A 57,671-nucleotide genomic window follows, 5' to 3' on the forward strand; every position below is an offset into this window, starting at 1 on the left:
CAATTGCCCGTAGAATAAGTTTTTTTTTTATTAAAATAAAGCTCCTGTTTCATGAAGCAGAGTACTATCGGAACTATAAAAAATTTTTACTAAGAGGTTTTTTTAATCAATATTTTTGTAAACTAGATTTTTCTTTTAAATAGCCTTTGGAAAATGAACACTATTCATTATTACAATAAATACTCTTCTGAGTTTATAGAGTCGACTTTCGACGTGGATATGGAAAGTCTGTATCTTCCTTTTTTAAAAAATATTCCTGAGGGTGGTCTTGTCTTGGATTTAGGGTGTGGGTCAGGTCGAGACACGCTGGCATTTAAAAATAAAGGGTACAAGGTTGAAGCGATGGATTATTCCGAAGCATTGGTCGAGCAAGCCACGACGTTAACAGGAATCCAAATTCGTCATGAAAGTTTTTATGAACTAACAGATTCTAATCAATATGATGGCATTTGGGCATGTGCATCATTACTCCATTGTGATAGAAATCGACTCCCTGATGTTTTGAAGCGAATCTATAATGCTTTACGCCGTGGCGGAATATGCTATATGTCTTTTAAATATGGCAGCACAGATCGTGAAAAAGATGGTAGGGCATTTACAGATTTAGATGAAGTTCAAGCCAAGGAGTTATTAGATCAGTTGCAAGGTGTTGAAGTATTACAGCAATGGATCACAGTGGATAAACGCCCTGATCGCAATGAAGAGTGGCTAAATATACTTTGGAAAAAATAATGATGGATTTAATCCTTTCTCCCACTGTTATTTATTCACGGCGAGAATTAAAGGAAAATCTAAGACTTGTTCCTACTGAAAATGGCATCTATTTTTGGTGGATTAAGAATTTACCTGAAATTGTACCGTTAGAGGATTGCATTAAATTTGGAGAGTACTATCTCGTATATTCAGGTATTTCTCCAGATAAGAAGGGCAAGCCAAATAGTAAATCAACCTTAAAAATTCGGCTCAAAACACATTATTCTGGGAATGCAGAGGGTTCTACATTAAGACGAACTCTAGGTATTTTACTCGCTCAGCAGAGTGGTTTTCCTTTACGTCGTGTTGGTTCAGGTAAACGTATGACATTTACACATTTAGGAGAACAATGGTTGGACCAGTGGATGGATGAAAATACTCGTATTTCATGGGTACTTGATCCTGAACCATGGGTTATTGAGGAAAATACTCTCAAATCAGTTTCATTGCCCCTGAATTTAAAGGGAAATGAGCATGTTTTTAAAAGTAGTTTGTCTACTTTGAGAAAAGAAGCAATTATCCATGCAAGAATATTAGAAATTGCGAATGAACTAGGTATTCAACGAAAACATAGAAGTTCATTATCTGTTGATTAACGGGGAAACATATGTCCGAGTTTTACGAGATTGAGCCCTCTTTAGAAAACTATTGGCGAGCGGTAATTTTATTTGGGCGTAATGTAGCTTCGTATAAGTTTGCATTGGCTAAGTCACTTCATGAGTTAAAATTTTCTCCTAATTCAGTAATAACACTCGATCAACTTGCCGATCCATTTAGTCGCCATATCTGTGAGCATTTAAAATTAGTCGATAAGCAAGCAACTTCAAGCTCCAGTAAATTCTTAGATTTTTGTCGTGCCTTTAATGCAGGTGAAATAGATCAGCAAACTTTGATTGCAAAGACTGTGCAATATGGTTTTGTAAATGTGATTGATGCATTTCACAATGTTCATGGCCACGAACTGCCTAAAAGGTTTTTTATGGATGCCCGTAAAACCCATGGTGGCATCATTCTGACTGATGAGGTATTTCAGTTATTTGAGGCACAGAATGCGAGTGATTTAGTTAATGAAACTGAAGCAAGATGGCGTTTAGTTGAAACCGCTTGGGATATGAATTTACCGAAGCATTTGGTACAGATTGAGCATGATGATCAGGGAATATTGGTTGCTAACAATAAAATCAGACGTGTGAATGTCACTTCAGCAAAGTCAGCTTTAAATGGTTATCAAAAGAGTCGCTGTTTCTATTGTTTTATACCAATCACCATCGAGCAGCTATTCGAGCATTCTGCGGATGTAGATCATTTCTTTCCGCATAAGTTACGTGAATGTGATATTCAAAAACCAATCAACGGCGTAGCGAATTTGGTCTTGACATGTCCTACATGTAATCGTGGACAGCAGGGTAAGTTTGATCGATTACCTTCGTTGAATTTATTAGAGCGATTGCATAAGCGTAATGAGTACTTAATTACGAGCCATCATCCGCTTCGAGAGACTTTAATTGCTCAAACGGGATTCACTGAACCTACACGCCGTGGTTTTTTACAGGAAGCTTATAACTGCGCTACGTTGACGATGGGTGGCGGGAAGAAATGGGAACCAATTAGGGCGGGATCCAGTGTATTTTAAGCTGATAAATTTTTTAAAACTTTTTAATTATCAAATAAATGAAAAATAATCTTTTACTTGTCTTTATTTTGACCTAAATGTGATTAGAGTTTTTTTATATTTTGGTTAATATAACCTTGTATTTTTAATGATCTTATTCAACAGTTATTTGCTATGAGGGTGGTTTTATAACTGTGATTCAATACAAAGTTGAGGGCTTTGTAATTGAGGCATTTATGGTTTGCCATAGGTGGAATAAAGATGGAAACCATAATTTAAAAAATTGAGATAAGTGATTATGACGGGGAAATTTGCGCCTGGAGCTCGTGTAGAGATTCGTGATGAAGAATGGGTAATCCGACGCGTAGACCCAACCATGAATCATGGTGATCAGCTTACTTGTGAGGGAATATCAGAGCTAGTCCGAGGCAAAGAAGCCATTTTCCTGACCAAATTTGAAGATAAAATTCAAATTTTAGATCCTAAATTAACTAAGTTGGTGCCGGATACCAGTGCACAGTTTTCTCAAAGTTTATTATTTATTGAAAGTCAGCTTCGACAATCCACACCAAATGATTTAAAAATCCATATTGCCAAAGAAGCAGCAATGGATGTGGTTGAATACCAATTAGTCCCAACGTATCAGGCACTGAAACAGCCACGTCAGCGTATATTAATTGCAGATGCGGTAGGTCTAGGTAAAACACTTGAAGCAGGTATTCTGGTTACGGAGTTAATTCAGCGAGGTCGTGGCAAACGCATTTTAGTTCTGACATTAAAAAGTATGATGACGCAATTCCAAAAAGAATTCTGGAATCGATTTTCAATTCCGCTTATGCGTTTAGATTCGAATGGTTTACAACGTGTTCGTGGGCGTATCCCAACTAATCATAATCCATTCTATTATTATGATAAGTCGATTATCTCAATTGATACCCTTAAGCAAGACAATGAGTTTAAGTCCTACTTAGACAAAGCCTATTGGGACATCATTGTGATTGACGAAGTGCATAACGTTGCTGATCGAGGAACCAGTTCACAGCGTACTGAATTAGCGCAATTATTAGCACGTAAGTCAGATACTTTAATCATGCTTTCAGCAACACCACATGATGGTAAAGCTAAAAGTTTTGCAAGCTTAATGAATATGCTTGACCCAACGGCTATTTCTGATCCAAATAATTATAAGAAAGCTGATTTTGCGGATAAGGGGCTTGTAGTACGCCGTTTCAAACATGATATCAAAGATCAGGTCAAAGCTGAATTTAAGGACCGTAAGGTCTTTTCTTTGAAGCATCAAGCTTCTGCTCAAGAAGAGTTGGCTTATGAAGCTTTGTTTAAAGTACCGTTTACCATCAAAGGTCAATACAACAGTGATAAGCCTGGACAATTAGTTCGAATCGGCTTGCAGAAAGCACTATTTTCATCACCAGCAGCCTGCTTGAAATCTGTTGATCAACGAATCAAAACACTCAATGCTAAAGATGAGTCACTGACACCTGAGGTAGAACAGGAACTCGATCATCTTCAAGATTTGAAAGCCTGTCTAGATCAAATGAATTCAGCAAGCTTCACTAAATACAATAAGCTCATCGAATTGTTTAAAAGTCCTGAATTCAATTGGGATAAGCGAAATACAGATGATCGTATCGTTATTTTTTCTGAACGTATCGAAACACTGAACTTTTTAGAAAGTGCTTTAAATCGTGACTTGGGGCTTCATAAAGATCAAATTCAGCAATTGCATGGGGGAATGGATGATATTACCCAGCAAGACATTGTTGAAAAATTTAGTAAGCGCGAAGAAAAGGTCCGTGTATTACTGTGCTCTGATGTCGCGAGTGAGGGGATTAACTTACACCACTTATCTCACCGTTTAGTGCATTTCGATTTGCCATGGTCATTGATGGTGTTCCAACAACGTAATGGTCGTGTAGACCGTTATGGCCAAACCCAAGAGCCCGAGATTTATTATCTGATTACTGAAAGTAGTAATGAAACGATTCGTGGCGATGTTCGTATTTTAGAAATCTTGCAAGAAAAGGATGATCAAGCCTATAAAAATATTGGCGATCCAGCCACATTTCTTGGTGTTTATGATGTCGTAAAAGAAGAAGAGCTAGTGACAAATGCCATGCTGACCATGCAGGCAGAAGAATTTGATGCTCAATATACGCCTGAAAACGAACACAATGAAGGCGATGATATTTTAGCGGACTTCTTTAGTTCATTTGATGATGATCCGATTGTGGATATACAGCCACAAGAACAAAAAGACAATTTCAAACTATTTGAATGTGAATATGAATTTGCAAAAAGAGCACTGTCATATCTCAACAAAGACCAAAGACGTATCGCTGTTGAGTTCGAAGATGCGATTAAAAAAATAAAATTAACAGCTCCTGATGACTTAAAACAAAAATTTAAAGCTTACCCACCTGAAATTTATCCAGAGCATGGAGACTTTATTCTCACTGAAGATAAAGAAACCTATATGGATGTCGTTAAGGCTTCACGTAATCAAGAGAACTCTTGGCCAAAAGAACACTATTTATGGAAACGTCATCCTGTCGCTGAATGGTTACAAGAGCGTATGTTGGGCAATACAGGCCGTAATGAAGCTTTAGTGATTGGTCTAAACACCCAGCTTGAGAAAGATGAAGCGATTTTCTTAGTTTCTGCGCTTATTCCTAACCGTAAAGCACATCCTGTGATTTGGGAATGGTATGCCGTACAAACCAAAGAAAATCAAATTTCCAAAATTGAGCCATTAGAAGACATGCTGAATGTATATGGTCCAATCCTTAAAAAAGCCCCGAATACTGGTGCACCAGTCCATTTAGATGCTTTGCATGATTTACGATCCGCCGTAGTGGATGGGGTAATTCAAGAGGTTTTGAAGAGAAAAGTCAGCTTTGATGAAGAAATGCAACCAAAGCTTGCTGAACAGCTTGAAAAGTTAAGTGCTTTAAAAGGGAAGCAAGAACATCAGTTGCAACTTGATTTCAACCAAGGACTCGAGTCTGTTGCTCAAACCAAAAAAGAAGCTAAACAGCGTTATATCGATCAAGTATTTAAGGAATACGAGGTCTGGATAAAAGACACTTGGCAGACAGAAAGTTCACCTTATATTCAATTAATTGCCGTTATTGCAGCAACTCAAAACTAAGGATAGATCATGGCTATTAGTGACAATGCAGCGACTTATTTGGGCATTCAAAACGAAAATGAATTCTATTCAGCACATTATTTATCTGAAGTTTTCGATGGCGATATACGAGATTTAATTCAACAGTGGCAAGCAAAAGAACAACAGGACAGAGAAACCCAGCAAACCACTATCTTTGAACCGCCATATCAACGTTTAAAAAACTTAGCTCGTCCATATTTTAAAACACATGAAAAAATTCAGCGGGAACGTAGTCTCAAGGAATCTTTAGCAGAACGCCGAGAGCTACATCAGCAGTTGTTAGGTGCTTTGGATATTCCTTTTGCTCCATACAACCATGTTTTTTCTATTGGTAATAAGGATGTAGAGCTACCAGTTTTGTCTGCTTATCCAAGTCAGCAACAACCAAAATTAATGGTTGTGGAGGCTATCGATAAAGAACACGATGGTTTTGATCCATTTTCGCTAAGTCTGCTGAAAGAGCAATTTTTTGGACCTGGACCACATGCTGATGGTTTAGTTAAGAAAGCAAATGATGATGAAAATATACATTGGTCAGACATCATTAATGACCATATTTTCAAAATGCAGGAACCACCACGTTGGGTCTTGGTATTAGGCGATCGACAAGCGATATTGGTTGATCGCTTTAAATGGTTACAAAATCGTGTCTTGCGTTTTGATTGGGATGAAATTTTAGGTCGTAAAGATACGAAGACTCTACAAGCCACAGCAGCACTTTTATTTAAAGATAGTCTAGTCCCTGAAGATGGTGACTCGTTACTAGACAGTCTAGATGAAAATGCGCATAAGCATGCTTTTGGGGTATCTGAGGACCTGAAATATGCCTTACGAGAGGCAATTGAACTTTTAGGGAATGAAGCAACGGAACAACTTTTACAACGTAAGGATATTAGTTGGGCTGGTGAGAGGACAGGACTAAACCCAGATCAACTCTCAAGAGAGTGTCTGCGTTATATGTACCGCCTGTTGTTCCTGTTCTATATTGAAGCACGTCCTGAGTTAGGTTATGTGCCGATTAAATCCAGTCAAAGCTACTTAAAGGGATACAGTTTAGAAAGTCTACGTGACTTAGAAATGGTGCAATTACAAAGTGAGCAATCTTTAAAAGGACACTATTTCCATCATTCAATTCAGAAACTTTTTAACTTGATTCATACGGGTAAACCGCATGATCAAGGTGATCTTGCGCTTGAAGGAAGTTATAGTGCATCGAGTACGGGCTTAACGGGTTTTGATATTCATGCTTTAGACAGTCATTTATTTGACCCTAAAAGAACACCGTATTTAGAAAAAGTAAGATTTACCAATCAAACACTACAACGAGTCATCCGCTTGATGTCTTTGACCCGTGAAACCAGTGGTCGTGGTCGTCAACGCCGTGGTCGTGTCAGTTATGCACAGTTAGGCATTAACCAATTGGGTGCAGTTTATGAGGCGCTGTTAAGTTACCGTGGTTTCTTCGCAAAAGAAGACTTGTATGAGGTGAAGCGACCTCAGGACAATTACGATGAGCTTCATGAAGGCTACTTTGTTACTGCAAATGAAATTGACAGTTATGCAGATGACGAAAAAGTCTATGAGCGAAATGATGAAGGGTTAAAAGTCTTAAAAAAACACCCCAAAGGTAAGTTTATTTATCGCCTTGCAGGGCGTGACCGTCAAAAGTCGGCAAGTTATTACACTCCTGAAGTGCTGACCAAGAGTTTGGTGAAATACACCTTACGTGAAAAATTAGGTGCAGAATTAGAAAAAGTCACTGCAGATGACATTTTAAAACTGACGGTATGTGAGCCTGCTATGGGGTCGGCGGCCTTCTTGAATGAAGCCGTCAACCAATTGGCTGAAGCCTATTTAGTGAAAAAGCAATCCGAGCTCAATCAACGTATTGAGATGAAAGATTATCAACATGAATTACAGACGGTCAAAATGCACATTGCAGACCATAATGTATTTGGTGTGGATTTAAACTCGATTGCGGTTGAACTTGCTGAAGTGTCTTTATGGCTGAACTCGATTAATGGTTCTAATCAGGTGCCATGGTTTGGTTATCAGTTATTTAACGGTAACTCGCTGATTGGGGCACGTCGTCAGGTATATGAAGAGAAGCAGATTAAGACTAAATCTAAAACGGATAAGTGGTTTAACTTTGCACCGAAGCGTTTAGCACCTGAAAGTTTGGCACAGAAAAAATCAGATCGCGCCAAAACTGAAGTGTATCATTTCTTGTTGCCTGCCCCAGATATGGCAAACGTGACAGATAAAGATGCCAAAGCATTAAAACCTGAAAAATTTGAAATGATTCAGAATTGGCGTAAAGGCTTTTTATCTAATTTAGAAGCTTGGGAAATTGAGATCTTACAACAGTTTAGTGAAGTGATTGATGGGTTATGGACACAGCATACCCAAAGCTTAAGAGCCGACCGTGCCCGTACAGAAGATCAATTTAAAATTTGGGGGCAGGAATCTAAAGGTCAAACGACCACCACTGCGGTTAAAGATGAAATCCATGCCAACGGTATTTTCAACCACGATGCCCCAATTGCAACGCCGTATCACCGTTTGAAATTGGTGATGGATTATTGGTGTGCGTTGTGGTTTTGGCCAATTGAAAAAGCGGATTTACTGCCTGACCGTGCGACATGGATGATGGAGCTGAAGCTTGTACTGGAAAGTGAGGTATATGACTTCCATCAACCTGAACAGAGCGGTTTTGATTTTGATGCACCAGTAGTAGACACACGGCCTGCATTAACTGGTTTTGAAAAACCTCAGCATGATTTATTTAGTGATGACCAACTAAGCTTAACGGTACAAGAAGAGAAGCTGAGCCAAGTTTTAACGGCGAAAGGTGAATTGCATTTGCCGAGTCTTTATAAGCAACATCCGCGCTTACAACTAGTCAAAGAGCTTGCAGATAAGTTTAAGTTCTTCCACTGGGAACTGACCTTTGCGGATATTTTTGCCGACAGAGGTGGTTTTGATGTGATGTTGGGGAATCCGCCGTGGTCAAAGGTAGAATGGAATGAAAAAGCTGTATTAGGTGAATATGATCCAAGTGTTATCCTAAAGATAGCAGAAGGTAATATCTTAGATATCGATCGTGAAAAAGTATTTTTGAATAATAAAGAATTATCATATACGTGGTTTAGTGAGCTGGAAGAGGCTACTGGTGCACAATGTTTTTTAACGGCTAAGCAAAACTATTTAGTCTTATCTGGACAGAAATCCAATTTGTATAAATGTTTTTTACCTTTAAGTTGGCAACTATTGAATCAAGAAGGAGCTTGTGGCTTTGTCCACCCCGATTCTTTATTCGAAGAGGCTAATGGGGGGGCTTTAAGAAAAGAGGTATATTTACGATTACAAGCCCATTTTTCGTTTCAAAATCAATTAAAACTATTCGCGATTGATAATCAGAATATTTATAGCTTGAATATTTATTGTTCTAAGAAAAAGTTGAAACCTAATTTCTATGCAATTTCTAACTTATTTGCACCTTCAACAATAGACAATTGTTTTCTACATGATGGGAATGGCATAGTTGGGGGTATTAAGGATCAATTTGCTAAATGGAATACTAAAGGACATCAAAGTCGAATTATAAATGTAGATTATGAGCATCTATCTCTTTTTTCTAAATTATATGAAAGTAATATAGAAGATGTCTTGCATGCAAAATTACCAGCAATGCATTCTAAAGAATTATTTTCTGTTTTAAGCAAACTAGAAATATACGCAGTTAAATTATCCAGTTTATCAGGAAAACTATATTCGACTCAGTTTTGGAATGAGAAAAATACGGTAGCTGATAAAACGATTAAAAAAGTAACGAAATTTCCTCTGAATCTAAATGACTGGATTATTTCAGGCCCTCATTTTTTTGTTGGAAATATATTCCATCAATCGCCTAATGAAATTTGTAATACAAATAGAGCTTATACCAAAGTTGATCTATTAACTTTAAATGATGACTATATTCCTCGAACAAATTTCATTCATGGTAATAATTATTTAACAAAGATACCTCGTGTGAATTGGATAGATTTATCTCTAGTTCAAAATCGAAATAAATTATTAAATTTTCAGGAGAAGAATCAAATTATTCAGCCTTTAAAGACGACTAGTTACTTTAGAATGATACATAGAAGAAGGTTAAGTAGTTCTGGAGAAAGAACATTAATTAGTGCAATCATTCCAAAAAATGTTGCTCATGTACATTCGAATATTTCAACAACATTTAAAGAATATACAGCACTTATTGATTTTTATGGTGCAACTTTATCAGTCCCTTTTGATTTTTATGTAAAAGTAACTGGTAAAGATGACTTATATGCAAATGACCTATTAACTATGCCTTTTATAAGGAATAATCAAAGTATTAGGATTAGAGCTATATCTTTATCATGTATAACAAAAGATTTTGATGAATTGTGGGAAGAATGCTGGAGTGTCAATTATAAAAAAGATGAATGGACGGCTTCATATTTACTAAATACAAAATTTTTTAGAAGTTTGGATAAGAAATGGACTCGAAATTGTGTATTACGGACTGATTTCGAACGCCGTCAAGCACTTCTTGAAATTGATGTTCTCGTTGCAATGGAACTCGGTATGACATTGCAAGAATTGCTCACTATTTACCGTGTGCAATTCCCAGTCATGCAACAGTATGAACGTGAAACCTACTATGAGCAAAGTGGACGTATTGTCTTTACACCATCAAAAGGTCTAGTTGGTGTAGGTCTAGCACGTAAAGCAGGACCTCGTGATCCATCAGTCATTATTGAACACCCAGATGGTCGAAAAGAAAGCAAACCACTCGGTTGGACCGAAGCACAAAAACTGCCAGACGGCACAAAAATCCATAGAACTATTTTAGATGACACGCAACCGGGTGGACCTGTTGAACGTGTCATTACTTATACCAGTCCATGGTACTTACCAAATCGAGAAGAAGATTATAAACAAGCGTGGGACGTGTTTACAGCACGATTCAAAGCGCAAGAGGGTGTGTAAAGGATGTTTCCGAGTTTAATTTCAAAAGATATAGAGCAAGCATTAAAAAGTTTTATTACAACAGGGTACGAAACGGAAACACCACACTTTAAAGGTAAGTTTGAAGCATTTGTCGATCAAGATGCCAATGGAGAGGCTTTCTTCAAAGGACCTTATGTCTCTTTAGGGCTTCCTTTTGCCAAAAATCCCAAAGCAACTTGTCATTTTTTCCCAAACTTCAAAACGGAACACTCACCGTTTGCACATCAGGAAAAAGCATGGCAACGCCTTGTTGGGGAAACTGCAAAGCCGACCTTGGTGGCGACGGGTACAGGTTCGGGTAAAACAGAGTGTTTCTTATATCCATTGCTGAATCATTGTGTAGAACACGGTGCTAAAGGCATTAAAGCCATTATTATCTATCCAATGAATGCGTTGGCAACGGACCAAGCTAAACGCTTTGCAGAGGTGATTCATAACACCCCTGAACTGAAAAACCGAGTCAATGTGGGTCTATTTGTCGGTCAAGATGACAATGCCGCCAGTGGCACGAAACAAATGTCAGATACGCAAGTCATTACCGACCATGACACACTACGTAAGACACCACCAGACATTTTGCTGACCAACTATAAAATGTTGGATTACTTGTTGATGCGTCCAAAAGACCAAAGTCTTTGGGCACAAAATGAATCAGACACTTTAAAGTATTTGGTTGTCGATGAATTACATACCTTTGATGGTGCACAAGGTTCTGACTTGGCGATGTTGATTCGTCGTCTGAAAGCACATTTAAAAACACCAAAAAATCATTTGGTCACGGTGGGGACTTCAGCAACCATTGGCTCTGAAGAAAGCAAAGGGGATTTACTCGATTTTGTTTCTAAAATCTTTGATGCTGAGTTTACTGCTGACAGTATTATTGGTGAAACACGGGTCAGCCCAGCCGAATTCCAAGCGCCAATTGAGTATTACAGCATCTCTTATGACTTTGATCCAAAGCTGTTAAACCAACAGCAATTTGAATTGGAAGAAGAGTATCTAAAACATCAGGCATGGTTCTTCTTTGGTAAAGCATCTGATGGTGGTTTCGACCTTGATCCTCGCGATATGCAATCCCGCCAAGAATTAGGCTTAAAGTTAAAAAGCCATGCATTCTTCCTAAAACTGTTGAATGATGCGCAAACGCTGACACCATTTTCAAGTTTAGTCCCTGAAGCAAGAACATTACCACCAAGTCTCAGACCTTATTCTGAGTATATTCTGATGTCATTGTTGGCATTGGTGTCTCATGCACGTGGTAAAGATTACCCAGGACAACCCTTTGTTTCTTTAAGATTCCAAGCATGGATTCGAGAGCTGCGCCGTATTGTCGCCACGGTAAATAAAGACCCTGAGCATGTACATTTACACTTTCATGACGATTTAAAAAAACAAAAAGACCAAGTGGTTTTACCCGTTCTGCAATGTTCAGAATGTCATGCAACATCTTGGCTAGCGGCAGAGAAGATGGGTGATACCCAAATCGAAACGGACCTACGTAAATTGTATAACCGTTTCTTTAAAAACGATGTACAGGCCAAATATTTGATGCCGATTGCTCCTGAACAGTGCCATGATGTTACGGGCGTGGTGAGTTTTTTATGTGGTGAATGTTGTCACCACAGTGCGGTTAAAACAGATCAGTGTAATAAATGTGGCTCTAAAAACGTTGTTTGCGTTGTAGAAAGTGCTGAGATTAAAGAAGTTCAAGAAAAGGGTGTGAATACCAACAAAAAAGAGCGGACATGCCCATCTTGCCAATCACGTAACTCGCTGATCATCTTTGGTTCTCAAGCAGCAAGCCTAACTTCAGTTGCGATTAACCAACTGTTTTCAAATCAACTCAATCAAGATAAAAAAGTCATCGCTTTTTCTGACTCTGTTCAAGATGCTACCCATCGTGCTGGTTTTTATAGTGCACGTACTTGGGAAATGAACCTCAGAACAGGGATGGCACAGTACATTGCTAAACATGGCACTGTGCCTTATTTGGACTTTGTGGATCATTGGTTTGAAGATTATGAACTGAATGAGAAAAACCCAAATGGCTGGACCCATGAAAAGTTCATTACAGAATTTATTGCGCCTAATCTAGAGTCTCGTGAAACCTATATCGACATGAAAGAGGGTAAAAACCCTCAACTTGCACAATTATTGGCAGATATTAAACGTCGTCTTGCATGGGAAGCACTGCACGAGCTAGGTATTAAAAGCCAAACAGGGCGTTCTTTACGTCGTACTGGGGTGGCAACTTTGTATTGGGAAGCAACCTTAGTCCATCAAGCAGCGAATCAATTAAAACACGATGCACTTAATCATTTGGGATATGAGCTTTCCGAAAAACAAGCGCAACAAGTACTGTGGGGCATCTGCCTAAGGTTACGTAACCACGGCGCGATCTATCATCAGCTCTTAGAGGGTTATGTAGAGCGTGGCGGTGATTATTATATTTTAACCAATGACAAGACCTTACCCACCTTTGGTTCACACTCGCAATTACCCGTATTTCCTGCGAATGATAAATGTAAAAATTTTGAAAGTATCACACTTAAAAAAGGTCAAAGCTGGTATGAAAAGTGGCTGACTTTGGTTGTACATACAGAACAATTGGTGGCTAAAGACTTTTATAGCAATTTATTTGAATATTGCTTAAAAGCATTACAAAGCGTGGACTTAGTTGTTGAACGGGTGATTAAAATCAAAGATGCACGAGTTTGGGGCTTAAATCCGCAAAAACTGTTTGTTACTCATCAGCTCAGTACGTTTACCTTACGTGCTTCAGATAGTTTAGATTTATCCCAGGGCCATGGTGAGCTTAATGTTCCACAGCAATGGGATGATGAGATTGAAGATCTTCCGTCTTTACAGTTAAACGTAAAGAACAATACGCGGATGTATGTTTGGAAAAAAGATCGCCGGCCATTGAATAATTTTTATCGACATTTCTACTTGCATGGGCAAATTAACCGTGTAATTGGGCATGAGCATACCGGTTTATTGTCACGTTCATTACGTGAAAAAGTTGAAAATCAGTTTAAAGCCAAAGAAAAATCAGGTGAACGTAAGCCATGGTTTGAAAACCTATTGTCTGCGACACCGACATTGGAAATGGGTATTGATATTGGTGATCTATCATCGGTGATTTTGGCTTCAGTACCACCATCACAGGCAAGCTATTTACAGCGTATTGGTCGAGCTGGACGTTCGACGGGTAACTCTGTGGCGTTGACGGTTGCAAATGGACAGCCCCATGATTTGTATTTTTATGCTAATCCCTTACAAATGATGGCTGGAAATGTGGAGCCACCTGCAATTTTCTTAGAAGCATCCATGGTACTGAAACGACAATTATTTGCGTACTGTTTTGATGACTGGGGACGAGCAGAACAAGGTAAACAAAGTATTCCAGAAACCATGCAATTGGTGATTGGCGCAGTCAAAACCAACAATACAGACCGTTTCCCATATACGCTGATTGAATATATACGAACCAATCGTGATCGTTTATGGGATGAGTTTACTGAATTATTGCCTCATACAATGAATGCAGAGAATCGTGAGCGACTCAAAAAAGTTATTATCAATCACGATGCTGAAGAAGAGCAAATTGAATGGGTATTGATTAATCGAATTAAAGAATTAGCAGAAGAAATCAACCGTTTAAATGAGCAGAAGAGTGCATTAGAAAAAACGTTGAAGAAAACCCAAGCATTACCTGATGATGAAGAAAAGCAAAAGAAATTAGATGAGCTTCATCAAGAAATTACGGGTGTGGCAAGGCTTAAACGTAATATTTATAGCAAAGCAACTTTTAATTTTCTGACAGATGAAGGCTTACTGCCTAATTATGCTTTTCCAGAGGAAGGTACGACATTAAAGTCTGTCATTTTTAGAAAGTCATCAGATCCATCGAGTGCTTCACCGTATCATTCCGAAGAATATGAGTATACGCGTCCAGCACATGCGGCGATTAGTGAATTGGCACCGAATAGTATTTTCTATGCTTCGCGCCACAAGGTTGAGATTACACGGGTTGAAACAGCAAAAGGCAAAGCCATAGAACTGATGCGAATGTGCCCAAGCTGTAGTTATCATGAGACAGTGAGTGCAACGGTCACAACATCGAGTTGTCCGCGATGTGGCAATATTCAATGGGCAGATGTAAGGCAACAGTTCCCTGTATTGAAGCTCGTACAAGTGTATGCCAATACACTGAAATCGAAGGCAATGCTATCTGATGATAGTGAAACAAGAGAGCCATTATTCTTTAACAAACAGATGCTCGTGGATGTTGATCCACAGGATGTAGAACTTGCATATGCTTTTGAAAACGAAGATCGACCTTTTGGTTTTGAATTCGTTAAAAAAGCAAAATTTATTGAAATGAATTTTGGTGAAAGTACGGGCTCTACTGACTTAACCTTTTACATCGCTGGTAAGGAGTTAGAGCGCCCAGGTTTTAGAATCTGCAAGGAATGCGGCACTGTACAAGACAAAAAAGGCCCTGCAAAACATCAGCACTACTGTAGCTTTGCTAAAAATCAAGATGAAAGTGGCATTGAACAATGTCTGTATCTGTACCGCCAATATGTTTCAGAAGCCATCCGTATTCTTATGCCGAGTATGGCTGTAGCAACGCCAGATGAACAGATCAACTCTTTTGTTGCAGCAATGCAACTAGGGCTGAAAAAGAAATTTGGCGGTAAAGTTGATCATTTGCAACTGATGGTTTCTGAGCAACCTGTTGCTGGCAGTGACTTTAGAGAACGCTACTTAGTAATTTATGACAGCGTTCCTGGTGGTACGGGTTATTTACATGAATTGCTCGCGGACCCAAAGCATTTGTTAGATACATTTAAAGCAGCCCAAAAAGTAATGGCTGAATGCTCATGTCAACATGTCGTTCCTGAGGTGGATGGTTGCTATCAATGCTTGTATGCCTATCGTAATTCCTACGGTATGGAAAGCACTTCACGTAAAGTCGCTTTGAATATGTTGCATGAGTTATTACGTGATGATCCGACATTTAAAAAAGTTGAACACTTAGGGAAAGTGAAAAAAGTGGTTTGGGAGGATAGCCAGCTAGAAGTACGCTTCCCAGAAGCACTGAAAACATTTAATGAACCAGAATTACAACCCTTTGTTGGTGGTAAGAAAGTCAGTGTAAAAGTTGATTTGATCAAAGGCCGTAAGGCATATCATTTAAGTATTGATAAAGAACAATACCGTATGGAGATGCATGTCCAATTGGGTTCATCACAGGGCGTTGCTTATGCTTGTGAGCCAGACTTTATTATTTACCCAGAAAATAAAGAAGCAAAGAAAGCAGGCTTTAAACCGATTGCAATTTTCTTGGACGGTTATGAGTATCATGCACAAAGTGTGCATGATGATTTACTTAAACGTCAGGCACTGCTTCGTTCGGGACAGTATTGGGTCTGGTCTCTGACTTGGCATGATGTTGAATCAAGCTTTGCAAAAAATGAAGCTAAAGTTGCGAATGTATTCCCAAGTATTGTTGCAGAAACATCAGCGTATGCGGGACTGAAAAGAGCACATGAACAAAACTTGAAGCCATATACGCTCAATGATTTACAACTCAATAGTTTTAATTTATTGATGAAGTTCTTGAGCCACCCAAATACAGAGGATCTGCAAAAATTAAGTGCTGTACAAGCCTTACGTTTAGTCGATCCTAAACATAAATCAGATCAAAATTTAGCGCAATGGAAAACTTTTACTCAGTATTTTCCTTTGGAGTTTAATGAGCTTTCTCAAGCTAAATCTCTTATTTTAGGTAATATTTTTGAACTTGGTCATAACGAAAATCAGCTTAAATTAGCTTATGCCGCAGGTAATGGCATTATTAAAAGTCTTGATTTAAACGAACTAATGATTGGTATCCAAGTCCAATTGGGTGAAAAAAATCTCGAAGAAACTAAAGTGCTGTGGATGAAATTATGGCAACTCATGAATTGGCTGCAATTCTGTCCAAATCTGTACGCTGGTGAATTTAAACATACCAATGAGGGTGTGCATTCAAAATTGAATTGGGATACACCATCAGTATCGAATCATGATGATTGGTCATTTGTATTCGAAGAAGCGTCAGAAGTCATACATCCACTGTTATATGCATTAAAAGATCAGGGTGTTTCTATGCCTTTAGTTGGCTTTGAATTAGAAGGATCTAAAGGTGAAATTCTGGCAGAAGCAGAATTGTTATGGAATGATCAAAAAATCATTGTACTTTTGCCTTATCAATTAGATGACAAAGAAGTATTCGAACAACATGGGTATCACGTATACCTATTTGAAGATAATTTGGAAATATTAGTAACTGAATTGGGGGATAAGTTATGAAAACAAATTTAAAGCTGGCTTTTTCTGATGGATATTTTGCATCACTGAATAAATTGCCATCAAATATTCAGGCAAAAGTAAACCAACAGATTATGAAGTTTATGGTAAATCCCTCTTTGCCTGGTTTTAATCTAGAAAAATTACAAGTTGTCAAAGATGATAGCTTTAGATCCTTACGAGTAGATCAGACCTATCGCATTATTGTCTCAGAGCAAGGCAATATTCTGTTATTGCTTTGGGTAGATCATCATGATGATGCCTACGCTTGGGCGAAGACGCACAAATGTAATATTAATGCAGAGACAGGGGCTATTCAGCTTTATCAGAGTGAAGTTCAAGCTATGGTCCTTGAACCTCAGGATACAACGGAAAGCTTATTCAACTCTTTACGTGATAAACAATTGATGAAACTAGGGGTACCAAAAGACTTAATCCCTCAAGTTCGATTATTACAAACTGAAGAAGAGCTAGATCAGTTACAAGCTAACTTACCCGAAGATGCCTATGAAGGCTTATTCTTGTATCTAGCTGGTCAAAGCTATGAGTCAATTCTTGCTGAGCGTGAAATTGCTGAAGATAGTCAATTTAGCACGACTGATTTTGAGGCTGCACTTACTAGAGATCAGTCATTAGCTAAATTCTCTGTGGTCTCAGGTGAGACTGAGTTGGAAGAGATGTTGAGTGCATCGCTTGAAAAATGGCGAGTGTTCTTACATTCATCGCAACGTAAACTTGCAACAGGGCATAAAAAAGGAGCTGTTCGTGTTTTAGGTGGCGCTGGTACGGGTAAGACAGTAGTGGCTATGCACCGGGCAAAATGGTTAGCGGAAAATTTAACTAATTCGAATCATAAAATTCTATTTACGACTTTTACGAAGAACTTAGCACAAGATATTGAAGATCAGCTTAGAAGCTTATGTGGAGAGACTTTACTGCAAAAAATTGAAGTCGTGAATTTAGATCGATGGGTTCAGTATTTCTTACGTAAACAAAAATATGATTTTGAGATTGTCTACAGTCGAGAAAAGTTAGACGAGCATTGGAAAACAGCTTATGCAGAAATGTCACCAGATTTGACATTAAGCTTAGAGTTTTTCAAAGAAGAATGGCTGCATGTAATACAGCCACAAGGCATTACCTCACTTGAGGAATATAAGCAGGCACGCCGTGTAGGACGAGGAACGCGTTTAAGTCGAGCAGATAAAATTAAAGTTTGGGATGTTTTATCTGAATATAGACGGTTACTGAATCAACATGGGATTAAGGAAATTTCAGATGCCTATCGCGATGCAGCAGACTATATCAAAGTGAATGATATAGATTTTCCTTATCAAAGTATTGTCGTGGATGAAGCCCAAGATATGGGGCCACAGGCATTCAAGTTATTGAGAGCGATTGTGCCAGAGCAAGAAAATGATCTCTTTATTGTTGGTGATGCGCATCAGCGTATTTATGACCAAAATAAGGTAGTGTTGAGCCAAGTCGGTATCAATGTTCGTGGACGATCAGCTAAACTCAAAATTAATTATCGAACAACAGATGAAATTAGAAAATTTGCAAGTTCAATCTTAAATGCTATGCCAATAGATGACTTAGATGGTGGTGAGGACGACAATACTTTGTATAAGTCTCTGACGCATGGTCCTGCACCATTTATCCTTGATAGTAGTCAAAATTTTGAAGAGCAAATGCAGAAAATATTTGCCTTTATTGATCAAGTCTCTTATCCATTGGATAGTATTTGCATTGTTGCAAGAACGAATGCAGAAGTTGATAAAATCGCTCTACAATTCAATGCTGAGAAGCGGAAATTTCATAGAATTGAAACCTCTGAAACGCATGCTCCAAAAGATGTCGTAAAAATTGCAACGATCCATCGTGTTAAAGGCTTGGAATTTGATTTAATTATTTTAGCATCTTGTAATGAGGGGCTTATACCATTGAAGAACGCCGTGGAGCATAAAGCAGATCAAGTTTCTCAGATAGAAGCAGATGCACATGAGCGTTCACTGGTATTTGTTGCTTTAACGCGTGCTAAGAAAGAAGTAGTTATTTCTTCTTATGGGGGGAAGAGTAAGTATTTAATTTAGTGAAAGCTAATGAGTTAATAGTTTTAATTGGATGATAAATACAAGATTAAAGTCTATAAATAATTTTATGGAAATATTTTCATAAGTAATGGATGATCGCTTAGGCGATCATCCATTACGAGGGTTTTAAAAAAAATATATATTGAAAAATTGGAAGATAAGAAATATGGAACGACATGGTATGACGTTTTCATTCTTTAATTAAATCTCATCATTTGAATTTATGTTTATGTAATAGATATAATCATATAACACAAAATATATAATTGAGGGAAATAAGGTGCCAATGATAATCCAGCATATAGATGCCATTGCTAGAAAAAAAGGAAGAGATGTACTTTTTGTTGGCTTCAGTGAAATGAAAATTGAAAATCACAATTATAAAGAGTTAACTGAGCGAAATGAATTAATAAAATGGCTAAATGATAATAACATCTCATTTGAGTGTTGTTATGGTATGGCTAGTGATAATACTATACAGCAACCATATCTAGGTGATTTATTTTTAGATGTTAGTTTTAATCAAAACGATCCTTTATATATTAAATTAGAACAGCATTTAGAAAATAAAGATGGAAGCCCAAAAATTCCAGGTGTGAAATTTTATTATTGTTCATTAGATTTAGCTATGAAAAATTCGCATCATGATGCCTCAGATTTTTTTGAAGAAGAGGATTTTCAATAGTAGGTTTTTTGGGGACAAAGTGATAGATATAAAAAATAATTTTATTAATCATTGGTTTCTCCAAATAAAGTTGGAAAGTAGACCATTTGGGATGTTTCCTCTCTAAATTCTTTTTCATCAAAAACTACATGTCCAATTTGAGAAAATAGATCAACTGAAGGATCATCCTTTTTTAATAATACGATTTTAGGACAAGTGACCTTTAGTAGATTTGGGTCTATTTTTGAGTATTCAGGATAATACATTCCACAACTTAACCAATATCTAGTTGCCAGTTCCAATACTAAATTATTCTCTGATGTTGATTCGGCAATTAAAACAGTATCATTGCAATCTAATACTGCAATTTGGGCTTCATAATCATCTTTTAGATTGATTTTCATTTCAATAAATTCTGATGGGCCTGATTGATGTTCTTTAAGAGTAAAAAGTATCATTTATCACCTTTTAAATTGTAAACTACTTTCTTGAAGTTATTGTCTAAACTATAGTTTTTATTCTATAACTAATTTTAGTTTATAGTATGCTATAAATTTAGCAAAGAATGAATTCCATATCTTAAACCTCTAAAAAGTAAAAAAGTATGAATATTGATCACACGCTAGAAGTTAAACAAAACTCATTTCTTTTAAACCAAATCCTACCATTAAGTGATGAAGCACAAAGTACTTCACTATATATTATTCCAGCCTTTTCTATACCAGAAGATCTTTCAGAGGATTGTCGGAAAAATATTATTGATATTACTGCAGCTTTGTTCAGTTTAAGATATCCATTTGGGCAGATCACACTAAAGCTTTCGGAAGAGAAAAGCATACAGAATAAATATTTCTTTTGGGTAAAGCAGCCAATTGGTTTATCTGAAGATGATTTTAATTATGCATTAAATAAGATATGTAATTTTTTCAGCCTCAATGTGACATGTCTAATTAAGACAGATAAAGGAATGGCTGATGTGAAAATATATACTACCGATCTAGTAAAAAATATAAATTTAGAAACTAGACAACTCTCAGAAACTTTAGTATCTGATTTCTGGATTCTATTTAAAAATGAACAGCAAGAAATTTTAGAAATTAGATCTTCTGATGAGACTGAAATAGCAAATGAGCCACAAACAATTTTGGGTAAGTTGGCAAGAAAACTTAAAACTGATCAAATTATGGTGGAATTAAATTTATTATCTTCCCGATCGTGAAAAAATATTAGGGGGAGACATTAAATAAAATTGCCATTTCCTGACAGTTTTACTGATATTCAACTCTTATGTAAATATAGTAGTTGTTTTTGCTCAAAATATGCTGCCAATTATCAATCTTATAATATGGATTGGTTCTTATTTCAAGGAATACTGATTTTTATTCAAGGTGTATCAGCAATTTTTTCACCTAATCAATGACCTGGCTCAATTGATATAACACACCTTAATTTAGCTAGAGATTATTAATCATTTTATAAAATTCAAACTATCAAGAGAGGTAGTAAATGTACGAGTATCATGAAAATGAATTAAGAACGAGCTTGGATGAAAATCAAATATTTGTTTTTGGAAGTAATTTAGCAGGAGTACACAAAGCTGGTGCTTCAAAACAAGCAATAGAATTCTTTGGTGCCCAAACAGGTTGTGGGAAGGGTATGTCGGGAAAAAGTTACGCTATACCCACGGCAGATCAAAAATTAAAACCTTTACCACTTGCTGATATTCAACGATATGTAGAAGAATTTAAAAAGTATGTTTTGGATCATCCTAAACTCGTCTTTTATATTTTACCAATAGGCTGTGGGCGTGTTGGGTATCAAGCAGAAGATATAGCTCCTTTATTTATAGGAATCTCCAAAAATGTTGTTTTACCACATCAATTTGTTGAAATTATTGAAGTTATTCAAAATTCTAAAAGTCAACTGAAGTTAAAACTGTTTGAATGGATCTATAAAAGTGGGATTGCTTATCAAGTTGCCGATGAAATAGAAAATACATTTACAACACGGTTATTGGGGTTAACAAAATTTAATGCTTTGGACAGATCACTTTTAAAAATTGCCTGTAAACAACGTTCATACCCGCAACTAAGTGATATTGAATTTGATGAATTAATAGCTGTTTTAAGAGAGCTAGATTCTATTTTCTTTTTTGAAACAAACTCGGAAGGACCTTTATTAAGAGTGAGCAAGCTTTGGAATTTAATAAAATTATACGACATTGAGATAGAAGATTTTAAAACGTTATGGTCATCCAAATACAAACCAGATCCCTATGCCGAAGCTAGAAGAATTATGGGAATGTAATAATTTAATAGCTTGAATCACGCTAATCCTTATCGAAAGCATAGGCTTAAACGTGATTCAGGTTAAGATTGATAAAGTTAGAAATTATTTTCTACATAAACATAAAAATCTTTACCTAAACGATCATATCGGAATGGTGTAGAGGTATGCGTCATCCAGCGTTGTAAAAGCTTTTCATAGACATCTGCTTTTTTCATTGAAGTAGCATTAAAGGTCCAATATTGGATTTTGTATTTATATATGATCTGTTCAATACGCTTACTTACAATATTAAAAATCTTTAAAGCAGGTAGTTTTAAATTTAAATCTTCATAAATCGGATCATCTCGAAATAATGCCATTTCAGGATGCTTCTTAAAGTTAATATTTAATCGGGTACGAGGAGGGCGGTCTAGATAAAAGGAAAAATTATAGTGATTGAATTGAAGAATATAATGTAAGTTATCTATATAAAGATCTTCTTTAATAATCATTTATATCCTTTTCAAAATGGAATTGCATAAAAGTTTCGAACATACTCCGGAATAATGCTTGACTATCGTCATCCTGAAATATTTGACCGAAGTAATCTAGGTCCGTTGTATTGATGAGCTGAAGATAAACTACTTCTAAAGGCACAATACCTTTACGTTTACAGTAAGCAAAATATGCACTGGTATCTTCAAATAAAATCCACCATTCTTGTGGAAGACCAATATTTAAACCGCCAATTTCATGTTGTTCGTCAAACATGGCATTGAGTATATATTGATAATTTTTACGCAAACTTCGATAAGTAAATGCTGGATAATCGATATCAATATTTAACCAAGTGAGATGGTCATATATGTTTTGTGCATTAAGTAAGATATCTCTAATTTTCAAATATTGGTTGAATCTAGCTAGGTCTTTGGCTGAAATAGTCGGTAATCGAGATAAGTTCATATTGTCACTTAAATCAGCTAGTTTTACTTCACAAGCAATTGCATTCTTTACAGTACGCTGTACCGCTTGAAAACGATTTTCACCATCTTTTTTAGTGACGGCCTGTACCGCATCAACAATTTTACTGCTAAAGCCAAGAGCAAGAAGATCGTCGGCAGAAGTTGGTGTATCTTCTAAAATGTCATGTAATACAGCTACTATTTTAGCATCGGGGTGTTGTACTTTTTGCATGATCCGTAACGGATGAAGAATGTAAGCCTGTCCAGCTTTATCCACTTGACAAAGGTGTTGTTTGGTAGCGAAAAAAATCGCTTTTTCTAAAGTAGAAATATGTCAGTCCTCTATTATTCAATTATATTTTATTCTTAGATATTAACAAATTAGTGAATATGGATATATCCATTTTTACTCCTAAACGACATGTAGTGTCGCTTAATTTTCATAACATACCCCCTGGTAGAAGCTGCTCTTCTAGCATTTAATCCTTATAACTCTCGGACAAGCGGTTTGGCACTTTCTTCAATTTTCGATTACTCACATATTTATCTTTATCTTGCCAATGATGTTAATGCCTAAGGTAAGGAGGAATGCTTTGTTGATGACTACTATAAAGAGTAATCCATTTACATGCTCAGGTTGGGAGTATTAAGCGGATGGTTTTAACATTCAACAACTTGTTCCTCTAACAGTTTTTACAGTATACGATTTCCTTTGGATACATCAATATGCGACATGGTGTCGCATATTAATTCTTAATTTAATTGAATTTAAAATAATGTACTAGTGAATAACTATGAATATAAAATTAAATTTCTCTTATCTAAAGTTTAATTTTTAATATTTGATTCGCGGGAATATTTGTGTATTTCTATTGGTTTTTATCTATATATTTTTTAATGGTTGGTGAGGAGGAGGTTTATTATATTTTGTGAGAATATTTATTAATTATAATTAATTTGTTTATTTTTTAATAATTATTAAATTATAAACTTTGATTTGACCTCAATCAATTACTGTTAATTTTTTCTTAAAAATAATTTTAGAGCTAAAAGGAAGACTAGGATTAGACGATCATACCGGTACAAAAATTTGTTTAAAAAAAAGAGGTGATCAAATTTCATCCAAGACTACTGTTACTCACCGTAGATTTATAGCTATAAAATTTTGTTACGTCATGAATAGTATGAAAAATATGCGGTGTTACGTCATAAATAGTGTAAAAAATATGCGGTGTTACGTCATAAAAAGAATTTAATGTATAAAAATTAATCTGTGTTACGTCATAAAATTTTTATTTTTTATATAGAATATTAATTATTTATAAATTAAAGTAATTGTAATTTATGAAATATATAAAATAAATAGATGTGTTTAATCTGTTCTTTAAATTTATTAAAGTGCTTAATCTTATAATGAGAATGGTGGTGAATTTTATAATGTGATACTTTATTTTTATAATGTATATAATTTTTTGATTTAATTGAGTTAATTATTTTTGGTTTGATTTTTTTGTTATTATTTTATTTGCATTTTAGTGTTTGATGAGAAGGCTTCCTTGATGAAAAATGACACAGTTTTGTATCATTAATGACACAGTTTTATGTCACTAATGACACAGTTTTATGCCACTAATGACATAGTTTTATGTCACTAATGACGCAGTTTTATGTCATTAATGACGCAGTTTTATGTCACTAATGACGCAGTTTTATGTCACTAATGACATACCTTTGATACATAAATGCTCCAGATAAATTCAGCCTTTTCACACTAATGCACCACTATGCTTAAAATTAATATCATTTGTGACCAAATATTTTTTTATCTATAGGGATTGCATAGACATGACTGAGATGAAATGGTATGAATCAAGCTTTATTTTATAAGACTAAATAATAGTAATAATTATCAAGTGTTTATAGTAGTATCCATTTTTTAGCACTTTATAAAAATATTTGGGGTAAATATGAAACTACATAACGATAATTTAATCTTTTCTCCTTCAGATTTAATTTTGTTTCTAGAAAGTCCTTTTGCTTCCTGGATGGAACATTTCAGTCTTATTACTCCTGAAACTTTAGATTTAAAAGATCAAGATGATGCAATGATGCTCATGCTTCAGGATAAAGGCGCAGAGCACGAATCATCTGTATTGGAAGAGTTGAAGCGACAAGGCTTAACAATTACAGATATAGGATTAAGTTCAGATAAGAAAGCTGAAACGATACAGGCCATGAAAGAAGGTACAGATGTTATTTTTCAGGCTTGTTTGAGTAAAGGTGCATTTACTGGGTTTGCTGATTTTTTAGTTAAGGTTCCAGGTTCTAGTCAACTTGGGGACTATCATTATGAAATTTGGGACACCAAACTTTCTAAGTCACTACAACCTTATTACACCATCCAACTGTGTTGTTATCAGGAAATGATATCAGCTATTCAAGGCCGTTATTCGAATGATTTTGTCATTATTTTAGGTGATCAAACTCAACAGCGATTGAGAACACAAGAATTCTACTATTACTACCAATCAGTAAAAAATGCCTTTTTGCAATTACACGAAGAATTCGATTTGGAAAAGTGCCCTAATCCTTCTGACTCCAAGTCATGGGGTTGTTGGAGTAATTATGCGAAGCAATTACTCAAAGATAGAGATCATCTTTCTCAAGTTGCCACAATTACACGCTCGCAAATCAAGAAGCTGAATGCTGAGAGTATTCAGACAATGCAAGATTTGATTGATAGTGATAAGCTAAATATTAAGGGCTTGAATACTGATGTATATAATAGATTAAAAGCTCAGGCTCGGATTCAGCGGCAAAGTGAAGGGCTTACAACGCCTTTATTTGAAATCATTAACACTCATGAAAAACTAGGATTGGCATTATTACCTCAGCACTCTGAAAATGATGTGTACTTTGATATCGAAGGGTTTCCTTTAATTGAAGGGGGACTTGAGTACTTATGGGGATGTACATATTTCGATGAAAAAGATGAGCGTAAATTTATCGACTTTTGGGCTCACAATGAAATTGAAGAAAGAATAGCATTTAAATCATTTATCGAATGGGTTTATGCACGTTGGCAGCAAGATCCTACGATGCATATTTACCATTATGCAAACTATGAAATTGCTGCGTGTAAGAAGCTTATGTGCCGTTATGGGGTTTGTGAATTTGAAGTAGATCAATTGTTAAGAAATGAAGTTTTTGTTGATTTATACAAGATCGTTAAAAATGGATTGCTGATTGGTGAACCTAAATATTCTATTAAAAATGTAGAACACTTATACCGTGGTAAACGTGAGACAGAAGTGGGTTCGGGGGGTGATTCTGTTGTCGTGTATGAAAATTGGCGAGTTAATCCAGATGGCTTAACCTGGCAAACATCACAGGTCCTGAAAAGTATTCGAGACTACAATATTGATGATTGTAATAGTACGCAAGAGTTGGTGGCTTGGTTGCATCAGAAACAGCAAGAATTTGGCATCCAGTATGTAGGTAAAAAAGACATTGTAGAAAAAGAGGTAAGTGAGGAAATAACGGCAATAACTCACTTAAGAGATCAATTATTGAGTAAAGCAGAATCTCTTAAGGCTCACGATATAATTGAGTCACAAATTTGTGAAAACATGGCTTGGGCCCTGGAATTCCATCGTAGAGAAGCTAAGCCAGTTTTTTGGCGACTCTTTGAAAGAATGGGCTTAACAGTAGAAGAGCTTTATGATGACCTTGATTGTCTAGTAAATTGTATTCGTACAGACAAAGAGCCATTTAAACCAACCCCTAAAGCAAGAAGCTTAGCATATGAGTATTCATTTGATCCTCATCAAGAATTTAAAATGGCAAATACCACTAGCTTTTATATTCTTGGGGAGGAAGATGAAAAGGGGAACAATCTTAAAGCGACATTATTAAAAGAGCATTCATCAGTTTCAAAAGGCAGAATTTGCTTACAGCTTAAAGAACCGCTTTCTGTTGTGCATTTAATCCCAGATGATTATGTGAATCCAAAGCCTATTCCAAAAGCAATAGAAACAGTAGTTCGAAGCTATTATGAAAACCAGCTCAATGATGATGCTATTCTCCATTTTTTAAGACGGGATTATCCACGCATCAAGGGGATAGAAATGGGAGAAATAATTGTTTCTAGCCATAAAAATTTAGAAAAGTTGGATCAAATAAAATCGGCAATTTGTAATTTAGATAACTCATATATTGTAATTCAAGGACCTCCGGGTGCAGGAAAAACCTTTACAGGTAAGCATGTTATTGCGGAATTGCTTAAGCAAGGAAAGAAAGTAGGCATTAGCTCAAATTCCCACAAGGCAATTAATAATCTTTTGATTGGTGTGGCAGAGTATTGCCAAAATGAAATTATTCCAGCTCATTTCTGTTGTACAAAAAATACAGATGCTGAGATTGAAAACTTTGGAATTTCAGAAATTAAGAATGACAAAATAGTTGAATATCTTGATGGAGCATGTGTCATTGGTACCACAGCGTGGGGGTTTTCTCGTGAGGAATTAAATAAGCAATTTGATTATTTGTTTATTGATGAAGCAGGGCAAGTGTCGGTAGCGAACTTAATTGCAATGAGTCAATCCGCTCATAATCTAGTTTTAATGGGTGACCAAATGCAATTAGGACAACCAGCACAAGGTACGCACCCTGGCGATAGTGGTTTGTCTATTTTGGATTATTTGCTAAGAGATTATCCAACAATTGAGTCTAACCGAGGCATCTTTCTCGACACCACCTACAGAATGCATTCAAAAGTAAATGAGTTTATCAGTCAGGCCATTTATGAGGGTAAGTTAAATTCACACAAGTCTAACGATCTGCAAGTTATTCAAGTCCCTGATGCTTATAAGGGGGTATTAAATAAGGAAGCAGGTGTTGTATTCATCCCCGTTGAACATGAAGGAAATACTCAAGCGAGTGATGAAGAGGTTCAAGCGATTCAACATGCTGTGAATGAGCTTGTTGGGCGAATTTATACCGACAAGGATGGCAAGAAAAAGTCCATTACTCTAGATGATATGTTGTTTGTAGCACCGTATAACTTTCAGGTAACTAAACTTAAATCTACTTTAGGTGAAAATGCGAAATTGGGAAGTGTAGATAAGTTCCAAGGCCAAGAAGCACCTATCGTATTTTTTAGCTTATGTGCGAGTGATGTGAACGATTCACCACGTGGAATGGATTTTTTGTTTGATAAAAACCGTTTAAATGTAGCGAATTCGAGAGCACAGTCTTTAGCAATCGTGGTAGGGAATCCAAACTTAATGAATAGTAATACAAGCAATATTAAACAGCAGAAGTTAGTAAATGTATTTTGTCAGTTAATGGCATATGCACAAAATAGTAAAGGTTAATATCAGGATATTTATAAATGAATCAAGTTAATTTAACAAAACCAAAATGGATACGTTTATATACTGAAAAGTTATTCCCTAAAATTAAAGAATATGAAAATAAACAAAGCGAACTTGCAATTAGAATTAGGGATATAAAAAAAAGTGTGGGACAAGATTTTAAATCTGATCTTATTTTTGATGAAAATAAGAGCATTGTTAATGATGAAAAATATCATCATAAGGAAATAGATCCTTTTACGGTTCTTAGTCTACTTAATGTAGGGACTCATGCTAATCGTTTGCAGATGCATAATGCTTTTTTAGAACTCAGCGAAGAGGAAGGCTTTGGGCTGGAAGATATAAAAAATATCCCTAGTTCTGATGGACAACGGGCTTGGTATTACCCCTATAAAGTTTTTAAAAATAAAAATGGCTCCATTGTCGAGCGAGATCATGACACGATTCCGAAACTGTGGGGGGTATTTAAAGAAATCAATGCTAAAGATAACCAGGAATATTTAAATTTCGATGATGTCAAGGAGATTTTGAAGATTAGTTCTGTTGGCATTAATAAATTATCTACAGCACTGTATCGTTGTAAACCTGAAGTCTATTTTCCACTCAATGCGGTTGGTCAAAGACATCTTACGAAGAATGAGATTAAATTTAATGTGAATTCAGGCAATACTGAAAAAGTTAATAAAAAGGTTTGGGGTGATTATATTGAAACTTTAAAAGCTCTGAAAAAGCGAAAACAAGAGAGCAGAAATATACTAGATAGTTATTCAAGGATTGTAGAGCAAGATAAGTTAAACGATGTATTATTCACACGAAATCAAATTTTGTATGGTCCTGCAGGGACAGGCAAAACATATAATACAATTAATGAAGCGTTATCAATTGTTTATAAGATTCAAAAAGATACTTTAAAAGAAATTATTCAGAAAGAACTGGAATCAAGAAAGATACCTATTTCAAATGAAAAAATTAGAGAGGAAATGAATCAAAGGTTCAATGAATATCTAAAAAGTACTGATAAACAAATAGCTCAAATTGGTTTTGTTACCTTTCACCAAAGCTATGGTTATGAAGATTTTGTAGAAGGCATTAAAGTTAAAGAAGTTAATGGACAATTAAAATATCCAGTAGAAGCAGGAGTGTTTAAACGTTTTTGTAAGTCCGCGAAAGATAATCCGACAGAAAACTATGTGCTGATTATTGATGAAATTAACCGAGGTAATATTTCCAAAATTTTTGGTGAACTTATTACTTTAATTGAGGAATCCAAACGTGCAGATCAACTTGAAGAGTTGTCTGTAACTCTTCCTTATTCAAATGAGCAATTTAGTGTACCAAACAATCTTTATATTATAGGTACGATGAACAGTTCTGACCGTTCATTAACTTCAGTAGATATTGCTTTAAGACGACGTTTTGAATTTATTGAAATGATGCCCGAGCCTAATGTTTTAAAGGATATTCAAATCACTGATTATAAAGATATAAATGTCAAAGCCATTTTGGAGACTATGAATAAACGGATTCAGGTGCTACTGGATCGCGATCATTGTATTGGGCATGCATATTTTATTTCATTGAAAAACGATGCCAGCTTAGAAAAGTTAATGAAAATATTTGAGAAAAAAATTATCCCATTATTACAAGAATATTTCTTTCATGATTGGGGAAAAATTAATTTAGTACTTAATAAAAATGGGATGGTGAAGATGGAAAAAGTAGAAGAGTATTTATTTCCTAACATGCAACCACATGAACGGGAACATTTAGCAAGTAGAAATTGGGACATCAATACAGAACTATTTGAGGGTGATGTTGATAAAAAGAAAGAAGCACTGATGAAAATCATTGAGGGAAAAAATAAAGAAAGCATTATGGAAAAGGTTGCTTCATAGTGCTTTTCACGATTAGAGAATATGGTGTCATTGAAGATAATGGCACCAATACCGAAATGATGGTGCCAACACAATTAGATCGTATTAAAGTACCAAGTTCGGTATTTGATTATCTATGCGAGTTGGCTGGTCAATATAAAAAAAATGGGGTTCCTATATTTGAAATAGAAGGGAGAAGAACACTCAAAGTTGATAATTTTGTGGGAATTATTTCTACGCCGTGTGGGCATACAATTGAGATATTACCCAAACACGTCGATATACAAACACAAGATCAAAAGGAAGAAGTACTTGCGAATGAACGTCAGTTACTTCGAAAGATGCTAGAAGCCTTGTGGAAGCTCCCACCTGCTCGTGAAGTGGGAGAGGCTTCACTAGATAAGTTGAATTTGCCTTTAAGTGAATGGATCATGAGTCGTTTTTTGCAGGCATGCAACCTATTGCTTCAGCGAGGTGTACGGTCTGAATATCAACGTATCGCAGAGCAAAGTGCCTATTTAAAAGGTAAATTGAATATCCAAAGATATCTGACTCAACCAGTGACCGAGCAACATCGTTTTCCGATTGAACATGATATTTTTTCTTTAAATACGGCGCCAAATCGTCTTATTAAAACTGCATTAGAAAAAATCTGTAAACTCACGCAAGATACTGATAATTGGCGATTGGCAAATGAAATCCGTCTTAAATTGAGTGAGGTGCCAACGAGTAGATTGCCGCGTTTAGACTTTCCTCAATGGAAATCAGGGCGTTTATATGCTCAATATGAACTAATCAAAGTCTGGTGTGAAATAGTTTTGGGAGTGCAGACACCGTCTGCACTACAAGGAGAATGGCAGGGAATGAGCTTGCTGTTTCCGATGGAAAAGTTATTTGAAGCTTATGTGCTGAGTAAGGTTGAAAAAGCATATTCGGATCATTATCGAATCCAAAGGCAGAAGAGTAATAAATATTTGTGTCGTCACAATCGAAAAGACATGTTTAATCTTCGACCAGATATTTATTTTGAAGCTAAACATCAATCATCATATAAGAATATGATTTTAGATACAAAATGGAAATTATTGGATCAGAATAGTGAAGACCAGCGTTATGGAATCAGCGATGGTGATATGCAGCAAATGTTTGCTTATAGTTATATGTACCTTGAACACGATGGTCCAATAGTTTTGATTTATCCAAAAAGTTCAAAATTTAATGACGCTTTAATGAAGTTTCTATTAAATAAGCATGAAAGAGATCAAGGAAAAAATCCAGAGATATGGGTTCTTCCTTTTGATCTAGATAGTGATAAATTAATCGGTTTTGATATGATAAAAAAATCAAGAGATTAGAGACTTTTGACTTAAATGTATAATAGCTAACTTATTATCTGATATTGGATACTTTGAAAGCACAATGCTAAAGAATACATCTCTATCTCTGACATATTTTAAATGATCAACAGTATCTTCTAGCTGCGGTAAATAGCCAGATTCTGAATAAAAATCATAGCTTATTGAAAAATTGAAGGATACTGTTTCAGTATCCAATATCGTATTAAGGTAGGTATTAAGTTGTTGTTCATAATTAACATTGTTTTGCAATACCTCATGGATGTTGATGTATCGATATCCATCTTTATATGAGTCAGAATTAAAAAAATCCTGAGGATCAAGATAATATTCAGCAGAGCAATAAAATTTAATAAAACCATGATAAAACTTTTCTAAAGCTTGTTGGGATGACATAGATTGGTCATGCTCAAATATTAAGACCTTTAGATCATTTTCTAATTTATTCTTTGAATATTCAGGCATGATAAGATGAATTTTATTGCAATTTATTTGTAGATTGCTAAGTTCATCACAGGACTCCAAGATGACAATATGAATTTTATTTTCAGTCTTGCTAGGAATTTGTTCTAAAGTTTTAACTGTAAATAATATAGGGTTTAGTCAATCTTCAAATGGCTTATAAAAATCAAGTGAAATTTTATTATTTGTATAAATAACAATATTTTGTAATGAATTGGAGGCTGTGGTAGTCATGTTCTATAATGGGATTCAAAATTCGTAGAAGGTTTTATTCATAGCATGAACGATATAATAAAGATACTTGTAAACCAAAATTATAATTCAGTTTATATCGTTGGAGATCTTCACGGGTCTTATAGTCTTCTAATGCAAGAGCTTCATCTAAAGAATTTTGATTTTGACAATGACTTGCTCATATGCACAGGAGATCTCATCGATAGAGGTAATGAAAATTTAGAATGTATTTCATTACTCGATCAAACATGGTTTTTAACTGTGCGCGGTAATCATGAAGAAATGTGTATTCGAGGGCAACATGATCCTAAAATGAAAGACATGCATGCAAGAAATGGGGGAGCATGGTTTTGTAGACAATTTCAAAAGACACGACAGAGAATTATTGATCGTTTAGCAAAGTTACCATTGGTGATTGAAGTTGAGCTGAAAGATAAAAAGATAGGTATTGTTCATGCCGACATTGATATTCAAGACTGGGAGGTCTTTAAAGCTGATATCTTAAAAGGAGATTATAAGATTCCCGGTATTGTATCCAGCTATTCCAATGCCTTGTGGGGGAGAGGAAGAATACGTAATTACTCAGATAAATATGATATTGTCGAAAATATTGACGAAATTTATATTGGTCATACAATTGTCAAAGAACATACTCAAATCGACAATTGTCACTACATTGATGTCGGCTCATATTTTACTAAGAAGCTATGTATTGTTAAAGTCCAATAAAAGAAGTTGTAGTGGGGGAGTAAAGTGGTACTAAAAAGGTTGATTGATCAAAAAAACAACATTTGAATCGTGTATCCTGCTTTGTATCCTGATTTTTTAATTTATAAAATAATTCATTAAAAACAATAGGGTAGGAGATTGTTTTCGTCTGTCTGGGCCCACCATATAAAACAACCACTTATGTGCATTAATCGTAAGTGGTTTTTTTGTTTTTAGATTCTGGTAAGCAAATGGTAAGCAGATAAAATCAACTTAAATAAACAGTTTCTTTGTATAGTTCTACTAGGTTTTGATCTGAGCTTGGAATGAAGTCTTGAAGTTTGGGGTGAACACGGAAATCTGCTTCAGCTTTTGTAGATATCTCTTTAACTTCACTAGACCAGTTTTCCTTTCTGTATTCTCGCCAATTTAATTTAATTTTGAGTGGACGACTATATCCTTTTAATTCCATAAGGAAGATCTGATCACATAATTCATCAAATAAAAAGACATGTGAACGATGGAAGTGAGGATTTCTTTTTAGTAATAACTCTAATGAATTTATGAGAAGTGAACAGCAATCATTAGAAAGAGCAGTACTATTAATTGTTACTCCCCAGTGATGCAATAAATACAATGTACATAGGCTGTCGAGTGAGCCATAGCTTGCTATATGTTCTAAGCAACTCTTATCAAAGTCTTTATACGTCCATTGGATGAAATGAACTCTACAATATAGTGAGGTAGAGTAGTTAATTCTAATAATATAAGATCTTCATCAAATATTTGATATTTAAAAATTTTCCACAGGGGATGGTTGATAATTTGAGATGAACCAATACATTTAGATTCAACATTAATTATCTGGTATTTTTGTGGTGTGGATAATCCAAATTTATACTTTTTGAATAAGCTCTGTACTTTGTGATCTTTTTGGTATCCATAAAAAAATTTCTCCATATCATAATCATTTTTATATCTACCAAAGCTTACTAACTGATTATAAAAAAAGTCATACCAACTTATTGTTTTCGCAAAATCTATCCTAGTTCTTAGCGGGCGGCCCATGTATCACTCTGACTGTCAGTTCCACAAATAAATCAGAGTTTACACAAATAAACTAGAGCAAGAATAAAAAGTATATTATCTATAAGCTTTAATTTTTCATTTTGTAAAAATATATGCCTGTTAATAATGACAAAATAACGACTATTGATTGCTTCCCAAACGATAATATTAGTCGAGTGGTTTATAGATACGGTGGACTTGTTCGAAACGACGATAACGACTCAACTAATCCTTTTGTTGAAGTGTTATTAATTGAGATTAGAAAAAGTGATCAATGGTTATTTTTAGATAAATGCTCAACATTCCTTGTTCCAGTACTTGATCTTGATGCTATTCAACATGGCAGTATTTGGGATGGAAATGTTTTAACCGATCAATCCTATAGATTTTCTGGAAAACTTATTACAAAACGATTTTCTTTCAACTTCACTAATAATAAACCTAAGAATATAAAACTTACTGACAGAATCTCCAATACTTCTGAGTACTACATTCCATTAAAAAACTATTTCCTCCCAAATAAAGTTGATTATGTTCTTCAAGGCTATCCATTTACCAAATACACCAATGATTCATATCGCAAAGTGAATCATTGCTTAATGCATTCTAATGATGGAACTCAAGTCATCACTTCTTCAATTCATGTTTTGCATAGCTTATTCGTCAATCGGAAGGATATTCGGGGACTCTTATTAGGAACTTCAAGCCAATCCATCATTCATCGCTTTTTAGAATCTTATACTACAGAAATTGAGAATGATAATGTTGAATATAAAATTAAAATCAGAAAGCCATATGAAGATATAGGTGAGACTGCAATTATTTTTCTTGCCAATCTCGCCTTAAATCCATATGTGCAGATGATAGTTGATAAAATTCAACGAAGCATGGAAATTACTGAGTTTAATCATCTTCAGAATGGTACAGGCACAAGATATCCCATTGTATTTCCACCACATCCCACAAAACTTGTCCTTGAAGCGGAAGGAATTTGGCTAAATGACAATAAAACACGATTTTTTATCACTAGAGTGAAAAAGTTTGATCCTATTAACGATCACATGATTGATGTCAACAAAGACCTGACCAATACTGTTTCGAGGCCTGAAGAAAAAAATTCTCGTCCTCGTGAAAAAAATCAAAATAAAAATGAGCACATTAATACTCAAAAACCACCATCTAGAACAAGTGGTGAATATCGTAAGCGTTCTGATGTGGAAACTGGAAATACACAAGGTATTTTGAAGTATTCTTTTAATGAACCAACTAATGATCCAATTGAAGTTGGGGCACCCAATCATCCATATTCAGATAAATCTGAAGATATTGAAACATCATCTGATGAACCATATGGCAATCAAAATACTAAGACTAAAAAATCTGAAACAACAGATACACCACCTAACAGAGATGAACGTTTTGACATTCAATATATTATCCAATCTCTCCAAGAACTTGCTTCTGAAATTAACTCTCCCCTAGAACACCTTTCTGCAATTGATGAGCACGGTGAAAGGATAACGGGTATTAATTTGCTTCAAATCAAAAAACTTGTACCTGAACCCAAACACCCTTCATGGATTGATTATGAAAAAGGGCGAAAATTATTGTTCTTACAACTAGATATAAAAGATCAAAATAGTTTTTCCTATCTCATCGATATTCATAAAAATAAAAATCATGAAGCATTTTGTGCTTTTCTTATTCTTACGCAGCATCGATTAACAAATGAACAAATCAAAAAAATTTGTATTGAGCTAGAAAGTGCCAAAGGAATCAAAAAGTGGGTACTCTACTGTGATAGTTTCATTCATAAAATGATTGCAATAAAAAACATTTATATGCAACACCAGATGAGTGGAAAAATCGCTTTAAAAATTTATTTATCAGCTTACAGAAGGATAACCCTAACTAAAGAATATTTTTCATACAATTATATGTATATGAAATTACTTGGTATTTCATGTTTTCTATAAACTTTCGAAATAGAAAAGAGTGAAGTTTTAGTTCAGTTTACCTATACTAACAGTTCAATTTAAATTTCTATTCGTATTCACACACTTAGGCTTTTGACTCCACCCTAGTTTATTTACCCATCTGTTTGTAAATAACTCATCACTGCCTAGTGATGTGGTGTAGTTGCTTGTGTGTTGTATATATCACATCACTAGCCTTTATCTAAAACTATATAAATAGGCTATTTTTATGTTTTCCAATGTACAAGAACAATAGTTCTCGAATATCCGTGGGGATGTACTTGCAGGACTGAAATTCTAAAGAAAATCCGCTCTTTCCGCAGAATAAATCAAAATAATCATATAGATGTTCATAGCAACCCTATTACTAATTTCACTATCCTACACCGTAAGAAATGGCTTGGCTTGATTAAACAAAATGGTATAAAACCTGCTCGACTTTTAAATGCGGCTTTATATGCTTGGTTATACCGTAATGACACAATTTGGTTATTAGAGACCAATCAGGCATTTCATCAAAAATACATTCCTCAAGGCACTAAAGTTGACTGGCATAGTCGTGACGTATTCTTCGTGAAAAAACTCATTAGACTCAACAATGATTTACTGTGGAATTTAGATAGTCCTAGGCGTTCAGCAAATTGGTGGATGAAACAGATTTCCCATGCATCAACTATTGAGAAAAATTTAAATACATTACCCTTAACCAAATTATTCTTAAAAAGATATAGTGAAAGCATTGATTGTTATCAAATTCGTCGTATCAGTAGAACACTCATAAAAATACAACTTGAGCACAAAAATAACCATCGATGCTGTGTATTAAGGTTGTAAGGTCTGAGTGAGGAAAGGCTTACAAAAGAAGCTAATTCTTTTTTAAGTTTTCTCGTATCCTAAATTGTCGATTTTACATCTGAATCTGCATTGCCAATTTTTCAATACTTACCTTAATCTCTTCAGGAGTATGTGCGGCATAACCAAACAATACAGCAGCTTTTTGATGGCTATGCTGACAATATCGGGATAGTGGCTGCACTGCTAAACCCGCTTGGCTGCATTGGACTATAAAATCTTGCTCTGTCCAATGCTCTTTTAGCCAACATACCAAATGAATCCCTGAATCAGTAGGCTGCACGACTAATACATCAGACAGATGATGTTCAATTGCTGCAATTAAAACTTGCTGCCTTTCATAACAGGCTTTACGGACTTTACGTACATGCCGAGCATAATGCCCATCTTGTATAAATGCAGCCAGTGCTACTTGTTCAAGATAAGAACTACGAGTATCAGTATAATATTTTGCCAAACTAAAAGTATCAACTAAGGCATCAGGAACAACCATGAATCCAAGTCGAAATTCAGGAAACATTATTTTAGAAAATGTACCTGCATAAATCACCCTCTGCTGTTGGTCTAAACCCTGCAACGCCTGAATCGGAGGAGTACCATAACGAAACTCGCTATTATAGTCATCTTCAAAAATCCATTTTTGTTGTTGGGCTGACCAGTCCAATAAGGCAAAACGTCGAGCAAGACTTAATGTCCCTCCAAGTGGGAACTGATGTGAAGGAGCAGTATAAACCAGTTTACTACCTGTATAATGCTGTATAATTTCTGGAACTTTCATACCTTCATCATCACTTTCAATTGGTTGTACCATCACCCCGAAACTACGAAATACATTTAAAGCAGCATCATATCCAGGTTCATCTAAACACACTTGATCATATGGTTGTAACAAGGCATAAGCCACCAGATGAATTGCCTGCTGTATTCCATTCACAATCAGAATTTGTTCTTCGTTACAGTTTAACCCTCGTGTCGATTGAACATATTGGCAAATTGCCTGTCGTAAAGGTAAATATCCTCGTGGGTCATGGAATTGTCCTAATTGATAATAAGACTGCCGCCATGCTCTCCCCAATAGTTTTCCCCAAAGTTGATGTGGAAACAAATCTATACAGCCCACACCAACATGAAACATTTTCTTTTCTTGACAAGATAAAGTTTGCTTATGCCAATCAGGTAATAAACTGGCAATATGAGGATTGATATTTAGTGTTTGTGCAGACTGCTGTATAGCATGTAATTGACTACTTTGAATTTGAATCAGTTGATCAGGAATAATATCGGCAACATAAGTACCTGAACTAGGCTTTGTAATCAAATAACCTTCATCTAATAAACGGTCTAATGCTGCCAATACCGAATTACGAGAAATAGACATCATTTCCGCCAATGTACGGCTCGATGGTAATTTGGTTCCCGCAGACAAACGCCCATCTAAAATGGCATCACGTATAGCACAATACAATCCATCTTTGATATGTCCTTTAGGGAGAATCAGAGATGGAAAAGATGATGACATTGCCATAAGTGGTACTTTAAAAAATATTAAAAGTGTATCTTATTTAAATACCACAAGTAAAACTAGACTTCATGCCTCTTATTTTAGAAAGTTACTAGGGGCTAATTATGTATTCTTTTCATTCATCTAGCCGTTATGCACAAGACCTGATTCCTCCAATCATTGCAGGATTAATCTCAGTAATTGTCAATTATGGTGGTACATTTATTTTAATATTCCAAGCTGCACAAATGGCAGGACTTAGCCCTGAACTTACTGCTTCATGGGTGTGGGCAATTTCTATCGGTGTTGGTATCACAGGCATATTATTAAGTTGGTACACATGAGAACCAATCATTACTGCATGGTCCACTCCTGCGGCAGCATTTCTAATTACAGCTCTAGTCACAGTACCCTATGCTGAAGCGATTGGGGCATATTTACTTTCTGCCTTAGCCTTCGTAATTTTAGGGGTTACAGGCTATTTTGAAAAACTGATTCGTTTAATTCCAATTGGTATTGCATCAGGTTTATTGGCAGGAATTTTATTACAGTTTGGGATTGCAGCCTTTACGAATATGTCCATTGATCCATTTCTGGCTATTTCATTATTTCTTATTTATCTCATTACTAAACGTTTTTCTGCACGATATGCCATTGTGAGTGTTTTAGTTTTTGGGTTTATTTTCTTAATGTTGCAAGCACGAATTGATTTCACTGGATTTGAATTAAAATTGGCATCACCGATTTTTACCGCTCCTACTTTTTCTATCAATTCAGCATTAAGTATTGCTTTACCTTTATTCTTAATTACTTTAACAGGGCAATATATGCCAGGTTTATTGGTATTGAAAAATGATGGTTTTAAAACTAATGCCAAACCAATTCTTAGCATAACGGGTTTAGGTTCTTTATTGATGGCACCCTTTGGCTCACATGCATTTAACTTAGCAGCAATTACCGCAGCAATCTGTACAGGTAAAGAATCACATGAAGACCCATCAAAACGTTGGGTAGCAGGCATTGCCGCTGGAATATTTTATATTTTGGTCGGGATTTTTGGAGTCACATTGGCAGCGGTATTTGCAGCGTTTCCAACTGCATTTATTAGTTCGTTGGTAGGACTTGCCTTGTTAGGCACAATTGCAGGAAGTCTGACCAATGCCATGAGTGATGACAATGGTCGAGAAGCAGCTTTAATTACCTTTCTTGCCACTGCTGCCAATATTACCTTGTTTGGAATTGGTGGAGCATTCTGGGGACTGGTTTTGGGGTTAATCTCTTATTTTGTATTTAATACGCGAATCTCAACTTTCTAAACTCTTGAAATAAAATGGACATAACACAATTTAGATTTCGACCAAGAAAACTACCTCATGTTATGTCCATTTACGAATTTATCATTTCTGTGTATTTATTCATAGATTCTTGCTATTCACTTATCGTCACAAAGCCATTAAGAACGAGAGGATTTCCTCCAGCTTTAACCGATATTGAAATAATTACTATACAAATTGTAGGTGAATTTTTAGGATTGGATTCTGATAAAAATATCTGGAAATATTTTAAACACAATTACTTAGACTGGTTTCCAAAATTAGGTTCTTATCCTAATTTCTGTAAACACTGTGCAAATTTATGGCAAGTCAATCAGCAAATTATGACCAAGATTAGAAAAACCTTTATGCACGATAATATTCATTTTATTGATGGTTTTCCTATTCCTGTTTGTCACTATGCTCGAGCAAAAAAACATAGAAATTTTAAAACCGATGCTGGCTTCAGTTATTGTGCAGCTAAACAAGAAAAATATTATGGTTTTAAAGGACATATTGTGATTAATTTCTCAGGAATGATTACAGATTATACTTTTGCTCCAGCAAACTGCGATGAACGAGATGTTGCACCTGAAATTACACAGAATATTCATGGTTTGCTTGGTGCTGATAAAGGGTATTTAAGACCTGAACTAAAAAAATATTATGATTTACAGTAGATCTCTTGCGAAAGTAAAAATCACCTCAATCTAAGTTTCATGAGATATCAGAAATTAAACCGTTTTTCAGATTCTGAATTCAAACGCTTGGTTGGCGTACCTCGACTAGTTTTTACTGAAATGGTAGAAGTTTTAGAAAAAGCAGAATCACTTAAAAAGAAATCAGGTCGCCCTCATACTTTAGCTATAGAGGATCAGTTGTTATTAACACTCAATTACTTACGGAACTACAGCACTCAACTGGAATTGGCGGCACACTACCATATCGCTGAAAGTAATGTGAATCGAACCATTAAAAAGGTTGAAGATGCATTGATGAAATCAAGACGTTTTACTCTGCCAAAACGAAGCATTACCACAGCAGATGAACACTTTAACTGGGTCATTATCGATGCGACAGAATGTTCAATAGAGCGGCCGAAAAAAAAATCAGAGTAAGTTCTACAGTGGTAAAAAGAAGAAACATACGCTAAAAGTACAAGTGATCTATCATCCGAAGAGCAAACAAATCATAGGAATAGATGTATCAAATGGCAGTCAGCATGACATTAAACTGGCAAGAAAAACGGTTAAGAAATTCAAACATTGTGAATATGTTATGACTGATTTAGGGTACTACGGATTAGAGCAAGATGGCTTTAAATTATTGATGCCAATAAAGAAAAAAAAGAATTTATCTTTGTTTGCTGTTGAGAAAAAGTACAATAAAATGATTGGAAAAATACGAGTTGTGATCGAACACATCAATAGTCAATTGAAAACATTTAGAATATTAAGTGAACGCTATCGAAATAGACGGAAAAGATTCGGTTTACGCATTAACTTAATCGCTGCACTGGTAAACCGAATCAACTTGCAATAACGACTTTCGCAAGAGATCTAGTCTGTTGATTTACAAACACCATTTAGAAAAAATATGGTTGACCATCGACCCAAAGAAGCGATGAGAATACTGATGAATGCGCGAAGGAAAATTGAAACAGTCATAGGACAACTAACAGTGCAGTTTAATATACAAAAAGTCAGGGCTAGAGATCTATGGCATTTATCTCATCGTATCACTCGAAAAATTCTTTCACATACAATTTCAGTCGTTTTAAATTCTCAATTAGGTAATCCTCCTTTACAGTTGGAAAACTTAATTAAAAGTTGAGATTGGCGTATTTAATGGTAAATTCAAGACACGTATAGCTTTCTGATCCTTAGTCGCTAAATTATAAGTAATCTTTTGACCAAAAAATATTTTATAAACAGCATATTGACTTTCTCTATGCTGTTTTTATTTATAGAAGATAAACAATACATGTTTAAGATATCTACAATCAAACTGGTACTCTAAAAATCATTAAAACTGTATCTTATTACATATCCACAAACAACCTACACTATGATCTTTCATTTCCTAACACCTAAATATTGAGGAAAATATTGATGCAAAGTCAAGAGGTTAAAGTTATTCCTATTCAACAAGAGGATTATCAACAGTGGATACCGTATTGGTTGGCTTATCAGAATTTTTATAAAGTCTGTTTATCAAAAACCGTAACAGCAACCACATGGCAACGCTTTTTTGATGAAGCTGAGCCAATTTACTGTGCAGTTGCCAAGCAAGGTGATAAAGTTTTAGGCTTTGTACATTATGTGATTCATCGTTCGACATGGGCTGAACAAAACTTTTGTTATTTAGAAGATTTATACGTATCACCAGATGTTCGTGGTCAACAGATTGGTAAACGTCTAATTGAGTATGTGCAGCAGCAAGCAATTATTTTGCAATGTGGGCGTTTGTATTGGCATACACAGGAAATCAATCATACAGCACAGAAACTTTATGACTGGATTGCCGAAAAACCTGGCATCATTGAATACCGTATGCCTTTAGAATAAAAAATAAGAGTCCATCCTTTGAATAGGGGGACTCTTTATTTAGATGTGTTATACAGGTTGATCTTCTTCAGTTGTTTGAAGAATTTCTTGCATTTTTTCAGTAGCAGCATGTGCAACTTTAGCTTCTTCTTCTGCGATAGCATAGCCTAAACGAGCATCAGTTTTTTGGAAAGTTTCAGCGATCTCTAAAAAACCTTCGCACTTTTCTGAAGAAATATTTTTGCCGATTGTACGTTTAAATCCGTTAGACATTAACTTAGCAGTAGCTTCTCTACCATATTCCTGTTCTTTCTGTTGAAGTTCACTTAACTGACACAAAAGAGAAGCGTTACCAGATAACTCATCACCACGATCGTTTTTCATGTATTACTCCTATAGTCTTGCTGAAGCTGTATAACTTCAAATTATGTTCAATGATATATTTTTAGTCCCACAAATACATCACTGTAAGATAAATATATAAGCATAGTACTTAATTTTTCAAGCTCAATTTATCATCAAATACATACCAACATACCTTATCTACAAAAAATCACCATCTATTCCTCTAAAAGAACCTGATACAGTAACTGAACAATATTTGTTATTTCCACTTCACTCACAGCGGCAAAGCCAAAGCGGATATAGAAACTATTTGATACATCTTGCAACAATGAACCAAATTCATACTCAGAATCAATATGTAGCTGTTTAAGAGCTTTTGCAAACTCTAAGCGATAAGGCAGCTTAAATTTCACCCATAATGCCATTCCGCCAGCAGGTGTTGAGATTTCCACGAAATCTTTAAATACTTTCTGAAAAGTCATCACCGCAAAATCACGACGGCTTTGATAGATCTTTCGCATCTTTCGAGTATGTCGTTTGATTTCGCCTTGCTGCATTAGTTCAGCAATTGCTAGTTCAGTAATCGCATTACCCTGTTTATCAATCAATAAGATATCCTGTTTCATAGCCTGAATAATATCCAGATCCGCCACGACATAACCCACTCTTAAACTTGGGGCAAAAACCTTAGATAGTGAACCAATATGAATGACTTTATCAGCAGATGGCAAACTGATTAAGGGTGGAATAGGACGGCTGTCATAATGAAATTCATGGTCATAGTCATCTTCAACAATATAGAAATCAAAAGTTTTGGACAGTTCCAGAAGTTTTAACCGCCTATCCATCGACATGGAAACAGTAGTTGGATATTGGTGATGTGGCGTGGTATACACTGCTGCAACTGCATAATTTTCCAATATTTCGACTAGGTGGTCAGTGTCTAGGCCATGTTGGTCTAATCGAACCTGAATAATTTGAAAATGATTGGATAAAAACGTTTCTACTGCTGGCGGATAAGACCATTGTTCCACCACAATGACCTGACGTTGTGGTTGTTGTTTGGCAAGCACACGAGCCGCAAGAAATATCCCCATTTGGCTACCACGAACCACACAGATATGTTGTAGAGTCGTTTGAATGAATCGTTCCATTGACAGCATATTCAATAAGGCTTGACGTAATTCAAGACACCCTTGTGGATCACCATAACCCATAATTTGTTGTCGGGTCACATTAATCAAGGCATGACGATAGGCACGAGAAAACAGCTCGTAAGGAATTAGTCTGGTATCAGGAATACCATCATTTTTAATGCCTTCTTGTGGGGGCGATAAATTAGTAGAAGCGTGATCGGATGTCATTAGAACAGGTATTGATTCAAGTTTGAGATTAGGCAAATGTTCAGATACAAATGTACCTTGTCTAGATTTTGAAATGAGCCAACCTTGTGCTTCTAAATCTTCATATACCGATTGTACTGTTTTACGGTTAATTCCCAATTCTTCAGATAATGTCCGAGAACCTGGCAAACGTGTACCCTGAACTAATCGTCCCGATAAAATTTCCTGAATAATCTGATTCGCCAATTTTAAAAAAATGGTTTTTTCTTCACGCTCTTCAAGATGTAATCGAATTTTCCACGGCTGTTGCATATTTTACTGGACCATGTAAGTTTTAAAAACTGGATATTTTAAATCACCCACAGATTTCTTATTCTGCCCGTGTCGCAATGACAAATCAACCGAATAGGAGATCTTATGGAAACCGCACTACTTGATAAGCAGCAGTTGATGCAAAATGCCCAACAGAGTATGCAACGGCTTTTTAAAGATGAAGGCTATACCGATAAACAAAAACTTGCTTTAACTTGCCGTATCTTATTCGATCATGGTCATGATGCTGGGCTTGCTGGGCAAATCACCAGTCGCACCGAAAAAGGCAATACCTTTATTACCCAGCGTTTCGGTTTAGGCTTTGATGAAATTACCGCAGCAAATCTGTTAGAAGTTGACCAAGACCTCAAGCCATTAAATGGCGAAGGCATGGCAAATCCAGCCAATCGTTTTCACACATGGATTTATAAAGAGCATCCTGAAGTGAATTGTATTATTCACACCCACCCAACGCATGTGGCTGCATTATCCATGCTTCGTGTGCCATTAATAGTCTCACATATGGATACTTGTGCTTTGTATGAAGATTGCTCTTTTGTAGAAGACTGGCCAGGTGTACCTGTTGGAAATGAGGAAGGAATTTTCATTTCAGCGGCTCTAGGTAAAAACCGTGCTGTTTTACTTTCTCATCATGGACAACTTGTCACGGGAAAAACGATTGAAGAAGCCTGTAATCTGGCAATCCTGATTGAACGTGCAGCACGTTTACAGCTTTTGGCAATGGCAGCAGGACAAATTCAACAAATTCCACATGAACTTGCCAAAGAAGCCCATGACTGGGTTTCAACAGATAAACGTAATAAGGTCAATTTTGCCTATTACGCTCGTAAGGCTTTAAAAAATCATTTAGATTGCATTGAGGGATAATCACCATGAAATTAGAAGGCATCATTGCTTACCCAATAACTCCCTTTAAAGCTGAGAGTCAGGAAATCGATTTCGATGCCCTGACCATTACCCTAAATGCTCTACTGGAACATCAATGTGATGCGATTGCACCTTTAGGTAGTGCTGGTGAAAGTGCTTATCTGTCTTGGCAGGAATGGCAACAGGTTGCCGAAAAAAGTATTGAAGTGGTCAATCATCGTGTACCTGTAATTTTAGGGATTTCCGAACTCACCACCACAATGGCAATTCAGAAAGCAGAAAAGGCTGAAGAATTGGGTGCAGATGTGATCATGGTCATGCCAATTTCGTATTGGAAACTGACAGATCAAGAAATTTATGATTATTATCAGCAAATTGCAGCAGCCACCAAACTGCCAATTATGATTTATAACAATCCTGCCACCAGTGGCGTAGATATGTCACCAGAATTAATTGCCAAGATGTTTCAAGAAATTGAGAATATTTGTATGGTCAAAGATAGTACAGGTGATATTCAACGTATGCATAAATTCCATGAACTTACAGAAGGTAGACTACCATTTTATAATGGCTGTAATCCGTTGGCATTAGAGGCATTTTGTGCAGGTGCAAGTGGTTGGTGTACAGTTGCCCCAAATCTGTTAGGTAAATTGCCAAATCAGTTGTATTGGGCAGCAAAAACTGGTGATCTTGCCCAAGCTCAAAGGCTATTTTACAAACAACTCCCATTGTTACGCTTTATTGTTCAGGGCGGTTTACCAAAAACGGTAAAAGCAGGTTTAAATGAATTGGGCTTTAATGTGGGTGATCCAAGAAAGCCGTTACAGAAGGCCAATCCATCTGAAGTGAACCAATTGAAGTCATTAATGAAACTGGCAATGGCAACTTAAATTGAGACAATATATTGCTACCTAGTCAAGATTTTTCCTTGTCTAGGTAGTAGTGATTCAAATTCATTTTGCAGGGAATGAAATGTATACTTTAACTGTTGCAACACAGTGGGCGATTGTATTTAGTGGTATTTTTCTATGGATTGGCATGCTTACAGGTGTCTGGAAATATTATCAGATTAGACATACTGAACGTGCAAGAGCACATTATTATGTCTTGCCCATCGTAGTAGTTTACTGTATGTAGCCGCAAGCTTAATCTTGGCAACACTCAGCCATTTTACCGTGTTATCCAATCCTGTAGCCTTACTTTGTGTACTAGCGAATTTGTTCTTTTTTACCTTTGCCATTTTATCTTATATTCTGCATGGGCTGCTCCAAGATACTACCAATCAGTTTAAACAGCCTCACCAACTTGGATACTGGACACTTCCTAGCTGGTGCATGACCTTTATGATGGTGGCATTGATCATAGCGGAATTAAGTACAACAACTATTCTTCTACTAGGGACAATCTTCAAATTTTTAACCTAAAATGATTAACCTTGACCTCTATCCAACCTTAACATACTCTCCGCAACTCCATGTTCACCTCTAGCCTGTAACTCTTTAACAACTGAATTGAAGTCTCTCGAGTCTCGGTTCTGGCTCAATTTAGACTTAGCGATAATTCGGGAAATTGTTATTTCAAAAACAATAATCCCTGCTAGTTCTTCCATAAGATAGTCTATTGGAGCATCTGACATTTTCCAACCTGATGCACCATTTGCCTTTTGCTCACTTTGCTTGGTTAACATGCCAACAGCCGCCAGTTTGGTCTTATTACTGGTAAAAAAATTGATCTTACCGTAGATATGGATTGCCTGATAATGAACCGTACCGGGTTTGTCGGAGAGTCAATATTCTGAGAGACTATCCCGATGACAAAATTAAAATATACCCCTGAAATCAGAGAAAGAGCGGTTCAATTATTGATTGAATCTGAAAAAGATTATCCTTCTACTTGGGCTGCAATCACAGCAATTGCGCCTAAGATTGGTTGTACTCCTGAAACACTTCGTGCCTGGCATCAAAAGCATTTAGATCAGCAAAATCCTATTAAAGTACAACAGATATCTGATCAAGAAAAAATGAAGCAAATGGAACGTGAAATTAAAGAATTAAAGCGTGCCAATGAAATTCTACGTAAAGCAGCCGCTTTTTTCGCCCAGGCGGAGCTCGACCGCCCACACAAATAATGGTGGATTTTATCCATAATAATAAAGAGCTGTACGGAGTCGAGGCGATTTGTAGAATTTTACCGATCGCACCTTCAACCTATTACCGGACTCTAGATCTCTGCGAAAATCCAGAACATCGAGCAAAGCGAGATTTACATGACTTGCATCATGCTGAGGAGATTAAACGAATTTGGAAGGAAAGTTCAGGTCGGTATGGTGTACGTAAAGTCTGGCAAAAACTGAAACGTGAAGGCTATATTATTGCACGCTGTACTGTTGCTCGATTAATGAAAAAGCTAGGTATACAAGGTGTTTGGCGAGGTAAGAATAAACAAACCACCCGTAGCCGAGATGACCAAAAACGAGCACCTGACTTGGTGAAACGGAATTTTAGAGCTGATCAGCCTAATCACTTGTGGGTTGCTGACTTTACCTATATTCAAACAAATTCAGGCTGGGTCTATACCGCCTTTATTATTGATGTGTTCTCACGAGCAATTGTTGGATGGAAAGTATCTACACGGATGAATACAGATATGGTACTCGATGCACTTGAGCAAGCATTGCATGATCGAGGCATGCCAAAGAATGTGATTCATGATTCCGATAGAGGTGTTCAATATCTTTCTATTCGCTATACCAATCGTTTAGAAGCTGCAAATTTACGAGCATCAGTCGGTACAACTGGTGATTCATACGATAATGCTCTGGCTGAAACGGTGAATGGCTTATACAAAACAGAGGTGATTGAATATCTAAAAGCAGATTGGCAAGGTTTAGCAGATGTACAACTTGCGACACTAAACTGGGTAGATTGGTTCAATAAAAAGCGTGTACACAGTGCACTGGGTTATGTATCGCCTTTTGAGTTTGAAGCAATGTACTATGATAAGATTAACCCGTTAGGTCAGGTGGCCTAACTTAAATAAAAAAGTCTCCGACAAACCCGGTACGGTTCAGTATCTGAATGGGGCTGTGATGCTTGGGATTATCAACAGGTTTTACCTTATTTTAAAAAATCTGAAGCCAATGAAGCTTTAGGTGATCAATACCATGGGCAAGCAGGCATCTTACCTGTCAGTGAGAGCCGTTTCCGTCACCCACTGACCTTAGCATGTATTCGTGCAGATCAAGAAATGGGCATGAAGTATATCAACGACATCAATGGCCATGATCAAGAAGGTGTGGGTTTTTATCAAACCACGACTAAAAATGGTGAACGTGCAAGTACGTCCAAAACCTTCCTAAAATCAGTCATCAACCGACCTGAATTAACCCTACTCACACAAGCGCTCGTGCATAAAATTGAAAGACAAAATGGCACAGCGACCGCGGTGCAGTTTAGCCAGGAAGGTAAAGATGTACAAACCGTAAAAGTGCGTAAAGAAGTGATTGTTTCTGCCGGTGCGATTGGTAGCCCTAAAGTATTGCTTTTATCAGGCATTGGTCCTAAGCAACATCTGGATGAAGTCGGTATTGAATGTATTCAGGAACTCCCTGTAGGTGAGAATTTCCATGATCATTTACATATGTCTGTGAATGCAACAATTACGACTGGAAACAGTATTTTGGGTGAAGATAAAGGCCTTAAAGCGATTAAACATGGCTTGCAATGGCACTTTACCCGCAGTGGTTTGCTCACTAGCAATATTTTAGAAGGTGCTGGCTTTATTGATACCTCTAATTTTGGTCGCCCCGATGTTCAATTCCACTTCTTACCGGTACTGGATAACTTTGACAATACACCAGGCGAGAAAGCCGCTGCGGCCGAACATGGTTTAACCATCAAAGTGGGACATCTTCAACCGAAAGCACGAGGTACAGTACGCTTGAGTAGTGCCAATCCAAGTGAATTTCCAGTTATTGACCCTAATTATTTAGGGCATGAAGATGATATCTCAGCCAATATTCGTGCAGTACAAGCAGGTCTTCGTTTACTACAACAACCCGCATTAAAAAATATTGTTAAAGACGTCATTGAGCCAGCCAATATCGATCTAGATGACAGTAAAGCGATTGATCAATGGATGCGTCAAAACATTAAAACTGTTTATCACCCTGTGGGCAGTTGCAAGATGGGGAATGACCCGAAAGATGCTGTAGTCAATCAGGAATTGAAAGTGCACGGTTTCAATAATTTACGTGTGGTGGATTGTTCTATTTGTCCGCAAGTTCCAAGCGGCAATACGAATGCGGTGGCAATTATGATTGGTGAACGTGGGGCTGACTTTATTTTAAATGCTGTAAGACATTAATTTTAAAAGTATTGAGTTAACTCTAAATCAAATTTAAGAAGATTGAAAATATGAGCCAAGTAGAAATTTTAAATGAAGTTACAGCGTTTCTGAAACGTCAACACGGACATTTTATTGCAGGGAAAAGCTATCTTGATGAACAAGAAGCACGTATCGACATTCTTAATCCTGCTACAGAAGAATGTATTGCTACAGTTGCAGATGCATCAGAAACAAGTGTGTCTTTAGCAGCGCAAAGTGCACATGAAAGCTTTAAAAATGTCTGGTCTAAAATTACGCCTTATGAACGCAGTTTAAAACTGAATAAATTAGCAGATTTGGTTGAAGCAAATGCTGATGAATTGGCACAACTCGAAACTCTGAGTTCAGGCAAACTCATTATCATCGCACGCCACTTGGAAGTTGCGCAAACAGCCGTGTTTTTACGCCATTTCGCCAGTTGTGCAACCAAAATCGAGGGCAAAACGATTCAGCCTTCACTGCCATCTATGCAGGGTGAACAATATACGGCTTTTACCGTGCGTCAACCTGTTGGTGTGGTTGCAGGGATTGTGCCATGGAATTTTAGCCTGATGATTGGCGCATGGAAAATAGGTTCAGCTTTATCCACGGGTTGTACTATTGTGGTGAAACCAAGTGAATTTACATCGCTATCTTTGTTGCGTTTAGCAGAACTCGCTATTGAAGCCGGTATCCCTGAAGGTGTGATTAACGTGGTAACGGGCTTGGGTAAAACAGGTCAGTATTTAATTGATTCACCTTTCATTAAAAAGGTTTCATTTACCGGTTCTGTGCCTACAGGTATTCGTATTGGTCAACAAGCTATGCAAAATGACCTGAAACGCGTCAGCTTGGAGCTAGGTGGGAAAAATGCAGCGGCATTACTTTCAGATGTCAATATTGATGAAATTTTGCCTGTACTTATTCAGTCTACTTTTGTCCATCAAGGACAAGTATGTGCAGCACCTGAGCGCATTTTTGTTCATCAATCTAAATATGAAGAGTTTGTTACAAAAGCATCAGCAGTGTTAGAAAGTATGCCAATGGGTTCACCATTAGATGCATCTAATATTTTCGGCCCACTTTCAAATAAAATACACTACGATAAAGTACAACATTATTTGAATTTGGCACGTGAAAAAGGTCAGATTCTTAGCGGTGGTGAACATATTGAAGGCACTGGATATTTTGTCAAACCTGCATTGATTAAAGTCGATGATGTTAATGATACTCTGTTCATTGAAGAAACATTTGGACCTGTGATTTCAGTGATATCTTTTGATGATGAAGATGACTTACTGACGATGATGAATGACTCAAGATTTGGCTTGGCTGCCAGTGTATGGTCAAATGATATGAGTAAAGTGTTCCGTTTAATCCCAAAAATAGAAGCGTGTAGTGTTTGGGTTAATATGCATACTTTCCTTGATCCAGCTGTGCCTTTTGGCGGAATGAAAGCTTCAGGGATCGGCCGTGAATTTTCAGATGCCTATATAGATGATTACACAGAATTGAAATCTGTAATGATGCGATTCTAAACAAGAATATTTCTGATATTTCCTTTTCAAAAATTGAAAGACAATATTTAAAGGGGCTGTAGTAGATTATCACAAAGCTAATCTACTATAGCCTCACTTCAGGAATTGGTACGCTGTGCAGGCCATTACATTGTGTGGCTTCCTAAATATAGCCCGGACTTAAATCCAATAGAAAAAATGTGGTCACGAGTAAAGTCGATAAGAAATAAATTTCGAATCAAAGATATTGATGAATTATTCAAAAAGTATTGTGATATTTTATTTGGTATTTAGCTATAGAAGCAGTGACTGGTTAATTAATTTTGAATAGTCACCCATATTTAGACACTTTTTGCTGAATATAAATATTTGTTTAAATCTAAGTGCTTGATACTTTGTACAAGCTAATTATATCCCTAAAACAACCTGATATGGTTTAAATCCTTCTAGTACAGCTTCAGAAACCAATTTAATAAAGGCTTCAGTTTTGCCATAAGCCATCCATTGATCTAATGCTTCATAGTAGGCTAAGCGATTTTCGACTGTAATAACGCAAGGAGGATATCCAGCTTTAAGTAACTCAAGGTTCATCAAGAGACGTGATGTACGTCCATTGCCATCAATAAATGGATGAATGCCAACAAAATCTGCATGCACTTTAGCTGCACGTTCAATAGGGTGTAGCTTATATGCCTCCGAATTGTACCAATCAATGAGCTGAGCCATCTTGTCATTCAATAATGTATAGTCAGGTGGGGTAGTCGTAGCACCTGAAATCAATACGTTTTGTTGGCGATAACGTCCTGCATTGTCATCATCAATATTTTTTAGAATGAGCTGGTGGATATTTCGAATCTGCCATTCAGAAAAAGGTTCTTCTTTTCGAATAATGTCTTCAACGTAGTAGATAGCATTTCTATGGTTGATTGCCTCGAAATGTTCTCGTAATGCTTTGCCACCAACTGTTATACCTTCCAAAACAACTTTTGTTTCTAGCAATGTCAGAGTATTGCCTTCAATTGCATTTGAATGGTATGTCCAGCGAATAATAAGATCTTCTTGTAGATTTTTTACAATTGCAGGGGAAAGAGGGCGATGCTGATCTAATTTTGTTTTTAAAGCATCAATATTTTCAAACATAACCTTGTTCCTAAAGTTTTTACTATTGAATGATACATGAAAAAAAGAAATATAAAAAAGTAATGATATAACATTTCATTTTCATTTTGTATCAAATTTACATGTGTTAAACTCAGTACCCAAGTTCAAATCCTAAAGCGGCTTTGAACAAAATTAGTTTTAGGATTCAATGCACTAAATCTAATTTGGGTAAAAAGTGGGTGCAAATTTTTTCCAATATTAAAATTTATATTTAAAATTATTGGTTTAGCTTTTGAGTTCAATCGACGCCATCTCTAACACAGCTTAAGATCCAATCCTCATATTCTTGTAGTGTTTCTCGGAGTATATCCATAGGTCGTACGATGTAGTGCCTTTCAACTAATGCACTTGGTTTATGACCTGATATTTGTGCTAATGATCCTTCATTGATTTGAGCCCAAATAGCTAACGTTTTATATGACCTTACGAGCATCGTCTAGTTTCCATATATCAACATCACCGATTTTGATACGACGGTTTTGAAGACCAATACGACCTTGGAAAATGTAGCTTTTATTATTTTTAGGTGTAACTTTGACACCAAATCCAGGTGTTCTCTCATCCCAAAAAAAGTTGGTTTAGTCTTATCTGAGCAATCAATTTTATCAATGGTAGGTTTTGTTAATTTCATTCTAGTAAGCAGTTGGTAAGCAAATAGTACGAAAAATCAATATATATTAAGCAACAAAAAGAGTGAATAATAAACTTTATATAAATTATAAGTGTATGATAATATATGTTTTATTTTTATATCTTGTTGGTATTTTGGTTGTGCATAAACGGACTCATAATCCGTTGGTCGACAGTTCAAGTCTGTCTGGGCCCACCAAATTCATGTGTTTATATAGTAAAATACATACTTAAACCCTTAATTCTAAAAGAGTTAAGGGTTTTTTTAATGTCTTAAGAATACTCAGGTGTACTCGTATAAAAACACCCTATTTGTATCCTGGCTTGTATCCTGTATAAAAAATAGAACTCAGGATACAGGAGCCTAGTTTAATCTAGGAAAATCAAAATTTTATGGCTAAATCTAAATTACTCACAGATACCCAATATGCAGTGTTAAAAGCACAAGAATCTGAGTACAGAGTTTCCGATATTTCAGGTCTGTATTTAAAAGTTGGTGTAACAGGTAAAAAGTCATGGCAGTTAAGATTTAAGAGTACAGTTGGTAAGTGGACATGGCTTGGGTTAGGAAGTTACCCCGTAATCTCAGTCAAAGAAGCACGATCATTGGCGATTAAATATCAAAATGGTGAAATTATTTTAAAAACTAAAAATGAGAAGTTATTGGAGGCGAAACAACAAGAGAATATGTTGTTTGGTAATTTACTGATTAAATGGATGAATACGAAAAAAGGTGTATGGACTGATAAAACTTTTAAGAAAGAATATCAGTCTATAGAAAGGCATATATTGCCAGTATTTGGTCAACGTCTATCTAAAGAAATTTCTGCGTCTGAGTGGAAAGAATTTTTCAGAAAAAAACAATTAAATGAAGGGATATTTAATCGTCTTGAAAAATTAATTTCGTATTGTCGTAATGCGTATGATTATGCAATTGATGATAATTTAATCAGCTACAACCCTCTTGCAAGAGTACGAAAAGGCCTAGCAAATCATACTGCAGGTTCAATGAAACATGTCGTAATGGATGAACTTCCAGACCTTGTTAATGCAATCCGTAATTATCGCTCTGAAACTACTAGTATTGGACTCGAATTGCTAGTAGTGCTATTTCCTAGGCCTGGTGAGTTAAGAGCCGCACGTTGGGATCAATTTGATTTTGAAACAAGCGTATGGCTTAGACCTGCAGATATTATGAAAAGGAGAATAGCTCATGCGATACCGTTACCGAAGCAAGCAATTAAATTATTGCTTCGATTAAAAGAGATTTCAGGGGATGGTAATGAATATTTGTTTCCATCAAGAAGTAATTCAAATGAAAAATTTATATCTGACGTGACCTTCAATTCAGCATTGAAACGAATGGGGTATGCGGGGAAGCAAGATCCTCATGGATTTCGCCACATTGCGAGTACCTATTTGAATGATGTTTTTAGCGACAAAGAGCAAGTGATTGAATCAGCATTGTCTCATCAAAAGTCAGGTGTGAAGGGTGCCTATGATAAAGGTGCTCACTTAAGGGAAAGGGTGGATATTATGCAATTTTGGGCTGACCACTTGGATTCGATCTGCGGCGAAAGAATATTTGATTAGCGTGTTCTTGTTATAATTTTAGAAGCCGAAACGTTATTTTCGGCTTTTTTTTTTGCCAAATAGGACGGTTGAAGATGTCATTTTTCTAATGTGTGTATATTAATTGGTTTTGATAGGTGTAATAACTTTATGAAACCTTTACTAAATCCCCATAGGAACATAAATCCAACTTTAATCAAACTTCGTGAAGAAAATGTATGGCGTTGTTCAAGCAAGTAGTTTAGTATGTGAAATTTTAGAAATTAATCGTCAGCAACTCATCAAACTTCTAAATGCCTTTCCTAATTTTCCAAAACCCATGAGAGATCGAGAGACTCGACAAGCAGTGATGTACTTTGATGTTGATGAGATTTTTCAGTGGTGCATAAATGAATTTCATTCTGATTTTTGAGCAAAATTGAACGAATCGAGACGGTTGGAAAAATATTTTTTTTAGTTTGCTATGATTTTTTCTTTTTTTGAAAAAATACTTATGTTGGAAATGAATATACCACAATCAACTGTAATTCAAGCAAGTGAACCGTTCGCTTTAAAGTTTAATGATGTAGCCAAAAAATTAGGATTATCGAGGACGGGACTAAACTTTTTGATCGCAAAGAATCCCGATTTTCCAAGACCTTTTAAGCTGTCAGATGGTGAAAAAGCGCATAACTACTTTGATTATATGGAGGTGTTCAATTGGTATGAAATACAGAAAAATAATAGATCTTCTGTTAGTAATAAAAAATAAAGTGGTTTATATAGGAACGTTTAGATAATGGAGCAAGGTTAGAGAGGTGATTTTATAAAACCAAGATTTAAATTTACTTTAAATAAAGTACTTCACGAGGAAAAAGCTATTTTGATCCTTAAAAAAACCACGTTAGGTGGTTTTTTAATTTTCTAGTCTTCAGATTCTATATGCAGGGTCGACTCTAGTTATGATCTAAAGAAACAATAAATTTCTCAATCATTCTTCGCTCAACCTCAGGTAATTTTTGCAAAGTGCTCATAATAGGATCAACACCTAATGCACTCATCTCTTCACTCCGTCCTAAAATGTAATCGGCTGATATATTAAGTACGACAATGAGCTTATAAAAATTTTCTAAAGAAGGTTTACGTGAGCCCGACTCAAAATGCGCAATAGAGGTTACGGGTATTCCCGTTTTTTCAGCGAGTTCTTGCTGTGTCAGCTTTCGTATCTTTCTAACTTCTTTCAATCGAATCTTAAATTCATTCGAGTCTAATTCAAGTGTCATTATTACCGCCAAATAGACAATAAAAACTTGACGTTTTAGTCATGTTTTTATATAAATATAGACATAGTTTAGATGCTTACTTGTGAAACGAGAAGCAACTAAATCATTACTTGATAAAAATCTAAATCAATTGAAGGCCAAACGCTCATGATGAATTATTCTTCGAGTCGAATTTTGACATCGATGCATCCTAGTATTCGCCATCTCAATATTCGCAATGTAGCTAAAATTGTAGCCTCAAAAATTATTTGTAATACGCAATTACAGTTGCAATATAATCCTGATTTTTGTAGGCAACTGGGCGTATCAACTTATCTCAACACGCACATAGGATTAGCTTATTTCATTGATGATCGCTATTTTGACCATTATGGTTTACAACCAGAAAACTTAATAAATTTTTCAGATGTCTATGCTCAATTGTTGCATGACTTTTATGAGTTTTCAGGTTATCAGCCAGATCAGCTATGATCTAGGTTGCGACGGCGTACACAGGATCAGTAAAACCAACATGCAATAGCGTAAGACGGTTAGTGCCTTTCCATTGTTTTGGGATACTAGCTCAAACTTAAAAGAATTATTTAGACTGCTGTTCATGCTGCAAGATAGAAATTTAAACTGCAGTCGTTCCATGAGCTTTTCCTCAGAGATTTCAGAAGATATAGCAATCTGCCAATATTTTTCTGGAAATAAAGAATAAATTCCTGTCAAAAATCGATTTGCTAGCCTTATATCAGCACTATTAAAGATTAATCCAGCATGTGAAATGTTGGCTTTCATTTCAAAAATATGTAGTGCATTTAAGATGTTTGCATCATCACTTTTCAATTTATTAAGCCGTTTAAAAAAATACTCTAAGACTATTTTTTCTTCCTTGGTTTCAATATGTGGAAGTATGCGTTGTGATTTATCAGCATCAATAATGAAGCGAGGTCGGTTCTTGCGATTTTTGAGTTGTTTGAGCTTAAGTATATTTTGTTGCCACATCATGAGTGTCTTAATTGGAAAGTCATACTTTTGAGACAGAAGCTCAGGTGTATAAGATTGATCTAATGCTTTGAGTATTTTTATGATCAGTGCAGACGGATATTCTGATCGAGCAGTACCATAGATGCAATCATCAGTAGGTTTTTGCTGAATTTCTTTTTTATTGATTGGCATACTTGATTGTTTATCTATGCCTAATGGTATTACATGAGTCGCTTGAAGCATTTGAGTGTCAAAACTGCTGAGGTGGATCTCTTGAGCATGTTTCAACGGCGTTATTAAAGTTGGACAGATTTTTTGAATAATTTGGGTGGAAAGCATCAGATCAAATTGACGTAATTGAAAACCTGCCATCACATAGCTGAGATCGATATAGCTTCGGAAGGTCTCGTTTGGTTCAATATGACCGAGCAGGTGCGCAATTAAATACCAGCTGTCTTGTGGTGCTTTAGAGCGTAATAGATGACTTCTGATGAGGTTGTAATGATCGTTTGAATAGTCCGTGAATGCAACTACAAACTCGTAGTCCATAGTCAAAATTATAGCGAGGTTATTCGCTGCAGTATGCCGTAAAGAATGAAAAGAATAACGATGACCAGGCAATATTGCATCTAGGATGCGTTGAAAAGGAAGTGTCACCATATTAGGTTTAAGGCGTTCAGTACTGTTCCACATCGTGAACAAGTATTGACTGGGCCTATAAGCACGGCGCCGTACTTGACAGTAATGTTGAAATTTAAGATGCTCCTCTTGAGTTAGTAGAATTTGAACGTTGAGATTGCGTTCAGCACTATCTGTTTTAAGTAAATGTTGTTGATGCTTTGCACGATATGGACGTATCCAAATTGAACTGGCTTGAATACCTTCAACATCCTTGATTCGCATGCCGAGTATTTCATTAATCCGCATGCCCGTACGAAACGCTATCGTATATACGATACTGAGCATTTCTAAATCATGGGCTGTATAGCTTGGGCTTTTATAGTATTCAAGTCGCGCAAGCATCTGTTGGAATATTTTTGCAGAGATGATTTCGGCTTTCGGTGAGCTTAAATGAAACCTTTCATTCTGCATTGGGAACAC

The 57,671-nt window shown here is 36.0% G+C and carries 36 protein-coding genes, 9 pseudogenes and 1 other annotated feature (1 of these 46 cut by a window edge); of the genes and pseudogenes, 31 read left to right on the top strand and 14 right to left on the bottom strand.

From position 1 onward, the window contains the following. Nucleotides 1–153: 153 nt before the first annotated feature. The 8 genes from HX005_RS16380 to HX005_RS16415 all read left to right on the top strand — a co-directional run bounded on the left by HX005_RS16380 (nucleotide 154) and on the right by HX005_RS16415 (nucleotide 19,733). Nucleotides 154–732 carry a class I SAM-dependent methyltransferase gene (locus HX005_RS16380; RefSeq protein ID WP_286378172.1) on the top strand — a complete coding sequence of 193 codons (579 nt, stop codon included), beginning with the start codon at nucleotides 154–156 and terminating at the stop codon, nucleotides 730–732. After that, nucleotides 732–1,349, top strand: a complete 618-nt coding sequence (locus HX005_RS16385) for a GIY-YIG nuclease family protein (RefSeq protein WP_286378173.1) — start codon at nucleotides 732–734, stop codon at nucleotides 1,347–1,349. Before HX005_RS16380 ends, HX005_RS16385 begins: the two co-directional genes overlap by 1 nt. An 11-nt stretch (nucleotides 1,350–1,360) precedes the next feature. Further along, nucleotides 1,361–2,386 (top strand): HNH endonuclease domain-containing protein, encoded by a 1,026-nt coding sequence (locus HX005_RS16390; RefSeq protein ID WP_286378174.1) that lies wholly within the window; start codon nucleotides 1,361–1,363, stop codon nucleotides 2,384–2,386. A gap of 277 nt (nucleotides 2,387–2,663) precedes the next feature. After that, nucleotides 2,664–5,534 (top strand): helicase-related protein, encoded by a 2,871-nt coding sequence (locus HX005_RS16395; protein ID WP_286378175.1) that lies wholly within the window; start codon nucleotides 2,664–2,666, stop codon nucleotides 5,532–5,534. A gap of 9 nt (nucleotides 5,535–5,543) precedes the next feature. Then, nucleotides 5,544–10,574, top strand: a complete 5,031-nt coding sequence (locus HX005_RS16400; RefSeq protein WP_286378176.1) for an Eco57I restriction-modification methylase domain-containing protein — start codon at nucleotides 5,544–5,546, stop codon at nucleotides 10,572–10,574. Nucleotides 10,575–10,577: 3 nt separating this feature from the next. Further along, the gene (locus HX005_RS16405; protein WP_286378177.1) at nucleotides 10,578–16,958 is read left to right on the top strand and encodes a DEAD/DEAH box helicase; all 6,381 of its coding nucleotides are present in this window, start codon (nucleotides 10,578–10,580) and stop codon (nucleotides 16,956–16,958) included. After that, nucleotides 16,955–19,048, top strand: coding sequence for a UvrD-helicase domain-containing protein (locus HX005_RS16410; RefSeq protein ID WP_286378178.1), 2,094 nt, complete (start codon nucleotides 16,955–16,957; stop codon nucleotides 19,046–19,048). Before HX005_RS16405 ends, HX005_RS16410 begins: the two co-directional genes overlap by 4 nt. A 280-nt stretch (nucleotides 19,049–19,328) precedes the next feature. Further along, the gene (locus HX005_RS16415) at nucleotides 19,329–19,733 is read left to right on the top strand and encodes a hypothetical protein (RefSeq protein WP_286378179.1); all 405 of its coding nucleotides are present in this window, start codon (nucleotides 19,329–19,331) and stop codon (nucleotides 19,731–19,733) included. A 44-nt stretch (nucleotides 19,734–19,777) separates the two neighbouring features. On the opposite strand, the gene HX005_RS16420 is transcribed toward HX005_RS16415, so the two are convergent. Then, a complete protein-coding gene (locus tag HX005_RS16420; protein ID WP_286378180.1) occupies nucleotides 19,778–20,170 on the bottom strand; it encodes a hypothetical protein in 393 nt (130 codons plus the stop codon). Nucleotides 20,171–20,316: 146 nt separating this feature from the next. Here HX005_RS16420 and HX005_RS16425 point away from each other — a divergent pair, with 146 nt between their 5' ends. Then, nucleotides 20,317–20,931: a hypothetical protein gene (locus HX005_RS16425; protein WP_286378181.1), complete on the top strand. Its 615-nt coding sequence runs from the start codon at nucleotides 20,317–20,319 to the stop codon at nucleotides 20,929–20,931. Nucleotides 20,932–21,218: 287 nt separating this feature from the next. Further along, complete coding sequence (locus tag HX005_RS16430) at nucleotides 21,219–22,019, top strand: A1S_2505 family phage non-structural protein (protein WP_286378182.1); 801 nt, start codon at nucleotides 21,219–21,221, stop codon at nucleotides 22,017–22,019. Between the two features lie 77 nt (nucleotides 22,020–22,096). On the opposite strand, the gene HX005_RS16435 is transcribed toward HX005_RS16430, so the two are convergent. Together HX005_RS16435 and HX005_RS16440 are read right to left on the bottom strand one after the other, a co-directional pair. Next, nucleotides 22,097–22,492, bottom strand: a complete 396-nt coding sequence (locus HX005_RS16435) for a hypothetical protein (protein ID WP_104469939.1) — start codon at nucleotides 22,490–22,492, stop codon at nucleotides 22,097–22,099. A gap of 352 nt (nucleotides 22,493–22,844) precedes the next feature. Then, a pseudogene (locus HX005_RS16440) lies at nucleotides 22,845–23,273 on the bottom strand (guanosine-3',5'-bis(diphosphate) 3'-pyrophosphohydrolase); the annotation flags it as partial. A 1,636-nt stretch (nucleotides 23,274–24,909) separates the two neighbouring features. On the opposite strand from HX005_RS16440, the gene HX005_RS16445 reads away from it, so the two are divergent. The 3 genes from HX005_RS16445 to HX005_RS16455 are packed head-to-tail and all read left to right on the top strand — an operon-like array spanning nucleotide 24,910 to nucleotide 31,546. Continuing rightward, on the top strand, nucleotides 24,910–28,317 hold the full coding sequence (locus tag HX005_RS16445) for a TM0106 family RecB-like putative nuclease (protein ID WP_286378183.1): 3,408 nt from the start codon (nucleotides 24,910–24,912) through the stop codon (nucleotides 28,315–28,317). Nucleotides 28,318–28,334: 17 nt separating this feature from the next. Further along, a complete protein-coding gene (locus HX005_RS16450; RefSeq protein WP_286378184.1) occupies nucleotides 28,335–30,212 on the top strand; it encodes an McrB family protein in 1,878 nt (625 codons plus the stop codon). Next, nucleotides 30,212–31,546 (top strand): McrC family protein, encoded by a 1,335-nt coding sequence (locus tag HX005_RS16455; protein ID WP_168382264.1) that lies wholly within the window; start codon nucleotides 30,212–30,214, stop codon nucleotides 31,544–31,546. The genes HX005_RS16450 and HX005_RS16455 overlap by 1 nt, the downstream gene beginning before the upstream one ends. Here HX005_RS16455 and HX005_RS16460 read toward each other — a convergent pair. Continuing rightward, complete coding sequence (locus tag HX005_RS16460; protein ID WP_286378185.1) at nucleotides 31,535–32,011, bottom strand: hypothetical protein; 477 nt, start codon at nucleotides 32,009–32,011, stop codon at nucleotides 31,535–31,537. The genes HX005_RS16455 and HX005_RS16460 overlap by 12 nt on opposite strands. A 276-nt stretch (nucleotides 32,012–32,287) precedes the next feature. Between HX005_RS16460 and HX005_RS16465 the strand changes: the two genes are divergently transcribed. Further along, a complete protein-coding gene (locus HX005_RS16465) occupies nucleotides 32,288–32,971 on the top strand; it encodes a metallophosphoesterase (protein WP_286378186.1) in 684 nt (227 codons plus the stop codon). A gap of 247 nt (nucleotides 32,972–33,218) precedes the next feature. Here the strand turns inward: HX005_RS16465 and HX005_RS16470 are convergent, their stop codons facing one another. Together HX005_RS16470 and HX005_RS16475 are read right to left on the bottom strand one after the other, a co-directional pair. Next, nucleotides 33,219–33,422 carry a hypothetical protein gene (locus HX005_RS16470; RefSeq protein ID WP_286378187.1) on the bottom strand — a complete coding sequence of 68 codons (204 nt, stop codon included), beginning with the start codon at nucleotides 33,420–33,422 and terminating at the stop codon, nucleotides 33,219–33,221. Between the two features lie 206 nt (nucleotides 33,423–33,628). Further along, nucleotides 33,629–34,018: a hypothetical protein gene (locus HX005_RS16475; protein WP_286378188.1), complete on the bottom strand. Its 390-nt coding sequence runs from the start codon at nucleotides 34,016–34,018 to the stop codon at nucleotides 33,629–33,631. A 113-nt stretch (nucleotides 34,019–34,131) separates the two neighbouring features. On the opposite strand from HX005_RS16475, the pseudogene HX005_RS16480 reads away from it, so the two are divergent. After that, nucleotides 34,132–35,933: pseudogene (locus tag HX005_RS16480) on the top strand (hypothetical protein). A gap of 403 nt (nucleotides 35,934–36,336) precedes the next feature. Beyond that, nucleotides 36,337–36,828, top strand: a complete 492-nt coding sequence (locus HX005_RS16485; protein WP_286378205.1) for a TnsD family Tn7-like transposition protein — start codon at nucleotides 36,337–36,339, stop codon at nucleotides 36,826–36,828. Between the two features lie 73 nt (nucleotides 36,829–36,901). Here the strand turns inward: HX005_RS16485 and pdxR (HX005_RS16490) are convergent, their stop codons facing one another. Beyond that, nucleotides 36,902–38,371, bottom strand: a complete 1,470-nt coding sequence (gene pdxR / locus HX005_RS16490) for a MocR-like pyridoxine biosynthesis transcription factor PdxR (RefSeq protein ID WP_286378189.1) — start codon at nucleotides 38,369–38,371, stop codon at nucleotides 36,902–36,904. A gap of 101 nt (nucleotides 38,372–38,472) precedes the next feature. On the opposite strand from pdxR (HX005_RS16490), the pseudogene HX005_RS16495 reads away from it, so the two are divergent. From HX005_RS16495 to HX005_RS16515, 5 genes and pseudogenes are all read left to right on the top strand, one after another. After that, nucleotides 38,473–39,663 (top strand): annotated as a pseudogene (locus HX005_RS16495) (benzoate/H(+) symporter BenE family transporter). A gap of 62 nt (nucleotides 39,664–39,725) precedes the next feature. Then, a pseudogene (locus HX005_RS16500) lies at nucleotides 39,726–40,337 on the top strand (IS982 family transposase); the annotation flags it as partial. A gap of 42 nt (nucleotides 40,338–40,379) precedes the next feature. Then, nucleotides 40,380–41,202 (top strand): IS5 family transposase gene (locus tag HX005_RS16505; protein WP_286378190.1). Its coding sequence is split into 2 segments (ribosomal slippage): nucleotides 40,380–40,760 and nucleotides 40,762–41,202, totalling 822 coding nucleotides; the frame shifts between segments, so codons are not numbered across the junction. Nucleotides 41,203–41,226: 24 nt separating this feature from the next. After that, nucleotides 41,227–41,493 (top strand): annotated as a pseudogene (locus HX005_RS16510) (IS982 family transposase); the annotation flags it as partial. 278 nt (nucleotides 41,494–41,771) lie between these two features. Beyond that, on the top strand, nucleotides 41,772–42,227 hold the full coding sequence (locus HX005_RS16515) for a GNAT family N-acetyltransferase (RefSeq protein ID WP_286378191.1): 456 nt from the start codon (nucleotides 41,772–41,774) through the stop codon (nucleotides 42,225–42,227). Nucleotides 42,228–42,275: 48 nt separating this feature from the next. Here the strand turns inward: HX005_RS16515 and HX005_RS16520 are convergent, their stop codons facing one another. Next, nucleotides 42,276–42,590: a hypothetical protein gene (locus HX005_RS16520; RefSeq protein WP_286378192.1), complete on the bottom strand. Its 315-nt coding sequence runs from the start codon at nucleotides 42,588–42,590 to the stop codon at nucleotides 42,276–42,278. Between the two features lie 176 nt (nucleotides 42,591–42,766). Next, nucleotides 42,767–44,206: a MocR-like pyridoxine biosynthesis transcription factor PdxR gene (pdxR, locus tag HX005_RS16525; protein WP_286378193.1), complete on the bottom strand. Its 1,440-nt coding sequence runs from the start codon at nucleotides 44,204–44,206 to the stop codon at nucleotides 42,767–42,769. 105 nt (nucleotides 44,207–44,311) lie between these two features. On the opposite strand from pdxR (HX005_RS16525), the gene HX005_RS16530 reads away from it, so the two are divergent. The 3 genes and pseudogenes from HX005_RS16530 (at nucleotide 44,312) to HX005_RS16540 (ending at nucleotide 46,518) form a co-directional block, all read left to right on the top strand. Beyond that, nucleotides 44,312–45,094: an aldolase gene (locus HX005_RS16530; RefSeq protein WP_004910147.1), complete on the top strand. Its 783-nt coding sequence runs from the start codon at nucleotides 44,312–44,314 to the stop codon at nucleotides 45,092–45,094. A gap of 5 nt (nucleotides 45,095–45,099) precedes the next feature. Continuing rightward, a complete protein-coding gene (locus HX005_RS16535) occupies nucleotides 45,100–45,984 on the top strand; it encodes a dihydrodipicolinate synthase family protein (RefSeq protein ID WP_286378194.1) in 885 nt (294 codons plus the stop codon). Nucleotides 45,985–46,066: 82 nt separating this feature from the next. Then, nucleotides 46,067–46,518 (top strand): annotated as a pseudogene (locus tag HX005_RS16540) (hypothetical protein). A gap of 5 nt (nucleotides 46,519–46,523) precedes the next feature. Here the strand turns inward: HX005_RS16540 and HX005_RS16545 are convergent. Beyond that, a pseudogene (locus HX005_RS16545) lies at nucleotides 46,524–46,850 on the bottom strand (FMN-binding negative transcriptional regulator); the annotation flags it as partial. Between the two features lie 54 nt (nucleotides 46,851–46,904). On the opposite strand from HX005_RS16545, the gene HX005_RS16550 reads away from it, so the two are divergent. From HX005_RS16550 to HX005_RS19645, 4 genes and pseudogenes are all read left to right on the top strand, one after another. After that, nucleotides 46,905–48,124, top strand: a protein-coding gene (locus tag HX005_RS16550) for an IS3 family transposase (protein ID WP_286378195.1) whose coding sequence is annotated in 2 segments (ribosomal slippage) — nucleotides 46,905–47,181 and nucleotides 47,181–48,124 — 1,221 coding nt in all. Because the reading frame shifts where the segments join, the coding sequence is not laid out codon by codon here. Continuing rightward, nucleotides 47,180–47,296: a sequence feature (AL1L pseudoknot), on the top strand. Its footprint overlaps the gene before it by 117 nt. 42 nt (nucleotides 48,125–48,166) lie before the next feature. Then, nucleotides 48,167–49,459 (top strand): annotated as a pseudogene (locus HX005_RS16555) (GMC family oxidoreductase); the annotation flags it as partial. Between the two features lie 50 nt (nucleotides 49,460–49,509). Then, nucleotides 49,510–50,997: an aldehyde dehydrogenase family protein gene (locus HX005_RS16560; protein WP_286378196.1), complete on the top strand. Its 1,488-nt coding sequence runs from the start codon at nucleotides 49,510–49,512 to the stop codon at nucleotides 50,995–50,997. A gap of 87 nt (nucleotides 50,998–51,084) precedes the next feature. Continuing rightward, a complete protein-coding gene (locus HX005_RS19645; RefSeq protein WP_353622001.1) occupies nucleotides 51,085–51,270 on the top strand; it encodes a transposase in 186 nt (61 codons plus the stop codon). A gap of 114 nt (nucleotides 51,271–51,384) precedes the next feature. On the opposite strand, the gene HX005_RS16565 is transcribed toward HX005_RS19645, so the two are convergent. Beyond that, complete coding sequence (locus HX005_RS16565; protein ID WP_286378197.1) at nucleotides 51,385–52,116, bottom strand: Fic family protein; 732 nt, start codon at nucleotides 52,114–52,116, stop codon at nucleotides 51,385–51,387. Between the two features lie 443 nt (nucleotides 52,117–52,559). After that, nucleotides 52,560–52,768 (bottom strand): annotated as a pseudogene (locus HX005_RS19700) (Arm DNA-binding domain-containing protein); the annotation flags it as partial. A gap of 392 nt (nucleotides 52,769–53,160) precedes the next feature. Here HX005_RS19700 and HX005_RS16575 point away from each other — a divergent pair. Beyond that, nucleotides 53,161–54,360: a tyrosine-type recombinase/integrase gene (locus HX005_RS16575; RefSeq protein ID WP_286378198.1), complete on the top strand. Its 1,200-nt coding sequence runs from the start codon at nucleotides 53,161–53,163 to the stop codon at nucleotides 54,358–54,360. Between the two features lie 481 nt (nucleotides 54,361–54,841). Continuing rightward, on the top strand, nucleotides 54,842–55,090 hold the full coding sequence (locus tag HX005_RS16580; RefSeq protein ID WP_071851805.1) for an AlpA family phage regulatory protein: 249 nt from the start codon (nucleotides 54,842–54,844) through the stop codon (nucleotides 55,088–55,090). A 184-nt stretch (nucleotides 55,091–55,274) separates the two neighbouring features. Here HX005_RS16580 and HX005_RS16585 read toward each other — a convergent pair whose 3' ends face one another. Further along, entirely contained in the window at nucleotides 55,275–55,601 is a 327-nt protein-coding gene (locus HX005_RS16585; RefSeq protein ID WP_086044662.1) for a helix-turn-helix domain-containing protein, read from the bottom strand. A gap of 147 nt (nucleotides 55,602–55,748) precedes the next feature. Here HX005_RS16585 and HX005_RS16590 point away from each other — a divergent pair, with 147 nt between their 5' ends. Then, nucleotides 55,749–56,072, top strand: a complete 324-nt coding sequence (locus tag HX005_RS16590) for a hypothetical protein (RefSeq protein WP_114837261.1) — start codon at nucleotides 55,749–55,751, stop codon at nucleotides 56,070–56,072. Here HX005_RS16590 and HX005_RS16595 read toward each other — a convergent pair. Further along, nucleotides 56,067–57,671, bottom strand: the 3' portion of a protein-coding gene (locus HX005_RS16595) for a tyrosine-type recombinase/integrase (protein WP_286378199.1). 1,455 nt of this gene lie beyond the right edge of the window; only the last 1,605 of its 3,060 coding nucleotides appear in the window; its start codon lies beyond the right edge, outside the window — the gene reads right to left on this strand; its stop codon occupies nucleotides 56,067–56,069. The two genes, HX005_RS16590 and HX005_RS16595, sit on opposite strands and share 6 nt — an antisense overlap.

Source organism: Acinetobacter sp. R933-2 (genome assembly GCF_030325485.1).
Taxonomy (GTDB): domain Bacteria; phylum Pseudomonadota; class Gammaproteobacteria; order Pseudomonadales; family Moraxellaceae; genus Acinetobacter; species Acinetobacter sichuanensis.

Coding starts and splice junctions, on each gene's coding strand:
- HX005_RS16380 (WP_286378172.1), top strand. CDS start 154: ATGAACACTATTCATTATTACAATAAATACTCTTCTGAGTTTATAGAG.
- HX005_RS16385 (WP_286378173.1), top strand. CDS start 732: ATGATGGATTTAATCCTTTCTCCCACTGTTATTTATTCACGGCGAGAA.
- HX005_RS16390 (WP_286378174.1), top strand. CDS start 1,361: ATGTCCGAGTTTTACGAGATTGAGCCCTCTTTAGAAAACTATTGGCGA.
- HX005_RS16395 (WP_286378175.1), top strand. CDS start 2,664: ATGACGGGGAAATTTGCGCCTGGAGCTCGTGTAGAGATTCGTGATGAA.
- HX005_RS16400 (WP_286378176.1), top strand. CDS start 5,544: ATGGCTATTAGTGACAATGCAGCGACTTATTTGGGCATTCAAAACGAA.
- HX005_RS16405 (WP_286378177.1), top strand. CDS start 10,578: ATGTTTCCGAGTTTAATTTCAAAAGATATAGAGCAAGCATTAAAAAGT.
- HX005_RS16410 (WP_286378178.1), top strand. CDS start 16,955: ATGAAAACAAATTTAAAGCTGGCTTTTTCTGATGGATATTTTGCATCA.
- HX005_RS16420 (WP_286378180.1), bottom strand. CDS start 20,170: ATGATACTTTTTACTCTTAAAGAACATCAATCAGGCCCATCAGAATTT.
- HX005_RS16425 (WP_286378181.1), top strand. CDS start 20,317: ATGAATATTGATCACACGCTAGAAGTTAAACAAAACTCATTTCTTTTA.
- HX005_RS16430 (WP_286378182.1), top strand. CDS start 21,219: ATGTACGAGTATCATGAAAATGAATTAAGAACGAGCTTGGATGAAAAT.
- HX005_RS16435 (WP_104469939.1), bottom strand. CDS start 22,492: ATGATTATTAAAGAAGATCTTTATATAGATAACTTACATTATATTCTT.
- HX005_RS16445 (WP_286378183.1), top strand. CDS start 24,910: ATGAAACTACATAACGATAATTTAATCTTTTCTCCTTCAGATTTAATT.
- HX005_RS16450 (WP_286378184.1), top strand. CDS start 28,335: ATGAATCAAGTTAATTTAACAAAACCAAAATGGATACGTTTATATACT.
- HX005_RS16460 (WP_286378185.1), bottom strand. CDS start 32,011: ATGCCTGAATATTCAAAGAATAAATTAGAAAATGATCTAAAGGTCTTA.
- HX005_RS16465 (WP_286378186.1), top strand. CDS start 32,288: ATGAACGATATAATAAAGATACTTGTAAACCAAAATTATAATTCAGTT.
- HX005_RS16470 (WP_286378187.1), bottom strand. CDS start 33,422: ATGGAATTAAAAGGATATAGTCGTCCACTCAAAATTAAATTAAATTGG.
- HX005_RS16475 (WP_286378188.1), bottom strand. CDS start 34,018: ATGGGCCGCCCGCTAAGAACTAGGATAGATTTTGCGAAAACAATAAGT.
- pdxR (WP_286378189.1), bottom strand. CDS start 38,371: ATGGCAATGTCATCATCTTTTCCATCTCTGATTCTCCCTAAAGGACAT.
- HX005_RS16515 (WP_286378191.1), top strand. CDS start 41,772: ATGCAAAGTCAAGAGGTTAAAGTTATTCCTATTCAACAAGAGGATTAT.
- HX005_RS16520 (WP_286378192.1), bottom strand. CDS start 42,590: ATGAAAAACGATCGTGGTGATGAGTTATCTGGTAACGCTTCTCTTTTG.
- pdxR (WP_286378193.1), bottom strand. CDS start 44,206: ATGCAACAGCCGTGGAAAATTCGATTACATCTTGAAGAGCGTGAAGAA.
- HX005_RS16530 (WP_004910147.1), top strand. CDS start 44,312: ATGGAAACCGCACTACTTGATAAGCAGCAGTTGATGCAAAATGCCCAA.
- HX005_RS16535 (WP_286378194.1), top strand. CDS start 45,100: ATGAAATTAGAAGGCATCATTGCTTACCCAATAACTCCCTTTAAAGCT.
- HX005_RS16560 (WP_286378196.1), top strand. CDS start 49,510: ATGAGCCAAGTAGAAATTTTAAATGAAGTTACAGCGTTTCTGAAACGT.
- HX005_RS16565 (WP_286378197.1), bottom strand. CDS start 52,116: ATGTTTGAAAATATTGATGCTTTAAAAACAAAATTAGATCAGCATCGC.
- HX005_RS16575 (WP_286378198.1), top strand. CDS start 53,161: ATGGCTAAATCTAAATTACTCACAGATACCCAATATGCAGTGTTAAAA.
- HX005_RS16580 (WP_071851805.1), top strand. CDS start 54,842: ATGAATATACCACAATCAACTGTAATTCAAGCAAGTGAACCGTTCGCT.
- HX005_RS16585 (WP_086044662.1), bottom strand. CDS start 55,601: ATGACACTTGAATTAGACTCGAATGAATTTAAGATTCGATTGAAAGAA.
- HX005_RS16590 (WP_114837261.1), top strand. CDS start 55,749: ATGATGAATTATTCTTCGAGTCGAATTTTGACATCGATGCATCCTAGT.